Annotated in this window: 45 protein-coding genes and 1 pseudogene (1 of these 46 running past the window's edge); 38 read left to right on the plus strand and 8 right to left on the minus strand. The window is 66.6% G+C overall.

Annotated features, from left to right (window positions below):
* Positions 1-241: 241 nt before the first annotated feature.
* From R5H29_RS18810 to R5H29_RS18820, 3 genes are all read left to right on the plus strand, one after another.
* A complete protein-coding gene (locus tag R5H29_RS18810) occupies positions 242-2,170 on the plus strand; it encodes a M1 family metallopeptidase (protein WP_049450433.1) in 1,929 nt (642 codons plus the stop codon).
* Between the two features lie 127 nt (positions 2,171-2,297).
* The gene (locus tag R5H29_RS18815) at positions 2,298-3,029 is read left to right on the plus strand and encodes a hypothetical protein (protein ID WP_329846483.1); all 732 of its coding nucleotides are present in this window, start codon (positions 2,298-2,300) and stop codon (positions 3,027-3,029) included.
* Positions 3,029-3,649: an HAD family hydrolase gene (locus R5H29_RS18820; protein WP_134730128.1), complete on the plus strand. Its 621-nt coding sequence runs from the start codon at positions 3,029-3,031 to the stop codon at positions 3,647-3,649. The genes R5H29_RS18815 and R5H29_RS18820 overlap by 1 nt, the downstream gene beginning before the upstream one ends.
* Positions 3,650-3,869: 220 nt before the next feature.
* Here the strand turns inward: R5H29_RS18820 and R5H29_RS18825 are convergent, their stop codons facing one another.
* The gene (locus R5H29_RS18825; RefSeq protein ID WP_019660686.1) at positions 3,870-4,808 is read right to left on the minus strand and encodes a carbohydrate kinase family protein; all 939 of its coding nucleotides are present in this window, start codon (positions 4,806-4,808) and stop codon (positions 3,870-3,872) included.
* 283 nt (positions 4,809-5,091) lie between these two features.
* Between R5H29_RS18825 and R5H29_RS18830 the strand changes: the two genes are divergently transcribed.
* The 11 genes and pseudogenes from R5H29_RS18830 (at position 5,092) to R5H29_RS18875 (ending at position 19,032) form a co-directional block, all read left to right on the plus strand.
* Positions 5,092-6,138 (plus strand): rod shape-determining protein, encoded by a 1,047-nt coding sequence (locus R5H29_RS18830; protein WP_005419402.1) that lies wholly within the window; start codon positions 5,092-5,094, stop codon positions 6,136-6,138.
* A 121-nt stretch (positions 6,139-6,259) separates the two neighbouring features.
* The gene (gene mreC, locus R5H29_RS18835; RefSeq protein WP_312542127.1) at positions 6,260-7,273 is read left to right on the plus strand and encodes a rod shape-determining protein MreC; all 1,014 of its coding nucleotides are present in this window, start codon (positions 6,260-6,262) and stop codon (positions 7,271-7,273) included.
* Positions 7,270-7,755, plus strand: a complete 486-nt coding sequence (gene mreD / locus R5H29_RS18840) for a rod shape-determining protein MreD (protein ID WP_019660684.1) — start codon at positions 7,270-7,272, stop codon at positions 7,753-7,755. The genes mreC and mreD overlap by 4 nt, the downstream gene beginning before the upstream one ends.
* 3 nt (positions 7,756-7,758) lie before the next feature.
* Positions 7,759-9,831: a penicillin-binding protein 2 gene (gene mrdA, locus R5H29_RS18845; RefSeq protein ID WP_155030138.1), complete on the plus strand. Its 2,073-nt coding sequence runs from the start codon at positions 7,759-7,761 to the stop codon at positions 9,829-9,831.
* Entirely contained in the window at positions 9,828-10,940 is a 1,113-nt protein-coding gene (rodA, locus tag R5H29_RS18850) for a rod shape-determining protein RodA (protein WP_332329608.1), read from the plus strand. The genes mrdA and rodA (R5H29_RS18850) overlap by 4 nt, the downstream gene beginning before the upstream one ends.
* A 148-nt stretch (positions 10,941-11,088) precedes the next feature.
* Complete coding sequence (gene rodA, locus R5H29_RS18855; protein ID WP_332329609.1) at positions 11,089-12,183, plus strand: rod shape-determining protein RodA; 1,095 nt, start codon at positions 11,089-11,091, stop codon at positions 12,181-12,183.
* Positions 12,184-13,169: 986 nt separating this feature from the next.
* Positions 13,170-14,315, plus strand: a complete 1,146-nt coding sequence (mltB, locus tag R5H29_RS18860; RefSeq protein ID WP_332329610.1) for a lytic murein transglycosylase B — start codon at positions 13,170-13,172, stop codon at positions 14,313-14,315.
* On the plus strand, positions 14,312-15,583 hold the full coding sequence (locus R5H29_RS18865; RefSeq protein WP_019660679.1) for a septal ring lytic transglycosylase RlpA family protein: 1,272 nt from the start codon (positions 14,312-14,314) through the stop codon (positions 15,581-15,583). Before mltB ends, R5H29_RS18865 begins: the two co-directional genes overlap by 4 nt.
* A 100-nt stretch (positions 15,584-15,683) precedes the next feature.
* Positions 15,684-16,901 carry a D-alanyl-D-alanine carboxypeptidase family protein gene (locus tag R5H29_RS18870; RefSeq protein WP_134729964.1) on the plus strand — a complete coding sequence of 406 codons (1,218 nt, stop codon included), beginning with the start codon at positions 15,684-15,686 and terminating at the stop codon, positions 16,899-16,901.
* Between the two features lie 292 nt (positions 16,902-17,193).
* Positions 17,194-17,484, plus strand: a pseudogene (locus R5H29_RS22995) (hypothetical protein); the annotation flags it as partial.
* Positions 17,485-17,520: 36 nt separating this feature from the next.
* Positions 17,521-19,032, plus strand: coding sequence for a YadA-like family protein (locus R5H29_RS18875; protein ID WP_332329611.1), 1,512 nt, complete (start codon positions 17,521-17,523; stop codon positions 19,030-19,032).
* Positions 19,033-19,080: 48 nt separating this feature from the next.
* Here R5H29_RS18875 and R5H29_RS18880 read toward each other — a convergent pair whose 3' ends face one another.
* Entirely contained in the window at positions 19,081-20,154 is a 1,074-nt protein-coding gene (locus R5H29_RS18880; RefSeq protein WP_332329612.1) for a lipid A deacylase LpxR family protein, read from the minus strand.
* A 263-nt stretch (positions 20,155-20,417) separates the two neighbouring features.
* Between R5H29_RS18880 and R5H29_RS18885 the strand changes: the two genes are divergently transcribed.
* The 7 genes from R5H29_RS18885 (at position 20,418) to gnd (ending at position 27,805) form a co-directional block, all read left to right on the plus strand.
* Positions 20,418-20,696 carry a YbeD family protein gene (locus R5H29_RS18885; protein ID WP_005411067.1) on the plus strand — a complete coding sequence of 93 codons (279 nt, stop codon included), beginning with the start codon at positions 20,418-20,420 and terminating at the stop codon, positions 20,694-20,696.
* Positions 20,684-21,394 carry a lipoyl(octanoyl) transferase LipB gene (gene lipB, locus R5H29_RS18890; protein ID WP_019660675.1) on the plus strand — a complete coding sequence of 237 codons (711 nt, stop codon included), beginning with the start codon at positions 20,684-20,686 and terminating at the stop codon, positions 21,392-21,394. The genes R5H29_RS18885 and lipB overlap by 13 nt, the downstream gene beginning before the upstream one ends.
* 17 nt (positions 21,395-21,411) lie before the next feature.
* Positions 21,412-22,422 carry a lipoyl synthase gene (lipA, locus tag R5H29_RS18895; protein WP_019660674.1) on the plus strand — a complete coding sequence of 337 codons (1,011 nt, stop codon included), beginning with the start codon at positions 21,412-21,414 and terminating at the stop codon, positions 22,420-22,422.
* A gap of 278 nt (positions 22,423-22,700) precedes the next feature.
* Complete coding sequence (locus R5H29_RS18900) at positions 22,701-24,878, plus strand: carboxy terminal-processing peptidase (RefSeq protein ID WP_019660673.1); 2,178 nt, start codon at positions 22,701-22,703, stop codon at positions 24,876-24,878.
* 161 nt (positions 24,879-25,039) lie between these two features.
* Positions 25,040-25,633 (plus strand): DUF2242 domain-containing protein, encoded by a 594-nt coding sequence (locus R5H29_RS18905; protein WP_019660672.1) that lies wholly within the window; start codon positions 25,040-25,042, stop codon positions 25,631-25,633.
* 17 nt (positions 25,634-25,650) lie between these two features.
* Positions 25,651-26,889, plus strand: coding sequence for a hypothetical protein (locus R5H29_RS18910; RefSeq protein WP_332329631.1), 1,239 nt, complete (start codon positions 25,651-25,653; stop codon positions 26,887-26,889).
* 10 nt (positions 26,890-26,899) lie between these two features.
* Entirely contained in the window at positions 26,900-27,805 is a 906-nt protein-coding gene (gnd, locus tag R5H29_RS18915; RefSeq protein ID WP_111098686.1) for a phosphogluconate dehydrogenase (NAD(+)-dependent, decarboxylating), read from the plus strand.
* 350 nt (positions 27,806-28,155) lie between these two features.
* On the opposite strand, the gene R5H29_RS18920 is transcribed toward gnd, so the two are convergent.
* A complete protein-coding gene (locus R5H29_RS18920) occupies positions 28,156-29,199 on the minus strand; it encodes an oxidoreductase (RefSeq protein ID WP_111098687.1) in 1,044 nt (347 codons plus the stop codon).
* Between the two features lie 169 nt (positions 29,200-29,368).
* Here R5H29_RS18920 and R5H29_RS18925 point away from each other — a divergent pair, with 169 nt between their 5' ends.
* From R5H29_RS18925 to R5H29_RS18940, 4 genes are all read left to right on the plus strand, one after another.
* Positions 29,369-29,752, plus strand: a complete 384-nt coding sequence (locus R5H29_RS18925; protein WP_019660668.1) for a BON domain-containing protein — start codon at positions 29,369-29,371, stop codon at positions 29,750-29,752.
* A gap of 236 nt (positions 29,753-29,988) precedes the next feature.
* Complete coding sequence (locus R5H29_RS18930; protein ID WP_019660667.1) at positions 29,989-31,806, plus strand: ATP-binding protein; 1,818 nt, start codon at positions 29,989-29,991, stop codon at positions 31,804-31,806.
* Positions 31,803-32,243 carry a response regulator gene (locus R5H29_RS18935; protein ID WP_005411057.1) on the plus strand — a complete coding sequence of 147 codons (441 nt, stop codon included), beginning with the start codon at positions 31,803-31,805 and terminating at the stop codon, positions 32,241-32,243. The genes R5H29_RS18930 and R5H29_RS18935 overlap by 4 nt, the downstream gene beginning before the upstream one ends.
* A 4-nt stretch (positions 32,244-32,247) precedes the next feature.
* Positions 32,248-33,759, plus strand: coding sequence for an ATP-binding protein (locus tag R5H29_RS18940; RefSeq protein WP_019660666.1), 1,512 nt, complete (start codon positions 32,248-32,250; stop codon positions 33,757-33,759).
* A 75-nt stretch (positions 33,760-33,834) separates the two neighbouring features.
* Here the strand turns inward: R5H29_RS18940 and R5H29_RS18945 are convergent, their stop codons facing one another.
* On the minus strand, positions 33,835-34,578 hold the full coding sequence (locus R5H29_RS18945; protein ID WP_019660665.1) for a proteasome-type protease: 744 nt from the start codon (positions 34,576-34,578) through the stop codon (positions 33,835-33,837).
* A 91-nt stretch (positions 34,579-34,669) separates the two neighbouring features.
* Between R5H29_RS18945 and folK the strand changes: the two genes are divergently transcribed.
* Positions 34,670-35,155, plus strand: coding sequence for a 2-amino-4-hydroxy-6-hydroxymethyldihydropteridine diphosphokinase (folK, locus tag R5H29_RS18950; protein WP_134731692.1), 486 nt, complete (start codon positions 34,670-34,672; stop codon positions 35,153-35,155).
* A gap of 76 nt (positions 35,156-35,231) precedes the next feature.
* Here the strand turns inward: folK and R5H29_RS18955 are convergent, their stop codons facing one another.
* The gene (locus R5H29_RS18955) at positions 35,232-35,969 is read right to left on the minus strand and encodes a pteridine reductase (protein WP_019660663.1); all 738 of its coding nucleotides are present in this window, start codon (positions 35,967-35,969) and stop codon (positions 35,232-35,234) included.
* A 58-nt stretch (positions 35,970-36,027) separates the two neighbouring features.
* On the opposite strand from R5H29_RS18955, the gene R5H29_RS18960 reads away from it, so the two are divergent.
* Together R5H29_RS18960 and R5H29_RS18965 are read left to right on the plus strand one after the other, a co-directional pair.
* Complete coding sequence (locus R5H29_RS18960; protein ID WP_332329613.1) at positions 36,028-37,212, plus strand: SAM-dependent methyltransferase; 1,185 nt, start codon at positions 36,028-36,030, stop codon at positions 37,210-37,212.
* A complete protein-coding gene (locus tag R5H29_RS18965) occupies positions 37,209-37,601 on the plus strand; it encodes a VanZ family protein (protein WP_332329614.1) in 393 nt (130 codons plus the stop codon). The genes R5H29_RS18960 and R5H29_RS18965 overlap by 4 nt, the downstream gene beginning before the upstream one ends.
* A 125-nt stretch (positions 37,602-37,726) precedes the next feature.
* Here R5H29_RS18965 and R5H29_RS18970 read toward each other — a convergent pair whose 3' ends face one another.
* The 3 genes from R5H29_RS18970 to R5H29_RS18980 all read right to left on the minus strand — a co-directional run bounded on the left by R5H29_RS18970 (position 37,727) and on the right by R5H29_RS18980 (position 44,048).
* Entirely contained in the window at positions 37,727-40,078 is a 2,352-nt protein-coding gene (locus R5H29_RS18970; protein WP_332329615.1) for a family 20 glycosylhydrolase, read from the minus strand.
* Between the two features lie 110 nt (positions 40,079-40,188).
* Complete coding sequence (locus R5H29_RS18975) at positions 40,189-42,888, minus strand: TonB-dependent receptor (protein WP_329843496.1); 2,700 nt, start codon at positions 42,886-42,888, stop codon at positions 40,189-40,191.
* Positions 42,889-43,031: 143 nt separating this feature from the next.
* Entirely contained in the window at positions 43,032-44,048 is a 1,017-nt protein-coding gene (locus R5H29_RS18980) for a glucokinase family protein (protein ID WP_111098690.1), read from the minus strand.
* 375 nt (positions 44,049-44,423) lie between these two features.
* Between R5H29_RS18980 and R5H29_RS18985 the strand changes: the two genes are divergently transcribed.
* The 10 genes from R5H29_RS18985 to R5H29_RS19030 form a co-directional block, all read left to right on the plus strand.
* On the plus strand, positions 44,424-45,716 hold the full coding sequence (locus R5H29_RS18985; RefSeq protein ID WP_332329616.1) for a sugar MFS transporter: 1,293 nt from the start codon (positions 44,424-44,426) through the stop codon (positions 45,714-45,716).
* Positions 45,717-45,755: 39 nt separating this feature from the next.
* Positions 45,756-46,823: a LacI family DNA-binding transcriptional regulator gene (locus tag R5H29_RS18990; RefSeq protein WP_005411045.1), complete on the plus strand. Its 1,068-nt coding sequence runs from the start codon at positions 45,756-45,758 to the stop codon at positions 46,821-46,823.
* A 7-nt stretch (positions 46,824-46,830) separates the two neighbouring features.
* Positions 46,831-47,859 (plus strand): SIS domain-containing protein, encoded by a 1,029-nt coding sequence (locus tag R5H29_RS18995; RefSeq protein WP_227844062.1) that lies wholly within the window; start codon positions 46,831-46,833, stop codon positions 47,857-47,859.
* Positions 47,859-49,007 (plus strand): N-acetylglucosamine-6-phosphate deacetylase, encoded by a 1,149-nt coding sequence (gene nagA, locus R5H29_RS19000; RefSeq protein WP_332329617.1) that lies wholly within the window; start codon positions 47,859-47,861, stop codon positions 49,005-49,007. The genes R5H29_RS18995 and nagA overlap by 1 nt, the downstream gene beginning before the upstream one ends.
* Entirely contained in the window at positions 49,007-50,074 is a 1,068-nt protein-coding gene (locus R5H29_RS19005; RefSeq protein ID WP_332329618.1) for a heparan-alpha-glucosaminide N-acetyltransferase domain-containing protein, read from the plus strand. Before nagA ends, R5H29_RS19005 begins: the two co-directional genes overlap by 1 nt.
* A gap of 226 nt (positions 50,075-50,300) precedes the next feature.
* Positions 50,301-53,351, plus strand: coding sequence for an autotransporter outer membrane beta-barrel domain-containing protein (locus R5H29_RS19010; protein WP_332329619.1), 3,051 nt, complete (start codon positions 50,301-50,303; stop codon positions 53,349-53,351).
* A gap of 254 nt (positions 53,352-53,605) precedes the next feature.
* Positions 53,606-54,610, plus strand: a complete 1,005-nt coding sequence (locus tag R5H29_RS19015) for a S41 family peptidase (RefSeq protein ID WP_332329620.1) — start codon at positions 53,606-53,608, stop codon at positions 54,608-54,610.
* A gap of 3 nt (positions 54,611-54,613) precedes the next feature.
* Entirely contained in the window at positions 54,614-54,949 is a 336-nt protein-coding gene (locus tag R5H29_RS19020) for a hypothetical protein (protein WP_021204662.1), read from the plus strand.
* Positions 54,950-54,998: 49 nt separating this feature from the next.
* Complete coding sequence (locus R5H29_RS19025; RefSeq protein ID WP_021204661.1) at positions 54,999-55,433, plus strand: SseB family protein; 435 nt, start codon at positions 54,999-55,001, stop codon at positions 55,431-55,433.
* Between the two features lie 280 nt (positions 55,434-55,713).
* On the plus strand, positions 55,714-57,671 hold the beginning of the coding sequence (locus R5H29_RS19030; RefSeq protein ID WP_332329621.1) for an RHS repeat protein. 3,295 nt of this gene lie beyond the right edge of the window; 1,958 of the gene's 5,253 nt are visible here — the first part of the coding sequence; the start codon lies at positions 55,714-55,716; the stop codon falls past the right edge of the window.

A 57,671-nucleotide genomic window follows, 5' to 3' on the forward strand; every position in this document is an offset into this window, starting at 1 on the left:
AATCGGGACCGTTACGGGGATCAAACCCCAATGGTAACTCCCTCCGGCCGCGCAGGCGTTGCGCGGTGCGGGGTAATGGCGGCCCACAGCACCGGTAGTGGGGGGGGGGGGGGGGGGGGGGGGCCCCGCCCCCCCCCCGCCACTACCGGTGCTGTGGGCCGCCATTACCCCGCACCGCGCAACGCCTGCGCGGCCGGAGGGAGTTACCATTGGGGTTTGATCCCCGTAACGGTCCCGATTCATGCGTAATCCGCTGATGCTCCTTCCGCTGGCCGTGGCCCTGGCCGCCGGCTGCTCCCAGGAGGCGGCCGCGCCCGCCGCCGCCCCGACTGCCGCAAAGGCCCCTGCCGCCCCCGTGAACGCCGAGAACCGCAGCCACGACGAAAGCTCGTACGCCGAGCCGGACAAGGTCGTCATCAAGGACATCGCGCTGGATCTGAAGCTGGACTTCGACCAGAAGCAGATCGGCGGCACCGCCACCTACACCCTGGAATGGAAGCAGAAGGACGCCAGGCAGCTGGTGCTCGACACCCGCGAGCTGACCGTGTCCAAGGTCGAGGCCGTCGCCGCCGATGGCGCGCGCAGCCCGCTGAAGTTCGAGCTGGCCGCCGCTGACAAGGTGTTCGGCAGCAAGCTGACCATCGAGGCCCCGGAACAGCCGGCCAAGGTGGAAGTGAGCTACCACACCGCACCGACCGCCTCGGGCCTGCAGTGGCTGGCGCCGTCGATGACCGAGGGCAAGAAGCTGCCCTTCATGTTCAGCCAGTCGCAGGCCATCCACGCCCGTTCGTGGGTGCCGCTGCAGGACACCCCGAGCGTGCGTTTCACCTACAGCGCGCACGTGGTCTCGCGCCCGGACGTGATGGTGCTGATGAGCGCCGACAACGATCCGAAGGCCGCGCGTGACGGTGACTACACCTTCAAGATGCCGCAGCCGATTCCGTCCTACCTGCTGGCCATCGCTGCCGGCGACCTGGTGTTCGAGCCGATCTCCGGCCGCTCCGGCGTCTGGGCCGAGCCGACCATGGTCAACAAGGCCGCCAAGGAATTCGAGGACACCGAGAAGATGATCGGTGCCGCCGAGAAGCTGTACGGCGAATACCGCTGGGGCCGCTACGACATGCTGGTGCTGCCGCCGTCGTTCCCGTTCGGCGGCATGGAGAACCCGCGCCTGACCTTCGCCACCCCGACCGTGATCGTCGGCGACAAGTCGCTGGTCTCGCTGGTCGCCCATGAACTGGCGCACAGCTGGTCGGGCAACCTGGTGACCAACGCCAGCTGGAAGGACATCTGGCTCAATGAAGGCTTCACTACCTACGTCCAGGGCCGCATCACCGAAGCCCTGTACGGCAAGGAGATGGCCGAGATGGAGAAGCAGATCGACCAGACCGACCTGCTGGCCGAAGTGAAGGACATGAGCCCGGCCGACCAGGCGCTGGCGCTGCCGCCGCTGAACGAGCGCGACCCCGACGAAGCGCTCAGCCAGGTCGCCTACGTCAAGGGTGCATGGTTCCTGGAGTTCCTGGAGCAGCGCTTCGGCCGCGAGACCTTCGATCCGTTCCTGCGCGGCTGGTTCGATGACCATGCTTTCCAGAGCGCGAACACCGACCAGTTCGTCGACTACATGAAGAAGAACCTGCTGCCGAAGAATCCGTCGGCAGTGACCGAGGCCGAACTGAAGGCATGGCTGGACGAGCCGGGTATCCCGGCGTTCGCGGCCAAGGCGCAGTCGCGCAACTTCAGCAGCGTCGATACCGCACGCATCGCCTTTGCCAGCGCCGGCACCGTGCCCAGCAGCCAGGTCATCGCCGACTGGAGCACCCAGGAATGGGTGCGCTTCATCGACGGCCTGGGCGCGACCCAGCCGCTGGACAAGCTGGCCACGCTGGACAAGGCCTTCCACTTCACCGGCACCCCGAATGGCGAAATCGCCATGCGCTGGTACCCGCTGGCGATCCGCAGCGGCTACGAGCAGGCCAATGAAGGCGCGGCGGCATTCATCGAGCGCGTCGGCCGTCGCAAGCTGATCCTGCCGATCTACGCCGAACTGGTGAAGACCCCGAAGGGGCTGGAGCTGGCCAAGCAGGCCTTCGAAAAGGCCAAGCCGGGCTACCACCCGATCACCACCGCCTCGGTCCAGGACATGCTGGCCAAGGCTGAAGCCAAGTAAGCGGTAGTGCCGGCCGCTGGCCGGCAACCGGTCACTGCTTCACCACCAACGGCGGGGAAACCCGCCGTTGGTGTATCCGCTTTTCGCTGCCGATAGAATCGGGATGCACTCGCAAAGGACCTCCGCCATGAAACGACTGATCCTGCTCACCGCCTGCACCTTGGCCCTGGCCGCCTGCAGCAACCCCGAGGAAGAGCGCAAGGCGCAGGAAGCCGCCGCGGCCGCCGTGCAGGCGCAGAAGGAGGCCAAGGCCGAAGACGTGGCCAAGCAGTACGACATGGCCGTGGCCGCGCAGGACTGGGAACGCGCACGCCTGCATGGTGCCTCGCTGCTGGACCAGTACAAGGACACCGCTGCCGCCGACCGCATCGCCGCAGGCTTCGACGAGGTCAAGGCCAAGGGCGATGCCGCGCGCGACCTGCGCCGCATGCAGGCGCTATGGCAGTACAACCAGATTCCGGTGGGCAACAAGGGCAACCAGGTTTCGGCGCAGATCTACAGCAAGGAACGGGTGGACGTGGATGGCAGCGGCGCCAAGCCGGTGCAGCTGGTGTTCCGCGATCATCCGGAGTGGAAGCGGCATGCGTATCTGGTGCTGCAGGCCGGCGATTTCCGTTGCCCGCAGTGCACGGTGAAAGTGACCGTGGACGACGGCAAGCCGGTGTCGATGGCCGCGTGGCGCCCGAAGACCGATGAAGCCATCGCCCTGTTCATCACCGATCAGAAGGCGCTGTGGAAGCTGGCGCGCAAGGGCAAATCGATCAGCATCGAGTTCCCGGTCAAGGCCGGTGGCACCCGCACTGCTGTGTTCGAAACCGGTGGCGTCGACGCCAGCCGCATGCCGCAGTGGTGGCAGTGATCGTTGCGGCGGGCAGCGCCGTGCACGCGTTGTCCGCGATCCGGCACTGGGTGTTCGACATGGATGGCACGCTGACCGTCGCCGTGCATGATTTCGCCGCGATCCGCCGCGCGCTGGAGATCGCGGCCGAGGAAGACATCCTTGACCATATTGCGGCCTTGCCGGACGCACCGGCGCAGGCCAAGCGCGCGTGGCTGCTGGATCATGAGCGCGCGCTGGCCGAGGACGCACTGCCGGCACCGGGTGCGCTGAAGCTGCTGCGCGCGTTGTCGGCGGCAGGCTGCCGGCTCGGCATCCTGACCCGCAATGATCATGCGCTGGCGAAGCTGACCTTGGACGCGATCGGGGTCGGGGCGTTGTTCGACGATGCCGACATCATCGGCCGCGATGAAGCGGTGCCCAAACCCTCACCGGATGGCCTGCAGCAGCATCTGCGGCGTTGGGGGATCGGGGCTGCGGAGGCAGTGATGGTCGGTGACCACGCCTACGACCTGGAGTGCGGCCGTGCCGCAGGCACGCACACCGTGCTGGTCAATCTGCCGGAAAATCCGTGGCCGGGCCGTGCCGACTGGCATTTCGCCGATTGCCGCGCCTTGTTGGCTGCCTGGCAGGGCGCCTGATGATGTAGAGCCGAGCCCACGCTCGGCTGCTCTCCGGTCAGATCGCGCTGGCGCGCGCAAGCCGAGCATGGCTCGGCTCTACAGGAATCAAACAGTGTGTCGACCAAGGTCGACACCTACCAACAGCATTCCCAGCAGCGCATCGGGTGGAAAGCCCCCGTGTTGTTCAAGGGGGCGCGCCGAAGGCGCGGGGATAAGGTGGAATGCGCGAGCAATTTGGTTACGCGCTAAGCGCGTAGCCAAATTGCTGCTTGAACTGCTCGTTGAACTCATCGAAAGTGAAGCGCTGGTTCTGCGTGCCCGGGTGTTCGACCTTCAGCGCGCCCATCAGGTTGCCCATGCGGCCGATGGTCAGCCAGTCGTAGCCCTTCTGGATGCCGTAGATCAGGCCGGCGCGGAAGGCGTCGCCACAGCCGGTCGGGTCGACCACGCGGCGCTCGTGCGCCGGCGGGATGTCGTAGCTCTTTTCCGGGGTGTGGATGACCGCACCCTTCGGGCCACGGGTGGTGATGTAGGCCTTGACCCGGCTGACGATCTCCTTTTCGTCCCAGCCGGTGCGCTCCTGCAGCAGGTTCGACTCGTAGTCGTTGACCACCACGTAGTCGGCCTGATCGATGAACGCGCGCAGCTCCGGGCCGTTGAACAGCGGCATGGCCTGGCCCGGGTCGAAGATGAACGGGATGCCGTCCTCGTGGAATTCCTGCGCGTTCTGGATCATGCCTTCGCGGCCGTCCGGGCCGACCAGGCCCAGGGTCACGCCCGGCACGCCACGCACGTGGTTCTCGTAGGAACGCATCATCGCGCCCGGGTGGAAGGCGGTGATCTGGTTGTTGTCGTGATCGGTGGTGATGAACGCCTGCGGGGTGAACAGCTCATCGATCACGCGCACGCGCGACAGGTCGATGCCCAGGCCTTCGAAGTACTCGCGGTACGGGCCGAAGTCCGATCCCACCGTGCCCATCGGGATCGGCTGGCCACCCAGCAGGTGCAGGTTGTAGGCGATGTTGCCGGCGCAGCCGCCGAACTCGCGGCGCATGCGTGGGACCAGGAACGACACGTTCAGGATGTGCACCTTGTCCGGCAGGATGTGATTCTTGAACTGGTCCGGGAACACCATGATGGTGTCGAAGGCAAGAGAACCACAGATCAGAGCGGACATCGATGTAAGCCTATGCGGTGAATTTTGGGGTGGGCCGGCCCGGTTCAGCGGGCAAGCAAACGGCGCCCTTGGGCGCCCGACGGCGCAAAGGTTACCCGCTGGTGCCGCTCAGGGCCAGAACCGGGTGAGACCTGATCAGGCCGAAAGCCTGTGAAGACGCGGGTTCAGCTAGTTTTTTCCTTGCTCGGCGGCAGGCGGGTTGCTAGGCTTGTCGGCCTCGATTTCTGCCCATTTTTTCGCCATCCCGCGGCGGGCACGACACCCCTCAGGACTCCTTCCTCAGATGTTCAAGAAACTCCGTGGCATGTTCTCCAACGACCTGTCCATCGACCTGGGCACGGCCAACACCCTCATCTACGTGCGCGGGCAGGGGATCGTACTGAACGAGCCATCGGTCGTGGCCGTGCGCCAGGACCGTGCCATCGGTGGCACCCGCTCGGTGGCAGCCGTGGGCGCCGAAGCCAAGCAGATGCTGGGCCGTACCCCGGGCCACATCACCACCATCCGCCCGATGAAGGACGGCGTCATCGCCGACTTCACCTACACCGAGGCGATGCTCAAGCACTTCATCAAGAAGGTGCACAAGTCGCGCGTGCTGCGCCCGAGCCCGCGCGTGCTGGTCTGCGTGCCGGCCGGTTCGACCCAGGTCGAGCGCCGCGCGATCAAGGAATCGGCCGAGGAAGCCGGTGCCCGTGACGTGTTCCTGATCGAAGAGCCGATGGCCGCCGCGATCGGCGCCGGCATGCCGGTCACCGAAGCCCGTGGCTCGATGGTCATCGACATCGGCGGCGGCACCACCGAAGTGGCGGTGATCTCGCTCAACGGCATCGTCTATTCGGCCTCGGTCCGCATCGGCGGCGACCGCTTCGACGAGTCCATCACCAACTACGTGCGCCGCAACCACGGCATGCTGATCGGTGAAGCCACCGCCGAGCGCATCAAGGTCGAGCTGGGCTGCGCCTACCCGCAGGCGGAAGTGATCGAGATGGAAATCTCCGGCCGCAACCTCGCCGAGGGCGTGCCGAAGATGATCAAGATCAGCTCCAACGAGGTGCTCGAGGCCCTGCACGAACCGCTGTCGGGCATCGTCAGCGCGGTGAAGCTGGCGCTGGAGCAGACCCCGCCGGAACTGTGCGCCGACGTCGCCGAGCGCGGCATCGTGCTGACCGGTGGCGGCGCCCTGCTGCGCGACCTGGACCGCCTGATCTCCGAGGAAACCGGCCTGCACGTGCAGGTGGCCGACGATCCGCTGACCTGCGTGGCCCGCGGCGGCGGTCGTGCGCTGGAGCTGGTGGACATGCACGGCAACGAGTTCTTTGCGCCGGAATAAGCCGTCCCGGCCGTTCCTGCCCGCCGCGCCCTTCCGGGGTGCGGCCCGCCGTGATGGCGGGCCGGCACCGGCGGGGCGCCCGCGTGTTTCCCTTCCGCCTTCTGCCAGTTGAATCGTTGCCGTGCCGCCCTACGCCGGTCCTCCCGTCGCCTCCCGATCCGGTGATGCCGCCAGCCCCCTGCGGTTGCTGGCCTATCTCGCGTTGGCCATCACGCTGATCGTGCTCGATGACCAGGCCGGCTGGCTGGCGCGCCTGCGCGAGCAGGCCAACAGCCTGGTGCAGCCGGTCTGGGCACTGGCCGGCCTGCCCGGCAAGCTCGGCAACCAGGTCAAGGATTCTGCCGCCAGCCACAGCCAGCTGGTCGCCGAGAACCGCGAACTGCGCAACCAGCTGCTGCTGGCCAACGCGCGCCTGACCCGCCTGCAGACCGCCGCACTGGACAATGCCCAGCTGCGCGAACTGCTGAACGTGGCCGAGCGCAGTGGCCTGGACGTGCAGCTGGCGCCGATCCTGGACATCGACCTGGACCCGGTCAAACAGCGCCTGGTACTCGATGCCGGCAGCCGCGAGGGCGTGCATGTCGGCCAGGCGGTGATCGACGCCGGCGGCCTGATGGGCCAGGTGATCAGCGTCACCGGCGGCACCTCTACCGTGCTGTTGCTGACCGACCCTGACCATGCCGTGCCGGTCACCGTGGCCCGCAACGGCGTTCGCCTGATCGTCTATGGCCGCGGCGACACGCTGGAACTGCGCGATATTCCGCTCAGCGCCGGGGTGGAAGTGGGCGATGAGATCGTCACCTCCGGTCTTGGCGGTCGTTTCCCGGCCGGCTTCCCGGTCGGCACCATCACCGGCCTGCGACCGGACGACACCCATGCGTTCCTGGTCGGCGAACTGAAGCCGGCGGCGCAGCTCGACCGCGGCCGCGACGTGCTGCTGCTGCGCCCGGGCGCGGCGATCCGCATTCCGCCGGAGCTGCGCCTGCAGCTGGAAGAAACCGCCCCGGGTGGCCCGGCCACCGGCGCCACCGTGCCCGTGGGAACCGCGCCAGCGGCAACGACGCCAGCTCCGGTCAGCGCCCCGGTAGTGCCGGCCGCTGGCCGGCAACCGACCACGCCGGAGGCGCAGCGATGAGCCGCCTGCGCGACAAGCCATGGGTGCTGCCGGCCAGCCTGGTGGTGGCGCTGCTGCTGGGCCTGCTGCCGTTGCCGGCGCTGCTGCAGCCGCTGCGCCCGTACTGGCTGGCGCTGGTGCTGGCGTACTGGGTCATCGAAGCGCCCGAGCGCGTCGGCCTGGGCATCGCCTTCGCCAGCGGCGTCATCGCCGACCTGCTGTACGGCGGTGTCCTCGGCGAGCAGGCACTGCGGCTGGTGATGCTGGCTTTCATCCTGCAGCGCTTCCGCGCGCGCATCCGCTTCTTCCCGATGTCGCAGCAGATGCTGGCCATCGGCGGCCTGCTGTTCAACGACCGCATCGTCAGCGCACTGGTGCACATCCTGGTGGGCGAACCGACCCTGCCGTGGTCGTACTGGTGGGCCCCGCTGCTGGGCATGGGCCTGTGGCCGCTGGTGTTCGTGCTGCTGGACGCGGTGCGCTTCGGCAAGCGCGGGCGCTGAGCCATGATTCCGCGCCGCCAGGTCAAGAATCCACACGCCGAAGCCGAGCAGTTCCGCCGTCGCGCGGCGCTCGGTTTCCTGGGCGTGCTGGTCTGCCTGCTGGGGCTGGGCGGCTGGTACTTCAAGCTGCAGGTGCTGGACCACGACGTCTATGCCACGCGCTCGGAAGCCAACCGCATCAAGCCGCGGCCGGTGGTGCCCGGGCGCGGCATGATCTACGACCGCAATGGCCGCCTGCTGGCCGAGAACGTGCCGGCGTTCCGCCTGGACGTGACCCCGGACAAGGTCAAGGACATGGACGCCACCCTGGAAGGGCTGGCGAAGATCATCAACATCAGCCCGGAAGAGCTGGAAGCGTTCAACAAGTCGCGCAAGGCGCGCCGCAAGTTCCTGCCGGTCACGCTGAAGCTGCGCATGAGCGACGAGGAGATGGCGCGCTTTGCCGTCGACCGCTGGCGTTTCCCGGGGGTCGAGCTGGAACCCTACCTGACCCGGCGCTACCCGTATGGCGATCTGTTCGCGCACATCATCGGCTACGTCGGTCGCGTCGATGACAAGGATCTGGAAATCCTCGGCGAAGGTAATGCCGCGCTGACCCACATCGGCAAATCCGGCCTGGAGCGCTATTACGAGCAGCAGCTGCGTGGCCGGGTCGGCTATGAACAGGTCGAGACCAACGTGCAGGGCCGCGCGATCCGCACCATCGGCCGGGTGGCCGCGCAGTCCGGTGCGGACCTGCGGCTGTCGATCGACGCCGACCTGCAGCGCGCGATGGTGGCTGCCTTCGGCGACCAGGAAGGCTCGGCGGTGGCGATGGACCCGCGTACCGGCGAAGTGCTGGCGATGGTCAGCCTGCCGTCCTACGACCCCAACCTGTTCGTCAACGGCATTTCCCATGCCGACTTCAAGGCATTGAACGAAAACCCGTCGCGGCCGCAGTTCAACCGCCTGGTGCTCGGTGGCGTCGCCCCCGGTTCCACGCTGAAACCCCTGATCGGCCTGGCCGGCCTGGATTCGGGCGTGCGCCGCCCGGAAGACAAGGTGCTGTCCACCGGCATGTTCTACCTGCCCGGCACTTCACGTGGCTGGGGTGATGCGCATCGCGGCGGCCACGGCTGGACCGACCTGCGCAAGTCGATCGCCGAATCGGTCAATACCTATTACTACAAGCTGGCGCTGGACCTGGGCATCGAGCGCTTCGACCATTACATGGAGTACTACGGCTTCGGCCAGCCGACCGGCATCGACCTCACCGGCGAAATCGGCGGCATCCTGCCGTCGCCGGCCTACAAGCGGAAGACCCGCAAGGAAGCCTGGTTCCCGGGCGACACGGTCAACATCAGCATCGGCCAGGGCGACTGGAAGGTCACCCCGCTGCAGCTGGCGCGCGGCGTCAGCGCGCTGGCCGACGGCCAGCTGCGCACCCCGCACCTGGTGATCCAGCAGCGCGAAGGATTCGACAGCGACTGGACGGCAATGCCGGCCGGCGAAAGCAAGCCGATCAGCCCCAACCCCAACAACGTGCAGGCCGTGCGCGAGGGCATGATGGCGACCATGCGGCCCGGCGGCAGCGGCTGGCGCGTGGCGGTGGGTGCGCCGTACGTGATGGCCGGCAAGACCGGTACCGCACAGGTCATCAGCCGCAAGGGCACTGCTGCAGTGAACCCGAAGAGCCTGCCGATGCACCTGCGCCACCGCGCGCTGTTCGTTGGCTTCGCGCCGGTCGAAAACCCGGTGATCGCGATTGCGGTGGCGGTGGAAGGCGGTGGCTACGGTGGTTCAGCCGCGGCGCCGATCGCCCGCAAGGTGTTCGATGCCTACCTGCTGGGCAAGATGCCCGAAGGCATGCAGCCGCTGGACAGCGAGCGCGGCACCACTGCCATCGGCGCCACCGCGTTCGACAACGAAGACGCGAGCGCGCGCCAGGCCGGCGACCTTGCCGCTGCACAGGTGGGAGAACATCCGGTGCTGATCGGCGTGCCTGCACCGGCGCCTGCACCCGCGCCGCAGCCGGATGCGCAGGCCGCCGCGTTGCCGGCCACGCCACGGCCGACCCCTGCGGAGCCCGCACGATGAGAGTGTTCCTGCGTTGGGCCGGCGACATGCTGCGCCGCTTCTTCAGTACGCTGGACTGGGTGCTGTGCCTGGCCCTCGGCGCGCTGATGGTGATCGGCCTGGCGACCCTGAAGAGTGCCGGAGGCGACAGCCTGGTGATGGCCCAGGGCGCGCGCTTCGCGGTGGGCATGGCGGCGCTGTGGGGCATCTCGCGCGTGCCTATCCTGCGCATCCGCTCGGCCACGCCGATGATCTATGCAATCTCGATGATTCCGTTGCTGGCGGTGTTCGTGCTCGGCACCGGCAAGTATGGCCGGCAGTGGCTGGACCTGAAGTTCTTCTACCTGCAGCCGGCCGAGCTGCTGAAGGTGAGCCTGCCGATGATGGTGGCCTGGTACCTGCACAGGATGCCGCTGCCACCGCGCTTCAATACCGTGCTCGTGGCCTTGGTCATCATCGGCGTACCGACCGGCCTGGTGATGCTGCAGCCGGACTTCGGCACCGGTGTGCTGATCGCCGCCAGTGGCGTGTTCGTGCTGCTGCTGGCAGGCCTGCCGTGGTGGTGGGTCGGGCTGGGCGTAGGCGGCGTGGCCGCGGTCGCGCCGGTGGCCTGGTTCTGGCTGCTGCGGCCGTACCAGAAGGACCGAATCATGATGTTCCTGGACCCGGAAATGGACGCGCTTGGCGCCGGCTGGAACATCATCCAGTCGAAGATCGCGATCGGTTCCGGGGGCTTCGATGGCAAGGGCTGGGGCGAGGGCTCGCAGTCGCACCTGAACTTCATTCCCGAGCAGACCACCGACTTCGCGTTCTCGGTGCTGAGCGAGGAATTCGGCTGGATCGGCGTGGCCACCGTGCTGGCGCTGTACCTGCTGGTGATCGGGCGTTGCCTGTGGGTTGCCAGCCAATCGCGCGATTCCTATTCGCGCCTGCTTGCCGGGGCCACCGGACTGGCATTCTTCGTCTACGTACTGGTCAACGGCGGGATGATTTCCGGCCTGCTGCCGGTGGTGGGCGTGCCGATGCCGCTGATCAGTTACGGCGGTACCTCGGCGGTGTCACTGCTGGCCGGCTTCGGCCTGGTGATGGCGGTGCGCAGCCACAACCCGGTGCACGGCGGCTACGGCTAGCCGCCGCGCTTCCTGCTCCTGATTCTTGTAGAGCCGAGCCATGCTCGGCTGCTTCTGCTGTATGAAAGGCAGTCGGGCATGGCTCGACTCTACAAATGCGGCACCGCGCTGACAGCTTCACGCAAGCACGCATTGCTACCGTGGCCGTGTGGAATGGAAACGACTGCTTGGCGGCTGCCGTGAGGCGGTGCGCACGATCGATCTGCCGTTGCTGGTTGCGTTGTTGATCCTGATGGGCGTCGGCCTGGCGGTGCTGCACAGCGTGTCCGGCCCCGTGGCCGGGCAGGCGGCGCGCTTTGCCGGTGGCCTGGTGGCGATGTGGCTGCTGTCGCGTGTTTCGCTGCTGCGCCTGCGGGCGTGGACACCAGCGTTGTATGCGTTGTCGATGCTGCCGCTGATGGCGGTCTACGTGGTCGGCACCGGCAAATACGGGCAGCGCTGGCTCAACCTCGGCGTGTTCTACCTGCAACCGTCCGAACTGCTCAAGCTCAGCCTGCCGCTGATGATGGCCTGGTACCTGCATCGCCAACCGCTGCCGCCGTCGCCACGCACGGTACTGACGGCTGCGGTGCTGATCGGCATGCCTGCAGTACTGATCCTGATGCAGCCCAACCTCGGTACCGCAACGCTGGTCACCGCCAGCGGCGTGTTCGCCTTGTTGCTGGCGGGCCTGCACTGGGGATGGGTGGCGACCGGGGCAACAGGGCTTGCGGTGGCCGCACCCCTGGCATGGTTCGGTCTGTTGCGTCAGTACCAGAAGGATCGCGTGCTGACCTTCCTCGATCCGGCGGCAGACCCGCTCGGCACCGGCTGGAACATCCTGCAGTCACGCATCGCGATCGGTTCCGGTGGCTGGCAGGGTCGTGGCTGGGGGCAGGGCACCCAGGCCACGCTGGACTTCCTGCCTGAGTACACCACGGACTTCGCGTTCTCGGTGCTGGCCGAAGAGTTCGGCTGGATCGGCGTGGCCACCGTGTTTGCGCTGTACCTGTTCGTGGTCGGCCGCTGCCTGTGGATCGCGGTGCACGCCCGCGACACGCACGCAGGGTTGCTGGCCGGCAGCCTGGGGTTGGCGTTCTTCGTGTACGTACTGGTGAACGGCGGGATGATTTCCGGCCTGCTGCCGGTGGTGGGCATTCCGATGCCGTTGATCAGTTATGGCGGTACCTCGGCGGTGTCGCTGCTGGCGGGTATCGGGCTGGTGATGGCGGTGCGCGGGCACCGACCCGTGCACGGGGGATAGGGTTTCCAGCCAACGGCGCAGCCCCTCGTGGATGACCGCGCAAAGCAGTTCATGGGTGGGGCCGGGTAGATGGGCCGCGCAGGGGACGCTGCAAGTACATCCATGTAAGCTCGGTCGCCGCATCCATGCGGCTCACGCCCCTGCGCAGCCCATCTACCCGGCCACGGACAGGTTCCGTGCGCGTCTCCCCCGGAGAAGAAAAAGAAGATCAAAAGCAAAGGCGGCCTGGCGGGTCGCTTCATTGCCTTGTGTAGAGCCGATCCATGCTCGGGTCACGAGCAAGCGCAGCGTCGCGATCTTTTGATCTTCTTTTTCTTCTCCGTGGGTGGCAGACCTCCGAAATCTGTCAGAGGCCGGTCGGGTTGGGTACGCGGGGGTGTCAGCCGCATGGATGCGGCTGCCAAGCCTCCAGGGACGGATTCACGGCGTCCCCCGCGCACCCAACCCGACCGGCCCACCCGCGGCTTCTCCTTTCCGCGACCACCCAGACACCACCCACCAGGGGCAGCGCCGTTGGCTGGAAACTTCCTGACTCTGCGCAACGCCCGTTGTGGAATCGTTCTCACAACGATGCACGGCAGCACACCCGCTGACCAAAGTCCGCAAAAAACGTTAGCTGGTTCACACTTTTACGCCGCGTTGATCTTGATCAATGGACTTGTCGTAATCGGCCTGCACAATGGCGGCCCGTTCGGCACGGCGCGCCGTCAATCGATGCAGCGCGAGGGGGCGTCGGGCGGGAGCAGTACTGATCCAACGGATACAGGGAGCGCGGGGCACTGCCACTGGGGAGCGGCAGCCGCGCAGGTATCGACCGGATCCGGTCGCCGGTTGCGTCTGCGGGGATGGGGACGCAACCGGCCACCTCTATCTGAATGGGGAAGCCCGATCACGACGTCTTCACATTTCCCGCTGAACGGGCGCAAATCGTTGTGATTCATGGTGTTAGGGGTTTTAATTCATCCATGACCTGCTAACCTGCGACGATGATTCGACGCACTCTGGCCTGCATGCTCACCCTCGGCCTGGTCGCCTGCGCGACCCAGCCGAAGTCCCCACCGTCTTCGCCGCAGGCCAGCAGCACGCCGCGCCAGCCGTCCGCCAAGGCCCATGGTCCGGCCGAGGCCGCGCCTGAAGCCGCTGCCGCCACCGCACCGCCGGTCGATCTCACCCCGGTGCCGTTCGAGGTTGCACGGGCCCGCTTCATTGCCGATACCGCCAAGCGCTATGGCCTGAGGCCGGAGCAGATCAGCAGCGTGCTCGACCAGGCGCAGGTGCGCCAGCCGATCATCGCCGCCATGTCGCGTCCGGCCGAACGGGTCAAACCGTGGAACGAATACCGGCCGATGTTCATCAGCAAGGCACGCATCGATGGCGGCCGCGCGTTCTTGGCCCAGCATCGTGCCGAACTGGATCGCGTGCAGCAGCGCACCGGCGTGCCGGCCGAGGTGATCGTGGCGATCATCGGCGTGGAGACCAGTTACGGGAAAAATGCCGGCAACCACCGCGTGCTCGATGCGCTGTACACGCTGGCGTTCTACTACCCGCGCAGTGGCGACCCGGCCAAGCTGGAACGCGAAGTGCGCCGCGAGCTGTTCTTCCGCGATGAGCTGGCCAAGCTGTTCGAGCTGGGCCGTGAGGAAAAGCTGGACGTCACCACGCTCAAGGGCAGCTATGCCGGTGCGATGGGCATGGGCCAGTTCATGCCGTCCAGCTATCTCGATTACGCCGTGGACGGTAATGGCGATGGCCGTCGCGACCTGTTCACCAGCTACGACGATGTGTTCTCGTCCATCGCCAATTACTTCGTGAAGAAGGGCGGCTGGGTCCGTGGTGGCCAGGTGGCCGTACCGGCCACGCTGGCGCCGGGTCGCGAGGAGTTCAACCCGACCGAATGGATGCCGACCTGGTCGCTGGCCGACCTGGCCCAGCGCGGCTACCAGCCCAGCGCTGCGGTGCAGCCGGGCGCCACCGCAACGCCGATCACGCTTGAGGGCAGCACCGGCAAGCAGTACTGGCTGGGCTTCCAGAACTACTACGCGATCACCCGCTACAACCTCTCGAAGATGTACGCGATGGCCGTGTTCCAGTTGTCGCAGGCCATCGCCGGACAGGAGCTGCCCCCGGCATGAACATCAGATGGCTGGTCCCGAGCTTGATCGTCCTCGCGCTGGCTGCCTGCAGCAGTGCGCCGAAGAAGCCGGCCACGGCCGGCCACGGTGGCAAGCCCAGCGGCACGGTGGTGCAGGGTCGGGGCTCGCGCCCGGCGCATTGCCCGGAGGGCTCGCCCTATGCCGCGGCCAAGGAAGACCCGAACACGCGCGGCAACTACACCGCCGGGGGGCTGTACAAGCCCGGCGTGCGCGACAGCACCCCGGACTACATTCCCAACGTCGCCTGCATTCCCGAGCCGGAAGTGACCGCCGAAGAGCGTTCGGCCATCGGCAACAAGTCGCCGTACGTGGTGCTGGGCAAGTCGTACAAGGTGCTCGACGACACCCGCAACTATGTCGAGCGCGGTACCGCGTCGTACTACGGCGCCAAGTTCCACGGCCGCCTGACCTCCAACCGCGAGGTCTACGACATGTACCAGTTCACCGCCGCGCACAAGACGCTGCCGCTGCCCAGCTTCGCCCGTGTGACCAACCTGGACAACGGCGAGTCGGTGATCGTGCGCGTCAACGACCGTGGCCCGTTCCATGATGGCCGTGTGGTCGACCTCAGTTATGCCGCCGCAGTGCGGCTGGGCATCACCCAGCGCGGTACCGGCAATGTGGAGGTGCGCGCGTTGCAGCCGGGCGAGGGCAACCTGCTGGCGCAGAAGCCGTCGCGCCGCGAGCGCCGTGCCGCCGAAACGGCTGTCGCGGCGGCCAGTACGCGCCCGGTAACGGCTGCGCGTGCCACCGCCGACAGCGACATCGATCGCCTGGTCAAGCGCCTTCCGGCCGACGCCACGCCTGCGCGTGGCCAGCCGGCCACCACACAGGGCGTGGCCAGCGCGGTGCCGGACGTGGCGGTCAGCAGCCTGCCGCCGAGCGCACCGCCGGTGCGCAGCCCCACAATGGCGCCGGTTGCAGTCGCCAGCGCCGCGCCGCGCACGGTCGCGCCGGCCGCAGTGCGTACGGTGCCCGCCACCGCAGCAGCCCCAAGCCTGTCGCAGCAGGTGGTCGGCGCGGTGATGGTGCAGGTCGCCAGCTTCTCCAGCCGCGACAATGCCAACCGCGCGATGGGCCAGCTCAACGCGGCCGGCATTGTCGGCGCGACCATCAGCGACATCGCCGCCGGTGGCCGCACCCTGTTCCGGCTGCGCGTTCCCGCCAGCGACCATGCCAGTGCCGCGGAACTTGTCGGCCGCATCGCCGGTCTGGGCCTGGGTTCGCCGCAGATCGTCAAGGATTGACCCGCCTGGGCTGGTGCTGCCGGCCCAGGCTCGCCCGGCCTTACAATGGCCGCTTCGTTCCACCCTCCATTCCTGGCCGTCCCCTGGAGCCTGCTGTCCAATGAATTTCCGTTCCGCCGCCACCGCCCTGGCCGCCACCCTGGTGGTGGGCCTGGCTTCCGCCCAGACGCCGCTGCCGACCCCGGCCACGCCTGCGCCTGCCGCCGCCGCTGCCCCGGCCACCGTTGCCACCCCCCCGGCGCCGGTGCCGAGCGTATCCAAGGCCTGGGTGCTGATGGACTACGCCACCGGCCAGGTGCTGGCTGGCGAAAACATCCACGAGCAGCTGGCCCCGGCCAGCATCACCAAGGTGATGACGTCCTACGTGGTTGCCGCCGAGGTCAAGAACGGCAAGGTCCGTGCGGATGACCAGGTGATGATGAGCGAGCGCGCATGGCGCGAAGGCGGCGCCGGCACCGATGGCAGCTACAGCGGCTTCCCGGTCAATCAGACCGCACGCCTGGAAGACATGGAAAAGGGCATGGCGATCCAGTCCGGCAATGACGCCGCGATCGCCCTGGCCGAGCATGTGGCCGGCAGCGAAGAAGCCTTCGCGTCGCTGATGAACAGCTACGCCGCCAAGATCGGCATGAAGAACTCGCACTTCGTCAACGCCCACGGCCTGACCGCCGAAGGCCACCACAGCACCGCCTATGACCTGGCACTGCTGGGCCGCGCGATGGTGCGTGATTACCCGGAAACCTACGCGTACAACAAGATCAAGGAATTCCAGGTCGGCAACATCAAGCAGCCGAACCGCAACCTGCTGCTGTGGCGAGATGGCAGCGTCGACGGCATCAAGACCGGCCACACCTCCGAAGCCGGTTACTGCCTGATGAGTTCGGCGCAGCGCGGCGACCAGCGCCTGATCGCCGTGGTATTGGGTGGTGCGTCGGAAAAGCAGCGCGCTGATGACAGCCTGGCCCTGCTGAACTGGGGTTTCCGCTTCTTCGAGACCCACCGCCTGTACGAGCCGGGCAAGCCCGTGGCCGAGCACAAGGTCTGGAAGGGCACGGCCGACAAGGTGCAGCTGGGCGTGGCGCAGCCGATGCTGGTCAGCGTGCCGCGCGGCCGCTACAACGACCTGAAGCCGAGCATCGACGTGCCCAAGACCCTGGAGGCACCGTTCACTGCCGGCCAGCAGATCGGCACCGTGAAGGTCACGCTGGACGGCAAGGTCGTCGCCGAAGCGCCGCTGGTTGCCGTGGCTGCCGTCGAACAGGCCGGCTTCTTCAAGCGCCTGTGGGACAGCTTCTGGATGTGGTGGGAATCGGAATGATCCACGCCCCGGCGTGGTGAACGAAAAGGCCGGCGAATGCCGGCCTTTTTCTTTGCCTGTATCGGCGCTGTCGGGCCGGGTCCGGCGCGTGGAATTGGTACACGTCCGATGGGTTTGCCGGCGTGTCAGGTCGAGCATGTACGCAACAGGACTGCCGGGCACTGCGGCTTTCCGTCCCATTCCATAGGAGTACATGCCAATGACCATTCGCACGCTGATGTCCGTGATTTCTCCAACGACGCGTTGCACTGCGCGGCGCACCCCGCTGGCATTGGCGTTGGCAGGTGCCTTGATGCTGCCAGCAGCTCTGGCTGCAGCAGCGGACAGGGGGGACTGCGCCAATGAAGCAACCGATGCGGAGCGCGAGCGCTGCACCAGTGACCAGGGGGTGACGTGGTCGAGTGTGCTTGCCACCAAGGTTGAACTGGGCGATGACGCCGTAGCGGGGGGCGCGCGCGACATTGCCATCGGCAATTCAGCAAGGACGGACAGCTCACGTTCGCCGGGCACTGGTTCGCCGGACTACTCGATTGCGATCGGACCCGGTGCGCAGGTCGTGGGTGGAGGATCGCTGGCTATGGGCGGGGGCGCGAGCGTGCTCGGGGCCCCAACCACCAAGATGAAGGCAGTAGCCCTGGGCAATGCCAGTACTGTTTCGGCCGAAGGTGGCGTAGCGGTGGGCTACGATGCGACCGCCAGCCACAGTAACAGCGTCGCCTTGGGAGCCGGGGCGACCACCAATGCGGCCAACACGGTATCGGTGGGCAATGGCGTTGACAACCGCCGCATCACCAACATGGCTGACGGTGTGATCGCTGCAGGCAGTGCCGATGCCATCACCGGTGCGCAGCTGTTCTCGACCAATGAGCGCGTTGGACGGGGGGAGAGTGACATCGACACGATCAAGGACGATGCCTCGAAGCTGGGCGCCCAGGTGGGTTCGCTGGAGAGCGACGTTGGCGGATTGCAGACGCGCATGTCCGGCGCAGAAGGCTCGCTGAAGACGCTGAGTGATGACGTCGCGGGCCTTGCTGACGGCTCCTCCGGCATCGTCACCCATGATTCCGGTACGGGCGTGGTGAGCGTGGCTGCCGGCAAGGGCGGTACTGTGGTGGATTTCGCAGGCGGGGATGGCTACCGGCGCCTGAGCGGCGTGGCCAACGGCGTCAACGAAGATGACGTGGTGACCATCGCGCAGCTGCGGGCGGCTGGCGCGATTGATCCCGTCAGTGGCGAGACGCTGAGCGTGCTCACTTACGACGATGCAAGTCTGTCCCGGGCCTCGCTCGGCGGAACGGGTGGCACGGTGCTGGACAAGGTCGCCGCCGGCCAGATTGGCCAGTTCAGCATGGAAGCCGTCAATGGCAGCCAGCTGTGGCAGATGAATGCCAACTGGGAAGCCCAATGGCGACAGATGGACGACCGGCTGGGTTCGATCGAGCGTGGGATCGAGGATGGTTCCATTGGTGGCCCTGGGACCGGAAATCCCGGCACGGGCAATCCGGGTGTCTCCCCCGGTACCGGTGAGGGATCGGTGGCCATTGGCGAAGGGAGCGATGCTTCCGGCAAGGGCGCGATCGGCCTTGGCAATGGAAGCGCGGCGTCCGGCGTGGGCGCAGTGGCCGTGGGCGAGGGTAGTGTGGCCTCGGGTACGGGCTCGGTCGCCATGGGCGAAGGCGCCAGTGCGACGGGCAACAGTTCGGTTGCTGTCGGTGCCGGATCTACGGCTGACCGCGACAGTGAGTTCTCGGTGGGCTCCCAGGGCAATGAGCGCGTCGTCAGCAATGTCGCGGCCGGCGTACGCCCGACCGATGCGGTGAACGTGCAGCAGATGGATGATCGTTTCAAGGCCGAGCGTGAGTACACCGATGGCCGCTTCAACGCGATGGACACGCGGCTTGACCGCATGGGGGCGATCAGCGCGGCCTATGCGGGCATGGCAATCAATACCGCCGGTTTGAGCGGCGACAACCGCGTGGGTGCGGGTGTCGGTTCGCAGAACGGGCGTTCGGCGTTGGCCGTGGGTTACCAGCGGATACTGGGCGAGAAGAAGAACGTCTCGGTGTCCTTGGGTGGCGCCTTCAGTGGTAGTGACCAGAGCGTTTCTGCCGGCGCGGGTTTCAGCTGGTAGGCACGCGCGGTGTCCGCCGGGCAACACCCGGCGGAACCGAGGCTGGGCCTACAGCGCACGACTGATGGTGAAGCTGCCGAACACCGGCGATTGGCGCTGGCCGTTGAATTCGCGCGTGCTGTGGTACCGCGCGGCAGCGAACTTCCAGCGACCGTACATCACCGCCACGCCGTACCCGCCGTAGGCCACCACATGGCGCTTGTCCACGCTGTGGCTGTTGCGGAAGGTGTTGCCATCCAGCGTGATGTCGCGGATCACCCAGGCAGCGTCGGAGGTCGCGAACAGGTGCCAGGACCACCCGCTTGGGCGGCCGCCGCGGGTCGGCGCCGTGTTCTCACCTGCCGGGCGCAACGGCGTGCTGCCGAAGTCATCCGGCAGCTTCCAGCCGAAGCGCACTTCACCGCCCAAATTGGCCTTGGTTTCCAGGTTGCCGATCGACCCGCCGTAGTGGCTGATCGCGTCCCAACCCCAACCGTCGGCATTGACGCTGGCATCGCCCGGCCAGCGGCGCATGCGCTCATGGGTCAGCATGAACAGTGGTTCGTTGTGCAGCTGGTTGCCCCAACCCTTGAATTTCTCGTCGCCCAACACTTCATGCACGGCATTCTGCACCTGCTTGCCCTGCGCCCACGGGCCGACCACGCCCAGTGTCAGCTGGGTGGTCTGCAGGCGGTCGCCGCTGCGCGCATTGAAACCGAAGTTTGCGATCAGCACGCCGGCGTAAGGGCGGTCGTCCTCGATCAGGTCCCTGCGGCTGAAATCGGTTGGGGTGAAAATCCCCTGGCCGATGCTGAAGATCATGTTCTGCTGTTCGAACCTGCCCGGATGCAGCCCTTCCAGGTACCGGTTCACCCAGCGCGCCATGCGTGGCAGGCAGGGGTCGTCGGTGTAATCGACCAGATTGGGGGAGACCAGGGTCAACAGCGCACCGTTGGTATAGCCCTGATCCTGGTGGCGGCCGCCGAACAGGTCGTTGTCGACGCGGAAATTGACCTGCGGCGGATGGTCGCGCATCGCGTCCGGGCCACATTGTTCGGCCGCCTGGGCGGCAAGCGGGAGGGCAGCAGCCAGCAGGCCGTACAGGCCGAGGGCCGCAAGGCGGCGGTGGGAGGGGGGACTCATTGGGAGGGCTTTGTTCTGTCTGTCGTTGTATGCCGCGACACGGTACTCGCGGGGACGTGACGGAACGAGCGCGTTCGAATCACTTGTCTGTTCCGAAAACGACATTGTCTCGTGAGGACAATCCTGAACCCTCCTGTAGCGGGCTTCGGGGCAATGACCAATGCTGAACGTCTGTTCAGCTGCAACGCAGCGACTCACCAGTGCGCCGTTTGACGTTGATGAATACTCTTGGGTTTGTTGCCCTGCGGCCCGATAATGGCTCCATGGAAATCAAGTCCGACAACCCCGACCACGGCTTCCAGTTCCCCGGCCAGTTCGAGCTCAGCGCCATGGGCCCGGCCAACCGCGGCCTGGAACATGAGCTCCCCCGCCTGCTGCTGGCTGCCGGCATCGATGTGGTCAACGAACGCATCAGCTGGAAGCACTCCTCCAACGGCAAGTACGTCTCCGTCCGCATCGTGTTCAAGGCCGAAAGCCGCGAGCAGTACGACCTGGCGCACCAGGCGCTGCGCGACCACCCGGAAGTGAAGTGGACGCTGTAGCCGACAGCTGCCCGGCCGAAGCCGCCCCGGAACACCGCGCGCCGCGTCCGGCGGTGGTCCGTGACCTCGGCCGCCAGGCCTACGAGCCGGTATGGCGCGCCATGCAGCGCTTCACCGACCAGCGCAGCGACAACGATGCCGACGAGCTGTGGGTGGTCGAGCACGACCCGGTGTTCACCCTGGGCCAGGCCGGCAAGGACGAGCACGTGCTGGCACCGGGTGAGATCCCGGTGCTGCACGTGGACCGAGGTGGCCAGGTGACCTACCACGGTCCCGGCCAGATCGTGGTCTATCCGCTGCTGCGCCTGCCGCGGCTGGGGATCGGGGTCCGCGACTACGTGTGCCGCATCGAGCAGGCCCTCATCGATACGCTGGCCGAGTGGAACATCGGTGCCGAACGCCGCGAGGGCGCCCCGGGCGTCTACGTCGGTGGTGCCAAGATCGCTGCGCTCGGCATCCGTGTGCGGCGCGGCTGCACCTTCCATGGACTGGCCTTCAACGTGGCCATGGACCTGGAACCCTTCCACCGCATCAATCCCTGTGGCTATCAGGGGTTGCAGGTGACCTCGGTAGTAGACTTGGGCGGGCCCTCCGGCATGGAGGCCGTCAAGCCGGTACTGCTGGAGCACCTGGCCCGCCAGTTCGGCCTGCTGCTCCAGCCCACGCACGAACTGCCCGATCTTTCTGCGGCCGCCTGACCGCTCCCGGAACTGCCATGACTGAAACCACCGCCCGTTCCATTCCCCTGCAGATCGTGCAGGGCGACTCCCCATCCGCCGCGCCGTTGCAGGCCGGGGTCAAGCAGCTGGGCGGTGACAAGATCAACCGCTCGCCGGTGCAGTTCGCCGACGCGCCGGTGCTGCGCAAGCCGTCATGGATCCGCGTGCGCATTCCCTCGGGAAATGCCGTGCAGAACCTGAAGGCCAAGCTGCGCGAAAACCGCCTGGTGACCGTATGCGAGGAAGCCAGCTGCCCGAACATCCACGAATGCTTCGGCCATGGCACCGCCACCTTCATGATCCTCGGCGAGGTCTGCACCCGCCGCTGCTCGTTCTGCGACGTGGCCCATGGCCGCCCGAAGCCGCCGGATGCCAACGAACCGGCCAGCCTCGGCCAGACCGTGGCCGACATGGGCCTGAAGTACGTGGTGGTGACCAGCGTCGACCGCGATGACCTGCGTGACGGCGGTGCCCAGCACTTCGTCGACTGCATCACCGCCATCCGCGAAAAGTCGCCGGGTACCCGCATCGAAGTGCTGACGCCGGACTTCCGTGGCAAGGGCCGCATGGAGCGCGCGCTGGAGATCCTGGCGCAGAACCCGCCGGATGTGTTCAACCACAACATCGAAACCGTACCGGACCTGTACCGCAATGTGCGCCCGGGTGCGGACTACCAGTGGTCGCTGAACCTGCTGAAGAACTTCAAGGCGCAGCACCCGGGCGTGCCGACCAAGAGCGGCATCATGCTGGGTCTGGGCGAAGACTTCGAACAGATCAAGGCCACCATGCGCGACCTGCGCGCGCACGATGTGGACATGATCACCATCGGCCAGTACCTGCAGCCGACCGCGCATCACCACCCGGTACTGAAGTACTGGACTCCCGAGGACTACAAGGCGCTGGAGGACTACGGCTACGAGCTGGGATTCAGCCACGTGGCCTCCGGCCCGATGGTGCGCTCGTCGTACCACGCCGACGTCCAGGCCAAGGGCGCCGGCATTTCCTGACACCCTGCCGGTGGGTGGGAGCTACTTCTCCTGTGGGCGCGGACCCTTGGTCCGCACACCTCTGCCTGCCGTGGAGCCGAGCCCATGCTCGGCTGCTTGCTGCCGGCCAGCCGAGCATGGGCTCGGCTCTACATGCATTCACAATTTGCTACACCGGCCCGGCTAGGCTGGTTTTCCACCGAGCGCGGCCGGGTGACAAACCCGGCAACTTTCGGCACTGTCGTGGTGTCTTAACACCCCGCAGTCTCCCCCTTGGCAAGGCGCCTTCGAGCACGTCAATGAAATTCAAAGCCCCCGCATTCCTGATGGCCCTGGCGCTGGTGGCGCCGCTGGCGCTGGCGGCCAAGGCCGACTCGCCGGCATTGCCCGCTGCGGTAACCGCCGATCAGGTGACCACCTCCAAGCTGGTGTACGGCCTGCTGTCCGACAGCCGTTATGCCTACCGCCCGCGCGCGCTGGACGAGGCCACGTCCAAGGACGTGTTCAAGCGCTACCTGGAGACGCTTGACGGCGGCAAGCAGTACTTCACCCAGGCCGACGTGGCGCGCTTTGCGCCGTTCGAAGCCAACATTTCCTCCGCCATTCGCGGCGGCGAGCTGGAGCCGGCATTCCAGGTGTTTGCGGTCTACAAGCAGCGCGTCGGCGAGCGCGTGGCCTACGCGCGCAAGCTGCTCAAGCAGGAACCGGACTTCACCACCGACGAGCGCTTCGAGTACGACCGCAAGAAGGTGCCGTGGGCCGCCAGCAGCGCCGAGCTGGATGAGCTGTGGCGCAAGTCGGTGAAGAATGACTGGCTGCGCCTTAAGCTGGCCGGCAAGAAGCCCGATGACATCCGCAAGACGCTGGACAAGCGCTATGCCACGCTTGAAAAGTCGGTCAACGAGCTGAAGGGCGAGGATGTCTTCCAGTTCTTCATGAACGCCTACACCAGCGCTGTCGATCCGCACACCGACTACTTCACCCCGCGCACCGCCGAGAACTTCAACCAGGCGATGTCGCTTTCGCTGGAAGGCATCGGTGCGCAGCTGCAGCGGCAGGACGACATGGTGGTGATCCGCGAGATCATCGCCGGTGGCCCGGCTGCAGTGGATGGCACGCTGAAGCCGGGTGACCGCATCGTCGGCGTCGGCCAGGGCAAGTCCGGCCTGGTCGAGGACGTGATCGGCTGGCGCATCGACGACGTCGTGGCCAAGATCCGCGGTGCCAAGGATACCCAGGTGAAGCTGGAATTCATTCCGGCCGCCGAGGGTGCCGACGGCAAGCACCACACCCTGGTGCTGACCCGCCAGAAGGTGCGCCTGGCCGAACAGGCCGCGAAGGGAGAGACCATGACCATCCCGGCCGCCAATGGCGAGCCGGCACGCAGGATCGGCGTGATCAAGCTGCCGACCTTCTACCAGGACTTCGAAGGCCGTCGCCGCAATGCGGCCGACTACGCCTCGGCCACCCGCGACGTGGCCAAGCTGCTGGCCGGCTTCAAGAACGACAAGCTGGACGGCGTGGTGCTGGACCTGCGCAACAACGGCGGCGGTTCGCTGGATGAAGCCATCGAACTGACCGGCCTGTTCATCGAGCAGGGCCCGGTGGTGCAGGTGCGCGAGTCTGGTGGCCGCGTCACCGTCAACAGCGACCGCAACCAGGGCGTGGCGTGGGATGGCCCGCTGGCGGTGCTGATCAACCGCGGTTCGGCCTCGGCCTCGGAAATTTTTGCTGGTGCCATCCAGGACTACGGTCGTGGCCTGGTGATCGGTGAAACCAGCTTCGGCAAGGGCACCGTTCAGAACATCGTCGACCTCGACCGTTGGCCGAGCGGCGAGACCCAGCGCTTTGGCCAGGTCAAGCTGACCATCGCCCAGTTCTTCCGCATCAGCGGCAGCAGCACCCAGCACAAGGGCGTGGTGCCCGACCTGGCCTTCCCGGCCAGTGTCGACGCCACCGAGTTCGGCGAGAGCACCTACGACAACGCCCTGCCGTGGACCCGCATCGCCGCCGTGCCGCACACCCAATACGGCAACTTCGCGCCGCTGCTGCCGAAGCTGGAAACCCGCCACGACGCACGCATCGCCACCGACAAGGAGTTCCAGTGGTGGAACGAGGACGTGGAACAGTTCCGCACCGAGGCGGCCAAGAAGTACATCTCGCTCAACGAAGCCACGCGCCGCGCCGAGCGTGAGCGCCAGGATGCCCAGCGCAAGGAACGCCAGCTGCAGCGCAAGGAGCTGGGCTTGGCCCTGGACCCGCTGGCCGATGACAGCAGCGATGACGGCCTGACGGGCAACGAGCGCGACATCGTCAAGGACGCCGCGCGCGAGAAGGCGGCCGAGAAGCGCCCGGACCCGCTGCTGCGCGAGTCGGCGTCCATCCTGGCCGATGCGGTGAACCTGCTGGCCAACGACCGCCCGCTGTCGGCACAGGTGCTGCCGCAGTCGACCGGCGCCGGTCGCTGGGCGGACTGAGCCGGACACGGTATGTGATACCCGAGGGCCGGCATTGCCGGCCTTCTGCTTTTTTCGTGCATGAACCGGCTGCAAACGGGGCCGCCTGACGCGGGTGCTTTCGACCTGCCGCACACAGCAACGGGGCTACCCTTGCCGGTACCGTCCTCGCAGGAGCACCCATGCGGTCCTCCCTCGTTTCCAGTGCTGTTGTGGCGCTTGGCAGCGCCCTGATCCTGTCGGCCTGTGGTGGCCGTGCCGCCGACAGCACGCTGCTGCGCGAATCCTTCGATTCCGGCGACACGTTCTCGCGTACCGTCGATGGTCGCCCCGGCGATGCCTGTGAAGCGGCGCGGCGCACCCTGCTCAGCCAGGGGTACGCCATCGCCCGTGCCGATGACGCACAGGTGGAAGGCAACAAGAACTTCCAGCCGCGCGAAGACGACCATGAGCAGCTGGTGCTGCGCATCTCCTGTGCGCCCCGGGGCGATCAGGCGTTGGTGTTCGTAAGCGCCGTGCAGGACCGTTATGCGTTGAAGAAGAGCCCGACGTCCGCCAGTGTCGGCGTCGGTGCACTGGGCTCGGTATCACTGCCGTTCGGCAGCAATGACGATTCGCTGGTGAAAGTGGCGAGCAGCACGGTTACCGACGCCGATTTCTATCGCCGTTTCTTCCAGCGCCTGCAGCAGTACCTGCCACAGGCTGCGGGCACGCCACCGCCGCCACCACCCGCAGCAGTTCCTGAGCCCGCGCCGGTCCGCACGGACCAAGGGTGAACGTGCACGGCTGGCTGATGGGCGCGGCCCTGTTGCTCGCGCCTGTGATGGGCGTGGCGGCCACAGCCGGCGACTGCGCCCAGGGGCTGCTGCTGCGGCTGGGCTGGCGCTTCGACGAGGCTGCGCTGAAGGAGCCGCAGGTGCATGGTGGCGCGGTGTGCACCCGTGCGTCGCTGGCCGAGGCGCAGGCAGCAGGCGATCTGCACGTGCGCTGGCCGGCGCACATGTCCGCTGCTGCACGCCAGGCGCTGCTGCAGCAGTTGCTGGACGATCCGGCCACGATCTGCGCCTATGCGTTTCAGCTGGGGGCGGCCACGCAACGCGCCGCCTCGGCCTTGCAGGCCAACACCCGCTTCCGCTTCTCCGGCCTGCAGATGGGCTGGATCGGTTTCGGCCTGCAGGGCCCGCGCGCTCAAGGCTGGCAGCGTACGCACAGTCTTGGCCGCGGTTTCGTTCCCAGCGCGGGCAACAGCAAGGCGCTGCAGGCGTTCTACAACGGTGCCGTGCGTGCCGAATGCGGTGTCGGCCGCCAGGTCGCGCAGCTGGCCACCCAGCGCGAGCTGTATGGCGATGCTGCCTTCGATACGGAGTTCTCTGCGGATGAGCTGTCGATCGGCACCTTTCTCGCCCTGCATGGGACCGACAGCATCCTGCTTGGCGCGCATGCCGGCGATTTCTTCGCCGATGGCAAGGCAGTGCGTACCTCGGCGATGGGGCGCCAGGCGTTCGTCGGTGTGCCTGGTTTCATCGAGCATGCATACGACAAGGCCACGCTGGACGACCTGAGCAACCAGGCCGAGAACTTCGTGGTGGTCGACGTGGGCGAGGACGCTGCGCGGGCGCTGGCCACGCATGGCGGCCTGGCCTGGTACGACCAGCGCAACGTCGAACTATGGAAACTCGCGCAGGATATCCCGCGCACCGGCCAGCGCTACTTCGAACGCCTGCTGTTCGAGCGCGACCCTGAGGTGCGCGCGGCGCTTGCGCCGCGCTACCACGCCACGCTGGCACGCATGGACCGCCTGCTGGACGATCCGTTCTACCAGCAGTTCGTGATCTATGTGCATCCGCGCGGTATACGTCCCATCGGCTACCACATCGCCCGCCTGCTTGACCGCAACCCGCGAACCCCCTTTTCGATCGACCTGGCGGTGCACAATCTGCATACCACGCTCTACCGGCGTTGGCGCGAGGCGCAGCTGCGCCACTGCGCGGCTACCGGCAGGCCAGGCAGCCTGACCCTAGACCCCAACTGAAGGTGAAACAATGGATATTGCAATGATCGGCCTCGGCCGCATGGGCGCCAACATGGCCCAGCGCCTGCATCGCGGCGGCCACCGCGTGGTCGGCTACGACCCGGGCGAAGGCGCCCGCCAGCGCGCCGCCGAGGCCGGCCTGGAGGTGGTTGATTCGCTGGCCGCCGCGGTGGCCGCGCTGCCGGTGCCGCGCGTGGTGTGGCTGATGGTACCGGCCGGCGAAACCGTCGACCAGACGCTGGGCCAGCTGACCCCGCACCTGGCCGAGGGTGACATCGTCATCGATGGCGGCAACTCCAACTACCAGGACTCGATCCGCCGCGCCAAGGCGCTGGCCGAGGACGGCCTGGGCTACGTCGACTGCGGCACCAGCGGAGGCGTGTGGGGCCTGCAGGAAGGCTACAGCCTGATGGTCGGTGGCGAAGCGCCGGTGGTGGAGCAGATCGCGCCGCTGCTGCGTACGCTGGCACCGGCTGAAGATCGCGGCTGGGCACGTGTCGGTCCATCCGGCGCTGGCCACTTCACCAAAATGGTGCACAACGGTATCGAGTACGGAATGATGCAGGCTTACGCCGAAGGCTTCGCGCTGATGGAGCGCAAGCAGGAGATGGAGCTGGACCTTGCCCAGGTGGCCGAAGTCTGGCGGCACGGCAGCGTGGTGCGTTCGTGGCTGCTGGACCTGAGTACCGAAGCACTCAAGCGCAATCCGTCGCTGGATGGCATCGCGCCGTATGTGGAGGATTCCGGTGAAGGCCGCTGGACCGTCGCCGAAGCCATCGCGCTGGACGTGCCGGCCCCGGTGATCACCTTGTCGCTGCTGGAACGCCTGCGTTCGCGCGAATCCAACTCGTTCACCGACCGCCTGCTGTCGGCGATGCGCAACGAGTTCGGTGGGCACGCCATCAAGAAGTCGTAAGCAATCGGGGTCGGACCCCTTTCCGCAGGAAAGGGCGCTGACCCCCATGGCGCCAGGGGCAGTCGAGCATGGCTCGACTCTGCAAAAGCATTTTCCGATTGTTTGCACGTCATCCACGCATGGCGTGGATCTACTGGCAGATCGCGGGAAACTGTCGAAGGCCAGGTGGGGGCGGTTGCGGGGGTGTCTGCGGCATGGATGGCGCGGCCAAGCCTCCAGGGACGGATTTACGGCGTCCCCCGCAACCCGACCCACCCCGCCATCCCACGGATAGCCGGCTTTTGCTGTTGAGGTTGCCGGCCAGCGGCCGGCACTACCGCTTCTGCGGGTGCAGGGCGCAGCCCTGCCGATCACCCCAACGCGATTCGCCGCCCTTCGCGCGCACTGTCCATGCCGGCCTGCAGCAGCCGCATCAACTGCAGTGCCTGCACCGGGCTGACCGTAGCTTCGCCGTCGCCGTGCATCGCCGCGGCGAACTGCGCATACAGCCGCCGGTAGTCGCCAGGCAGGTTGTCCACCGTCGTGCGCTGCACGTTGTCTTCGGCATCGCAGCGTACCAGCTCACCATGCCGCGGATCGATACCCCAGCCTGGCGCACCGGGTGCCACACCGCGGCGCAGCTGCGCCTCCTGCACGTCCAGGCCGTGCTTGATCCAGCTTGCCTTGCTGCCATGCACGCTGAAGTGCGGGGTCTGTGCCGCGACCAATGAACCGGAATGGAGGATCGCGCGATGCCGCGGGTAGTGCAGCACGGCGTGGAAGTAATCGATGCCGCTGCCGCCTTGGCGCAGCACGGCAAGATCCGCATCGATCGCCTCGGGCCAGCCGAACAGCACCAGCATCTGGTCCAGCAGATGCGGACCCAGGTCGTACCACAGGCCACTACCGGGCCCGTCCTGCTCGCGCCAGCGATCGCGCACCTGCGGCCGGTAACGGTCGAAATGCGCATGGCACTCGGCCACATCGCCCAGTGCGCCTTCGGCCAGCAGCGCCTGCAGGGTGAGGAAATCCGCATCGAAGCGCCGGTTCTGGAACACGGTGGCGATGCGGCCGGCGCTGCGTGCCGCAGCCAGTACCGCTTCGGCTTCAGCGACATCCAGCGCAAACGGCTTGTCGACCAGCACGTGCTTGCCCGCGGCCAGCGCCGCGATTGCAAGCGGCCCGTGCTGCGCGTTCGGTGTGGCAATCACCACCGCGTCCACGGCCGGATCGTCGAACACGTCCTGCGGCATCGCACGCACGTGCACGTCGCTGAACGCACGCAGCAATGTGTCGCGCTGCGAACTGACGATGCTGTGCAGCGCCAGCCCGGGTGTGTGCTGGATCAGCGGCGCATGGAAGACGCGGCCGGCGAGGCCGTAGCCGATCAGGGCCAGTTGCAGGTCGGGGCGCATGGCAGAGCTCCGGCTGTGGGAAGGGCAGGGTATACGACGGGTGGTGGCAGGCCAAACTGAACCGTTGCCCCAGGAAACAGTCCGATTCACGGCGGCATGACCGCAGCGCCACGCCTGCTCTACGGCGGCTTGTCCAGACTGGCACCACATCCCGAAGGAGTACGACACGATGAGCAATACCTCCCGCACACTGATTGCTTCTGCCTTGACGCTGGGCCTGGCGCTGTCCTCCTCGGCTGCATTTGCCAAGGATCCCGCTGCCAAGAGCCCGCCGACCAGCAGCCATCCGGCCACGCATGCTGATCGCCATGACTCCAATGAGCCTGTGACCGATACCTGGATCACCACCAAGGTGAAGGCCGACCTGCTGGCCAGCAGCAACGTTCCGGGCACGGAGATCAAGGTGGAAACCGTGAACGGCGTTGTCAGCCTGAGCGGCGCGGTGGCCTCCCAGGCCGAGAAGGACAAGGCGGTTGCCACTGCCAAGGGCATCAAGGGCGTGACCCGCGTCGATGCCGCTGCACTGAAGGTCAGCACTGCTGCCAAGCGCTGACCTGGCGGAGTGGGCGCCCCGGCATGGGGCGCCCACTCCCGCGTGAAGCCGAGCCGTGCTCGGCTGCCGTTGGGTTCCAGCCGACCGTGGGCTCGGCCGTACAGCGCCGAAGTACCAGCCGTTCAGCCAGCGGCGCTGGAAACTCCAGAGTTTTGACCCGCCTGCGCTATATTGCCGGTTCCGCCGCACTGGGGCCGGGTACGGCCCATGCTTTGCGGCCGTGTTGATGAGGAACTATGGCGCTGGTTTTCAGTGATGACATCTGGGACCGCTGGCGGATGCCCGCCCTGGCGCTGGCCGCCGCAGCGATCATCGTGGTGCCGTGGTTGACACTGCGCCACCTGCAGCAGGACAGCGAAGATGCGATGGCCTGGGTCAATCATACCCAGGCTGTCGGCGTGGCCTTGCAGCAGCTGCAGGCCGATGTACGCGATGTCGAATCGGCCGCGCTGACCCTGTCCAAGGGCGTGGACGCGCCTGGCCTGCGCGAGCGCATGGCCAAAGCCAATGAACTTCCCGGTCGCCTGGCTGAACTGGGCCGGATGACCCGCGACAATCCTGAGCAGCTGATCCGCATCGGCCGCATCGAGTCGATGCTGGAAGGGCGCATGGCGCTTGCCCGCGAACTGGCAAAGTCAGAGCCCAACAGTGACCAGCGCGAGCTGGTGCAGGACCTGAGCACGCGTTATCCGATCCGCGGGCTGGTGGAGGAACTGCAGGCCAGCGAGCAGAAGCTGCTGGCACAGCGCGCCGAGCAGGCCGCCCGCCAGCGCAAGCAGACCGAGTTGGTGTCGTGGAGTTCGCTGGTAGTCCAGCTGGCGTTGCTCGGCCTGGTGCTGTGGCTGCTGCAGCGGCAGATCGGCCGCCGCCTGCACGCCGAGCGGCAGTCATTGCGTTCGGCCGCGCGTGCAGCGTCGGTGCTGCAGACGGTGCGCGAGCCGATCGTGCTGCTCGACCGCGATCTGCGCGTGCAGCTGCACAATCCTGCTTTCGCCGAGCTGTATGGTCTGCAGGATGAGCGCGCCGAGGGCCTGGTGCTGGATAACGTCGGCAACGGTGCGTGGCAAGACCCGGTGATGCGCCAGCGACTGTCCGATGTGCTGCTGCGCGGCCGGGAACTCTGGGACTTCGAGCATGAACAGCGCACCGCCGATGGCTTGGTGCGCTACATGCTGCTCAACGCGCGGCGCATGCCGCTGCCGGACACCGATGACGAAGTGGTGTTGCTCACGGTCAGCGACGTCACCGTGCAGCGTGCGGTGCAGCTGCGTGTGGAGGAACTGAACCGCCAGCTGGAAGGCAAGGTTGCACAGGTGTCCGAGGTCAACAGGGAACTGGAAGCCTTCAGTTACTCGGTCTCGCACGATCTGCGGGCGCCGCTGCGCCACGTGGCTGGATTCTCCGACAAGCTGTCGCGCCATCTCGGCGATGCGGCCGATGACAAGAGCCGCCATTACCTGGAAGTGATCTCCAGTTCGGCGCGGCGCATGGCTGCGCTGATCGACGACCTGCTGGTCTATTCGCGGCTGGGCCGGGCGGCAATGCGGCACCAGGCGGTGGACATGCAGTCGCTGGTGGCCGATACCCGCGCCATGCTCGATTCCAATCTGCAGGCCGAGGCTGAGGCCAGCGGCCACGTGCACCAGGTGGAGTGGAACATCGCGCCGCTGCCGATCGTGGTGGGTGACGAGAACATGATCCGCCAGGTCTGGCTGAACCTGCTTGGCAACGCGGTGAAGTACTCGGGCAACCGCGAACCGGCGAAGATCCGCGTGGATTACCAGCCCCAGCCCGACGGCGGCCATCAGTTCACGGTCAGCGACAATGGTGCAGGCTTTGACATGGCCTATGCCGGAAAGCTGTTCGGTGTGTTCCAGCGCCTGCACAAGGCCAGCGACTACCCCGGAACCGGTATCGGCCTGGCCAGCGTCCGTCGCGTGCTCACCCGCCATGGCGGCCGTATCTGGGCCGAGGCCGAACCGGACGTCGGCGCCACCTTCCACTTCTACCTGCCCCCCGCGACCGACGCGGACAAACAAGGTCCCTCTGCATGACGACTCTGCGCACCATTCTTCTCGCCGAAGACAGCCCGGCCGATGCCGAAATGGCGATCGACGCCCTGGAAGAGGCGCGTCTGGCCAATCCCATCGTGCACGTCGAGGATGGCGTGGAAGTGATGGACTACCTGCTGCGCCGCGGCGCCTTCGCCAACCGCGAGGAAGGCCTGCCGGCGGTGCTGCTGCTGGACATCAAGATGCCGCGCATGGACGGCCTGGAAGTGCTGCGGCAGATCCGCGAGCACGAAGAACTCAAGCGCCTGCCGGTGGTGATCCTGTCGTCCTCGCGCGAGGAAAGTGATTTGGCCCGCAGCTGGGACATGGGGGTCAATGCCTACGTGGTCAAGCCGGTGGACGTGGACCAGTTCTTCGGTGCGGTGCAGACCCTGGGCAAGTTCTGGGCGTTGATCAACCAGGCACCGGAACTCGAGTGAGCCCATGCCCCTGACCGGTCCTGCCCTGGGGGCGCTGCGCATCCTGCTGGTGGAGGACTCACCGGAAGATGCCGAGCTGATGTCCGAACAGATGCTCGATGCGGGCCTGGACGCTCGTTTCGAGCGCGTCGAGAGCGAGGCGGAGCTGCGCCAGGCACTGGCCGCGTTCCAGCCGGACATCGTGCTGTCCGACCTGAGCATGCCGGGGTTTTCCGGTGATGATGCGCTGCGCATCGTGCGCGAGACGGCGCCGGAAGTCCCTTTCATCTTCGTCTCCGGCACCATGGGTGAGGAGAACGCGGTGGCGGCGCTGCAGAAAGGCGCCAACGATTACATCATCAAGCACCAGCCGGCGCGCCTGCCGTCGGCGGTGGCGCGTGCGATCCGCGATGCCCGCAGCGCCGTAGAGCGCGCACGGGTGGAGACCGAACTGATGCGCGCGCAGCGCCTGGAAAGCCTGTCGCTGCTCGCCGCCGGCCTCAGCCATGACCTGCGCAACATCCTGCAGCCGCTGCTGATCATGCCGGACCTGTTGAAGGCGCGTACCGACGATCCGCAGTTGCACCACCTGGCCGACGTCATCGCCGAGTGTGGCCGCCGCGGCCACGAGATGGCCGAATCGATGCTGTCGTTCGTGCGCGGTTCGCGCAAGCCGAGCGAGCGTATCGAGATCAAGGGCCTGTTCGATGCGGTGGCCCTGCTGTTGCGCAGCAACGTGCCCGATGCCGTGCGCCTGGAACTGCAGGTGCAGGACGAAGGCCTGGTAGTGGATGCCAACTACACCGAACTGCAGCAGGTCATGCTGAACCTGGCACTCAATGCGATCCAGGCGATGCCCAACGGCGGCCGACTGAGCCTGACCGCCAGCCATGCCGGCCAGCGCGATGGCGTGGACTGGATGCGTATCTGCGTTGCCGATGAAGGCATTGGCATGGATGCGGACACGCTGTCGCACCTGTTCAATCCATTCTTCACCACCAAGGCAGATGGCACTGGCCTGGGCCTGATCTCCTGCAAGCGCATTGTTGAGGGCGCTGGTGGCAGCATCCATGTCAGCAGCCAGCCGGGACAGGGCACCTGCTTCGAACTGCGCCTGCCGATGCACGAGATCATCGACGGCAGCGAGCCGATCGAACAGCTGGTGGCCTTGGGCAGCGGCCAGTCGATCCTGGTGGTCGATGGGGAAGCCACGCGCCTGTCGCTGCTCGGCAACGCGCTGTCCAGCCAGGGCTACCAGCTGCAGTTGGCCTCCGATGGCCCGGCGGCGCTGCGCTGGATGCAGCAGGAGGCAATGCCGGCGCTGGTGATTGCCGATGCCGGCTCCAAGCTGCTGCCGGCCAGCCAGCTGCTGGGCGAGATGGCCGCGCTCGGTTACCGCGGCCCGGCGCTGGTGCTGGAAGACCCTGCGGTGCCGGTCTCGGCCGACGCCTTCCCGGCCGGAGTGGAGGTGCATGTACTGCACAAGCCGCTGCAGATGCAGCAGGTCTTCCGCGCCGTGGCAGAAGCGCTGGGCTGATGCCCCGGTAGCGCCGGCCGCTGGCCGGCATCCCTGTGTGCTGGTATCAACGCGGTCGCCGGCCAGCGGCCGGCACTACCGTTCGTCGGTTTCCCAGGGGAACCGCGGCAGGGCGTCCACCGCCTGTTCCAGGCGCCGTGACCAGTTCTGGTGGATATCGGCATACAGCGCTGAATCCGCGCCCAGCCGCAGTTGCCGACCGATACGCAGTTCACCGTCGCGCAGCAGCGCCAGGTCGATGGGCAGGCCCACCGACAGGTTGGACCGGATGGTGGAGTCCAGCGAGACGATGGCCGTGCGCGCGGCGTCCTCCAGCCGCGTGGTCGGGCTGAGGATGCGATCCAGGATCGGCTTGCCGTACTTGGATTCACCGATCTGCAGGTAGGGCGTCTCCGGCGAGGCGGCAATGGCGTTGCCGAGCGGGTAGATCATGTACAGCCCGGGCCGCTCGCCGGCGATCTGGCCGCCGAAGATCAGCGTGGCCTGGGTGTTGACCCCGTCATGGCCGTGTTCGCTGTGGCTGCTGTGCACCTGGCTGTCCACCAGCAGCTGACCCACATACGCGGCGGCTTCGAACAGGTGGGTCATGTCGCGCAGGTTGGGCACGCGCCGCTCTGCGGCGTCGCGGCCCAGGCGCGACACCAGCAGCTGGGTGGTGGCCAGGTTGCCAGCCGCCATCAGCACGTAGGCTGCCTGGCCGGGATACTCGAACACGTGCAGCTTGCGATGCACGCGCACATCGTCCAGCGAGGCATTGGTCCGGGTGTCGGCAGCGAAGACCAGGCCCTCGTCCACCTCGATTCCAACGCAATAGGTCATGTCGGTGCCCTATCATGTGCGTCCCGGATTGTAGGCAGGCCGCCGTGACGACGGCATGTCCACGCCCCCCAAGTGCCGTCACCTGAACCGCATGACCACCGTGCTCCTGAGCCTGGGCAGCAACGTCCAGCCCCGCCGCTACCTCCACGCCGCGGTGACGGCCCTGCGCGAGCGTTTCGGCGCGCTGCGGGTGTCGCCGGCCTACCGTACTGCCGCGGTCGGCTTCGACGGCCCGGCCTTCCTCAACAACGCCGTGGCGATCGACACCGACCTGCCGCTGCAGGAACTGGACGACTGGCTGCACGCGCTGGAAGACGCGCACGGCCGCGACCGCAGCGGGCCGCGCTTCTCCGACCGGACCCTGGACATCGACGTGGTGTTCTACGGCGACCTGGTGGTGGAAGGCCCCGGCCACCTGCGCATTCCGCGCCCGGAACTGAAGCATGCCTTCGTGCTGAAGCCGCTGGCGGACATCGCGCCGGGCTTCATCGACCCGGTCAGCGGGCAGGACCTGGCCACGCTGTGGCGGGCGCACGCGCAGTTTGGCGAGGCGTTCGAGGTGGTGGACCTGGAATGATGGGTTGTTGTTGCCGCTGCGCTCGCCGGGCATGGCCCGGCGCTACCGGTGGTGCCGGCCGCTGGCCGGCAAGATTTCAGCTGACGGTGCGCCCACCATCCACGCGCAAGGTGTGGCCGGTGACGAAGCTGGCTTCGGCCACCAGCCAGTAGACCGCTTCGGCGATCTCCTCGACCGTGCCGATCCGCGCCAGCGGCGTGCGCGCCAGCAGCGCCTCGCGGGCGAAATCGTCCTTGCCCTGTTCCGGCCAGAGGATCGCACCCGGCGCCACCGCGTTGACCCGCACCTTCGGCGCCAGCTCCAGTGCCAGTGCGCGGGTGGCCATCTCCAGCGCGGCCTTGGCCATGGTGTAGGCGATGTGGTCGCGCATCGGATCGGTGCCGTGCAGGTCGGTCAGGTTGACGATGCAGCCCTGCTGGCGGCGCAGGTAGGGCGCCGCCGCTTGTGACAGCAGCAGCGGCGCACGTGCATTGACTGCATACAGTGCGTCCATCGCCTCGGCGGTGACCTGGCCGAGCGGGGTGGGGAAGAAGTTGGAGGCGTTGTTGACCAGCGCGTCCAGGCGGCCGAAGTGGGTAACGGCCTGTTCCACCAGGTCGGGCAGGGCGTCGGCGTCACGCAGGTCGGCCTGCAGGGCCAGCACGCTGCCCGGCCGCACATTGTCGAAATCGAACGCGGCCTGCTGCAGTTCGGCGCTGGAGGTGTTGGCATGCAGTACCACCGACCAGCCACAGGCGTGGAACTGGCGGGCGATGGCCGCGCCGATCCGGCGCGCGCTGCCGGTGATCAGGACCACGGGGTGGGTATCGCTCATCGAGGGTCCTCCAAGGCTCAGCTATCCTGTGCACATTGTCACCGCATTCGAACACGCCATGCAGCCCACCTTCCCCCTGCCCGAAGCCGATGCCCTGGCCCACAGCGACCAGCTGGCGGCCGTCCTGCGTGCTGAAATCCTCGCGCAGGGCGGGGCCATGCCCTTCTCGCGCTTCATGGAGCTGTGCCTGTACACCCCGGGCTGGGGCTATTACAGCGCCGGCGCCAGCAAGTTCGGTGGCAGCGGTGACTTCACCACCGCGCCCGAGCTCGGCAGCCTGTTTGCCGGCAGCGTGGCCAATGCGCTGGCACCGGTGTTCGCCCAGCTCGGCGCGCAGGCGCGGATGCTGGAGCTGGGCGGCGGCACCGGCGCCTTCGCCGAGGCCGTGCTGCTGCGCCTGGCCGAGCTGGATGCGCTGCCGTCGCGCTACGCCATCCTCGAACCCAGTGCCGATCTGCGCGAGCGCCAGCAGCAGCGTCTGCAGCAGAACCTGCCGGCCGAGCTGGCCGCGCGCGTGGACTGGGTCGACCGCCCGTTCGAAGAGGACTGGGAAGGCGTGGTGTTCGCCAACGAGGTGATCGACGCGCTGCCGACCCCGCGCTTCCTGATCCGCGATGGCGAGGTCTATGAGGAAACCGTCGAGCTGGATGCCGAAGGCAACTTCATCCGTGGTGCGCAGCCGGCCGATATCCTGCTCAACGGTGCGGTGCGCCATATCGAGCGCTACCTGGAAAAGCCTTTCGCCGAGGGCTACCGTTCCGAGGTGCTGCCGCAGCTGCCGTACTGGCTGCAGGCGGTGGCTGGTGGCATGCAGCGTGGTGCGATGCTGTTCGTCGACTACGGCTACAGTCGCAGCGAGTTCTACCAGCACGACCGCGACGAGGGCACCGTGCGTGCGTTCTACCGCCATCACGTGCACAACGACGTGCACCGCTGGCCGGGCCTGCAGGACATCACCGCGTCGGTGGATTTCACCGCGATGGCCGAGGCCGGCATGCACGGCGGTTTCGAGCTGGCCGGCTACTGCAGCCAGGCCAGCTTCCTGCTCGGTAATGGCCTGGACCAGGTGCTGCTGCTGGCCGAGGAACGCACCGACGAGGTCGGCCGCATCCAGCTGCGCGACCAGGTAAAGAAGCTGACCCTGCCGACCGAGATGGGCGAGCGCTTCCAGGCCATCGGCCTGCAGCGTGGCGTCGATTTCGAACCGGCCTTCGAACTGGGTGACCTGAGCTGGCGCCTGTGAGCGAGGTGTTGCCGGTGATCAAGCCGCTGCGGCGGCCGCGGTTGTGGGCCGTGCTGTGGGGTTTGGCCGTGCTGCTGGTGATTGTGGTCTGCCTGATCCCGCCACCGCCGATTCCGTTGCCGGAAAACAGCGACAAGGGCGAGCACTTCGTCGCCTACTTCATCCTGGCCGGCAGCGCCGTGCAGCTGTTCCGCCGCGGCAGGCCGCTGCTGTGGGTGGGCGTGGCCCTGGTGTTGATGGGCATCGGCATCGAGGTCGCCCAGGGCGCACTGACCAGCAACCGCATGACCGACCCGATGGACGCCATCGCCAACACGGTGGGCGTGCTGGTCGGCATGGTCACGGCCCTGACCCCGCTGCGCGACCTGCTGCTGCGCTGGCGAGGGTGAGGTTCCTGTAGAGCCGGGCCCATGCTCGGCTTTCCGGTTGAAAAGCAGCCGAGCATGGGCTCGGCTCTACAGTAGATCCACGCCATGCGTGGATCCGGCCGCAAAGCGCCAACCAAGGTTGGCACCTACCTGAGCGTGACCTCATCCAGCACCCACATCGCCGGGCGCGTGTCGCCGGTGAAGTTGATGCACAGGTCACCGGTGCCCTGCGTCCCCTTCGGCAGCGCCGCACGCAGCGTCACGAAGCCATCGGCATCGGGCGTGGCCGGCAGCGGTACTTCGGCCAGCACCTTGCCGCTGCAATCTCCGCGACGCACCTGCATCTCGCCATGCGCGCGCCTCGCTTTTTCGAAGCGACGCTTCGGCTCGTCGTGGGCCAGCTGGAAGTAATAGGGGATGCGCCCGGCACGGACTTCCACGCTGCCGACGCCGTCCAGCTGCGCCTGCGGCCAGCGCCAGCAGGGCTGGAAGATATCCACGTTGAACACCGCGCGGTTTCCTTCGCGCGGGCCATCGTCCTCCAGGCGCAGCACCAGCCCCTTCTTGCCCACGCAGCTGAGCAGCTCATCGCTGCGGCGGCTGAGCAGCGATTGTGCGCTGAACGCCGCGACCGTCGGCTTCGCCGCCAGCATCTGGCCCTGGTAGAACGCGGCGGCCTGCACGGTAGCGGGCAGCTGCGCGGTTAGCGGCTGCTGGTACAGCGGCGACTGCGCCGTCACCGGCTGGCCATCGGTGCTGTAGCGCACTTCATAGCCCAGCGGATTGGCCAGCGACACGGTCACCGTGTTGGCGGCGCGGTTGTTGGTGTAGTCCACGCCCACTTCGAACGGGGTCTGCGCGTAGGCCAGGCCCCAGGCGCGGTAGCGCTGCAGCTGCGCGGGCAGGCGCGCGAGGAAATCGCGGAAGTCGCGATGTTCCGGCGTGCTCCAGCCGGTCTCGGCCACTGCCGCCAGGCGCGGGAACAGGTTGTGCTGCAGGCGTGCGTAGGTGCGCGTGTGCTCGGTGAACATGTTGGCCTGCAGACCGAGAATGTGCTGGCGCTTGTCGGCCGCCAGCTCGGCCGGCACCGGCTCGTAGTTGTACAGCTTGCCGAGGTTGACCTGGGCCGGGCGGCCCGGCGGTTCGTTCGGCGAGGCCGTCTGCAGGTAATCCAGATAGAGGTAGCCCACCGGCGACATGACCACGTCATGGCCAGCACTGGCCGCGGCCAGGCCACCTTCGGTGCCCTGCCACGACATCACCGTGGCCTGCGGTGGCAGGCCGCCTTCGAGGATTTCGTCCCACCCGATCAGGCGCCGGTCGTGCTTCTCCAGGAAGGTCTCCAGGCGCTTGATGATGTGGCTTTGCATGGCCATTTCATTCTTGATGCCCAGCGCACGCATGCGTTGCTGCACCTGCTTCGACGCTTCCCACTGGTCCTTCACCGCCTCGTCGCCACCGACGTGCACGTACCTGGCCGGGAACAGCGCGATCACTTCTTCCAGCACGTTCTCGAGGAAGGTGACGGTGCTGTCTTCCACGTTGAACAGGTTCGGGAACACGCCCCATTCACTGATCGGCTTCAGCGGGGTGTCGATCGAACCCAGTTCCGGGTACGCGGCAATCGCGGCGGTGGCATGGCCGGGCACGTCGATTTCCGGAATCACCTGGATATGCAGCTTGGCGGCATAGGCGATCACTTCGCGGATCTGCTCCTGCGTGTAGAAGCCGCAGTACGGATGCTCCTGGCCATTGGCCGGATCGACGCCGCCATCACCCGCCGGCAGGCGGCAGCTTCCCACCTCGGTCAGCTTGGGGTAGCGCTTGATCTCCATGCGCCAGCCCTGGTCATCGGTCAGGTGCCAGTGGAAGGTATTGAGCTTGTGCGCGGCCATCGCATCGAGCACGCGCTTGATCTCGTCCAGGCTCTGGAAATGCCGTGCCGAGTCGAGCATGAAACCGCGCCAGCTGAAGCGCGGCGCGTCCTGGATCTGCACTGCGGGAAGCACGCCGTTGCTTCCGCCCGTGGCCAGCTGGGCAAGCGTGGTTGCGCCGTAGAACAGGCCGGTTTCGTTGCCGGCCTGGATCACCACGCCCTGCGCGGTGCTTTCCAGCGTGTAGCTCTCGCCGCTGTCACGGAAGGTGGGCACGATCTGGAAGCGGATGCCGCCCGGGGCGGCTGCCGTCTTGCCCTTGGCCGGCGTAAGGCGCGGACCGCCACTGCGCGCCAGCAGGTCGGTGAACTGGGTGGCGACGCGCTGCGCGGCTTCGCCTTCGGCGTGCAGCGCGGTATCGGCGCGTACGGTGATGCCGCTGCCCTGGCCGCGCTGCACGGTGGCTGGCGCGGGAATCAGCATCAGGCTGCCGGTGCGTAGCTGCGGGCCGGGTGCTTCGGTGGCCGGCGTGGGATCGGCGGCCAGCGCCGGCAGTGCCGGCAGCAGGGCAATCAGGCTGCCCAGCAGCGCGCTGCGCATCCGGGCGCGGGAAGGCTTGACCATCGGAACGACTCCTTGGAACGGTGCGATGAACGCTATACATGAAAAACGCCGGGCCCGGAATGACCAGGCCCGGCGTGCGTGCACGACTCGGCGATGTTGCCGCCGCTGGATCAGTACTTGAAGCGGAAGTTGAGGTAGTACTGGCGACCGTTCTCATAGAACGCGCTCGGGATCGAGGCGCTCTGGTAGTACTTCAGGGTCGGGTTGTTGAGGTTCAGTGCATCGAAGCTCACGCTCATCCAGTCGGTCGCCTTGTAGCTGAGCGACAGCGACAGTGTGCCGAAATCATCCTGGTAGTACGGGCTCGCGCCCTTCAGACCGATCAGGAACGAGGACCGGTAGGTGTAGCTGACGCGCGCACCGAAGGTATCATTCTCGAAGTAGGCACCCACGTTGTAGGTGTTCTTCGAGGTACCCAGCAGGTTGTTGCTGCCGTCTTCCCAGGTGTGGGAGGTGCTGCCGTCGGCGTAGGTGTAGTTGGCGTTCAGGCCGAAGTTCTCACCCAGCGGCTGTTCGTAGGCGAACTCCATGCCGTAGACCTTGCCGTCGGCGTTGACCGGCACGGCGACCTGGTAGGCCTCCAGCTGGTTGCTCAGCTCGCTGTACAGCATCTGGGTCTGGGTGCCGAAGGCCACGTAGTCCTTCAGGTTCATCGAGTACGCGCCCAGCGACACCAGGCCGCGCGGCATGAAGTACCACTCCAGGTTGGCGTCGAAGTTGGTCGACAGCACCGGCTTCAGCTTCGGATTGCCGCCACCGCCGACCTTGGTCAGGTCCGAACCCCAGGACGATGCGCCCAGTGCCGAGAAGTCCGGCAGGGTCTGGGTCTGCGACGCGGCGAAGCGGAACACCAGGTCATCGGCCAGATCGAACTTCAGGTTCGCGCTGGGCAGGATGCGGTCGTGCTTGTTTTCGAACGACAGCGCCTTCCATTTGCCGAACAGGCTGCTGACGTCGGCGTTGGCGATATCGCTGACCGCCTGGTAGGTGTCGATGTCCTGCTTGATGTTGACGTAGCGCAGGCCGACGTTGCCGCTCCAACGGTCGCCGCTGAAGTTGGCCTGGACATAGCCGGCGAAGTTCTTTTCGGCCACCTTCCACTCGGCGCCATAGTTGTGGCGACCGGTCGGGCCGTCATTGCCGGCCAGCCAGGTGGAGTTGTTGAGCACTGCGTCCTTCAGCGCACCGGGGGTGTAGTACCAGATGTTGCGCGGGAAATTGCCGCCGATGCCGCCGGCAAAGCCGCCCGGGAAGCTGCCGGTTGGCGCCCCCTTCAGTGCGTCCCAGATCGCGCCCGGAGTGGCGCCTTCCGGCGACAGTGCCTCACGCTTGTGATCGGCATAGCGCACACCGAAGTCGAGCGAGTTCAGCGCGCCGCCATCGCTGAAGTACTGGTTGAAGTCGGCGGTGAACCACTTTTCCTTGTCCTCGGCAGTGACTTCCTGGTTGCCCCAGGTGCCGAAGCTGGTCACGCCGTTCGGGCTGATGTCGCCGCCGACGTTCCAGTCCACCGGCGAACCGTTGCCGTGGGTGGTCCAGTTGGCGCCGCCGCCGTCAGCCACGGTCACTTCCGCGATGAACTGGCGCGGCGTGGTGCCGGTGCCCTTGGTGCTGCCGGCCTGGAACTTGGCGTTGAGGCTGTCGTTGATCTGCCAGTCGGCATCGAGGGTGATGTAGTTGCTCTTGGCGGTGGCCTCGCGGTAGATCATGTCGTACACCGCGTACGGCGTACCGGCGACGCCTGCGAAGTTGGCGTTGGTCAGCACGCCATCCTTGACCACATAGCCTGGCAGCGGGGCCTGGCCCGGGCGGGTGATCACGCCGGCGTCGTCCTTGTCGTCGCCCATGATCTTGCTACCCCACAACATGAAGTTGCGGTTGTAGTTGTTGGCTTCCATCTTGGAACTGAAGCCTTCCAGGCCCAGCGTCAGATTGTCGGCCGGCTTGAACTGCAGTGAGATCAGGCCACCCTTGCGCTCGCGGGTCTGCTCGAACAGGGTCGAGCCGAGCAGGGCGGGCGCATAGACACCGGCCAGGTCCGGGTTGGACTTGGCTACGGTGCCGTTCGGGTCGATCTTGAAGAAGCCCGACGGGATTTCCTGCGCTTCACGACGCAGTTCACGCTTCTGGCTGAACCCCTGCACCATCACGCCGAAGGTGCCGTCGTCGTTTTTGTAGTTGAACAGGCCCGACAGCTGCGGGTCGGTCGACTTGGCCTGGTCCGAGCGCACCGCGCCGATCGAGGCTTCAGCGGTGATCTGCTTGGAAAATTCCAGCGGCTTGCGGGTGAGGATGTTGACGGTGCCGGTGGTGCCGCCGTCCTGCAGCTTGGCCTGCGAGGACTTGTTCACCTCCACCGAGCGCACCAGTTCCGACGGCAGCAGGGTGTAGCTGACGCTGCGGCCGACATTGCTACCTTGGCTGAGCACGAACCAGTCGGCCGAGCCGACGCTGTGGCCGTTGATCAGGGTCTGGGTCAGGCTCGGGCTGGTGCCGCGCAGGCTGACACGGTCGGCTTCATCGAAGCCACCTTCGTCGGCGCTGGACGAGCTGATGTTCACGCCCGGCAGGCGCTGCAGGGTATCGGCAACATTGTGCGCGGGCAGCTTGCCCACGTCTTCGGCGGTGACCACTTCCACGCGCGCATTGGCTTCGCGCTTGGTGTCCAGCGACTTTTCCATCGAGCCACGGATGCCGGTAACGGTCACGGTGTCCAGATCGGTGGCGGTCGGGGCCGCCTGTTGCGCGTGCGCACTGAAGGCGATGCAGCTGACGATGGCGGCCGAAAGCAGGGTCTTGCGGGTGTTCATGATGTCTCTCCTCATCACTCGATTGGGTGCCGGCGGCGGTGTTCGGTTACGGTTGCGATGACATGCGCGGGGCGGCGGCGAAGTCCCGTGCGTTGGCGTGCCACGTACTGCGTGCTGCGATTGCGTTGAAGCCTGTTGCGGTGTCAGGCGGCCGATTGCTGCAGGTACCAGCTGGCAGCGCCGACCACGCCCAGCTGGCCGTGTTCGACGACCTTCACCGGGATGCGTGCCAGCGCTTCGCCCATCGGCCCCTTCTGCAGGTAGCGTTCGACGAAGGTGCTGGCGTGCAGGTATTCGCGGATCTGCGGCAGGATGCCGCCGGCCAGGTAGACGCCACCGTGGGCGCCGTAGAACAGCGCCATGTCGCCGATGGTGCTGCCGAGCAGGCCACAGAACACGTCCAGCGCCTGGCGCGCATGCGCATCGGTATCGGCCATGGCGGCGGCGGTGACTGCGTCGGGGCTTGCCAGGGTCGGTGCCTGCCCCTGCAGTGCACACACGGCTCGGTACAGGTTCATCAGGCCGGGGCCGGAGATCGCATGCTCGATCGACACGTGCGCGCGGTCGCGCTGCATGTGGCGGACGATGGCCATTTCCAGTTCGGTGCTGGCCGCCAGAGTCGGCTGGCCGGCCTCGGTGGGCAGAACCACCGGGCCGTGCGCGGTGGGGATCCACAGCGCGGCGCCCAGACCGGTACCGGGGCCGACCACCAGGGTCGGGCCGCGTGCGGCGCTTTCCGGCCCGCACAGGTGCAGCACGCCACTGGCGTCCACCTGCGCGGCGGCGTAGGCCACTGCTTCGAAGTCGTTGACGATGTAGACCCGCTGCAGGCCGACGTCGGCTTCCACCTGGCGCGCCGACAGCGGCCACGGCAGGTTGGCGGTGATCACGGTGCCGTCCTCGCGGGCGTAGCCGGCGCTGGCGACCACGCAGTGCGTGGGCCGCGGGCCTTCGCCCAGGAAGTCGGACAGGATCGCGCTGAGACCGGCATGGTCGGCGTTGCGGTACTTGCGGTACTCCAGCACCTGCACCGGGTGGGCGGCATCGCCGCTGGCCTGGACCCGGGCCACGCGCACATGGGTGCCACCGACGTCGGCGGCCAGGAACGAGGGCGCAACGCGGGACAGGACATGGGCCGGGGCGGGGTGGCTGGCGGTCACGCGGGCTCCTGCTGTCAGGTGGGGCCGGCCCGGAACCGGGGCGGCGATTGTGGCGGAGTCTGTAACCGCGCTGACAACGATGTCAACGAGTTCGTGACACTTTCGTTGCTGCGTTGCAACGAACGCGGCGTGCAGTAAACGTTTACATGGTGTGAGTGCGGGTTTCACGTGGGAACCATTGCCGCACGTGGCTCTAAGACTGCCGCGCATTCAGCGGGGCGTACCGCGGTGGACTTGCGCAGTGCAGCACGAGGTTCACAGGGCTGCGCGTGGAAGTTGACAAACCGCGGCTGTCCATCGAAAGAATGTGACAACGTTGTTCCCAGCCACTCTCCGACGCCGCGTTCTGCGGCCGTCGCCGCAGGAGCCCTCCTGATGTCCGCCGTCCCCGCTGCAAGCGCGCGCCCGAACGTGGTCACCTCCATCGCCATCGTTGGCGTGTTGTTCTTCCTGATCGGCTTCTTCACCTGGCTCAACGGCCCGCTGATCACCTTTGTCAAGTTGGCCTTCGAACTCAGCGAGGTCGGCGCCTTCCTGGTGCTGATGGTGTTCTACCTGTCCTATTTCTTCCTGGCCCTGCCGGCGTCCTGGATCCTGCGCCGCACCGGCATGAAGAAGGGCCTGAGCCTGAGCCTGCTGGTGATGGCCGGTGGTGCCGCGCTTTTCGGTGAATTCGCGACCCAGCGCTGGTATCCGGGCGCGCTCGGCGGCCTGTTCGTGATCGGCAGCGGCCTGGCCCTGCTGCAGACCGCGATCAATCCCTACATCTCCATCCTCGGCCCGATCGAGACGGCGGCACGCCGCATCGCACTGATGGGCATCTGCAACAAGATCGCCGGCATGCTCGCCCCGGTGCTGATCGGCACCCTGGTGCTGCATGGCATCGGCGACCTGGACAAGCAGGTGCAGGCCGCCGACGCGGTCACCAAGGTCGCGCTGCTCAACGAATTCGCCGCCAAGATCCATGCGCCGTACCTTGCGATGGCCGCGCTGCTGGTGGTGCTGGCGGTGGCCGTGCTGTTCTCGCCTCTGCCGGAGATCAAGTCCTCCGAAGCCAATGCAACGCCGTCAGGGGCACCGGGAACGGCCGAGCGCCGCAGCATCTTCCAGTTCCCGCATCTGTGGCTGGGCGTGCTGTGCCTGTTCGTGTACGTAGGCGTGGAAGTCATGGCCGGTGATGCGATCGGCACCTACGGCCACGGTTTCGGCTTGCCGCTGGACCAGACCAAGATGTTCACCTCGCTGACGCTGGGTGCGATGTTGGCTGGCTACGTGGTCGGCCTGCTGGCGATCCCTGGCCTGGTCTCGCAGTCGCGCTACCTGACCATTTCGGCAGTGATGGGCGTGGTGTTCTGCCTGGGCGCCTGGGCTACGCACGGCTACGTCTCGGTGGCCTTCGTGGCCCTGCTGGGCTTTGCCAACGCCATGATGTGGCCGGCCATCTTCCCGCTGGCGATCCGCGGCCTGGGCCGCTTCACCGAGACCGGCTCGGCCCTGCTGGTGATGGGCATCGCCGGCGGTGCGATCATTCCGCAGCTGTTCGCCGTGCTCAAGCAGCACATCGACTTCCAGCTGGTGTTCGTGCTGCTGATGGTGCCGTGCTACCTGTACATCCTGTTCTATTCGGTGGTCGGCCACCGCGCCGGCCTGCCGCAGGACAAGGTCTGATCGGCGATGATGGACGGCAGCCAACCCCAGGGAAAACCCATGCGCAGAGCGACCATCAAGGACGTTGCGGAGAAAGCCAAGGTCTCGCTGAAGACGGTCTCGCGCGTGATCAACAACGAGCCCTCGGTGATGCAGGCCACCCGCGCGCGGGTGCTGCGTGCCATTGCCGAGCTCGACTATGAACCCGATCCGTCCGCGCGCAACCTGCGCAGCGGCACTACCTTCGTGATCGGGCTGGTCTACGACAACCCGAACCCGTACCACATCATCGGCGTGCAGAACGGCGTGCTGGCCGCCTGCCGCGAGACCGGTTTCGGTCTGCAGATTCACCCCTGCGATTCCAGTTCGCCGCTGCTGGCCGACGAGCTGGCCGATTGGGTGCAGCGTTCGCGCCTTGCCGGGCTGGTGCTGACCGCACCGATGTCCGAGCGCCGCGACCTGATCCAGGCGCTGACCGCGCGCGGCATCAAGCTGGTGCGCATCATTGCCGCCACCGAAGACCCGGCCGACGGTGCCTGTGTGTTCGTCGACGACCGCGAGGCCGCCTACGAGATCACCGAGCACCTGATCCAGCTGGGCCACCAGCGCATCGGCTTCCTCTGGGGCGGCAGCTCGCACCGGTCTTCGGGCGAGCGCTACGCCGGTTACGAAGCCGCGCTGAAGGACTACGGCATGACCGTGGACAAGCACCTGGTGGTGCAGGGTGACTACACCTTCGATGACGGTTTCCGCGGCGCGCGCCGCCTGCTGGCGCTGCGCGAGCCGCCCACCGCCATCTTCGGTTCCAACGACGAAATCGCTGCCGGCGTGCTGGCCGCCGCCAAGTCGGCCGGCATGAACGTGCCCTACGACCTGTCCATTGCCGGCTTCGAGGACAGCCCGTTCTCGCGCCAGTCCTGGCCGCCGCTGACCACCGCCAAGCAGGCCACCGAGGACATCGCCCGCCATGCCGCGCGCCTGCTGATCGCCCAGCTGCGCAGCGATGCCTACGACGACGCGCCGGCGCCGCTGCACAACCAGGGCTTCGTGCCGCAGCTGGTGGTGCGTGGTTCGACCGCGCCGATGCGCCCGGCCGGCGCACGCCCCCTTCCTTCCGATCCTGCCTGAGCCTGCCATGTCGCTGTCAGACCCCACGTCCACCCTGATGTTCGCCGAGGCCGCTGAAGCGGCCGACGTGGTCGCGCGCCAGTTCTCGCGCAACCACGCCACCATGGAAACCCTGGCCGCCAGCCTGCGTGCTGCACCGCCGCCGTTCGTGGTCACCTGCGCACGCGGCAGCTCCGACCACGCCGCCACCTATGGCAAGTATCTGCTGGAAACCCAGCTGGGCCTGGTGGTCGCATCGGCCTCGCCGTCGGTGGGGTCGGTCTACGCCGCACCATTGCAGCTGCGCGGCGCACTGTTCATCGTCATCTCGCAGTCGGGCAAGAGCCCGGACCTGCTGCGCAACGCCGAGGCCGCCAAGGCGGCCGGTGCGCGCGTGATCGCGCTGGTCAACGTCGAGGATTCACCGCTGGCGCAGCTGGCCGACACGGTCATTCCGCTGCACGCGGGTGCCGAAAAGAGCGTGGCGGCGACCAAGAGCTACCTGGCGTCGCTGGCCGCGCTGCTGCAGCTGGCCGCGTACTGGAAGCAGGACAGCAGCCTGCGTGCGGCGCTGGACCTGCTGCCCGACGCGCTGCGTGAGGCGTGGCAGTGCGACTGGAGCGCGGTGACCGAAGGCCTGGTCGAGGCCACCAACCTGTTCGTGCTCGGCCGTGGCCTGGGCTTGGGGGCGGCCCAGGAAGCGGCGCTGAAGTTCAAGGAAACCTGCAGCCTGCATGCCGAAGCCTACAGCTCGGCCGAGGTCAAGCACGGCCCGATGGCGCTGGTTGACCGTGGATTCCCGGTGCTGGCCTTCGCGCAGCCCGATGAAACCGGCGCCGGCACCCGCGCGGTGGTCGAGGAATTTTCTGCCCGGGGCGCGCAGGTGTGGCTGGCCGGGGCCGGCGGCAACCTGCCGGTGGCTGCAGCGCCGCATCCGTTGTGCGCACCGTTGTTGACCGTGCAGAGCTTCTACCGCGCAATCAATGCGCTGGCATTGCGTCGTGGCTTCAACCCGGACCTGCCGCCGCACCTGAACAAGGTGACGGAGACGGTGTGATGGCAACCGTGCTGCGCAATGCCCGCATCCTGGCGGGCGATGAGTTCCGCGACGATCTGGCAGTGGTGATCGAAGATGGCCGCATCAGCGCGCTGCTGCCCGATGCCGCGCCGCAGCTCGGCCACGCTGCCGAGCAGGTCGATCTGGACGGCGGCTGGCTGCTGCCCGGCTTCATCGATGTGCAGGTCAATGGCGGCGGCGGCGCGCTGTTCAACAACACGCCCGATGTCGCCTCGCTGCGCACCATCGCGCGTGCGCACCGGCGCTTCGGCACCACCGCGATGCTGCCGACGCTGATCAGCGACGATGTGGACGTGATGCGCGAAGCAATCGCTGCGATGCGCGAAGCAATCGCTCAGGGCGTGCCCGGCGTGATCGGCATCCACCTGGAAGGCCCGTACATCGCGCCGGCGCGCAAGGGCACCCACGATGCCAGCAAGTTCCGCGTGCCGGATGAAGACGAGATCGCGCTGGCGGCATCGCTCGACAACGGCGTGACCCTGCTGACGCTGGCGCCGGAACGCGTGCCGCTGGAGACCATCCGCGCGCTGGTCGAGCGTGGCGTGATCGTTGCCGCTGGCCACACTGCAGGCACCTACGAGGAGATCCGCGCCGGCCTGGATGCTGGGGTGCGTGGCTTCACCCATCTGTACAACGCGATGTCGCCGCTGCAGGGCCGTGAGCCCGGTGCGGTGGGCGCTGCGCTGGAAGACCGCGACAGCTGGATCGGCATCATTGTCGATGGCGTGCATGTGCATCCGGCCAGCCTGCGCGTGGCGCTGGCGGCCAAGCCGCGCGGCCGCCTGCTGCTGGTGACCGATGCGATGCCGCCGGTCGGTGCCGATGATCCCAGCTACGTGCTCTACGGCGAAACCATCACCGCCATCGACGGCGTGGTGCGCAATGCCGCCGGTTCGCTGGCGGGCTCGGCGCTGGACATGGCCACCGCCGTGCGCAACACCGTGCAGCTGCTCGGCCAGCCGCTGGCCGAAGCCGCGCGCATGGCCTCGACCTACCCGGCGCAGTTCCTCAACGTCGACGACCGCCTGGGGCACATCGCCGAGGGCTACCAGGCCGACCTGGTGCTGCTGGATGATGCCCTGCAGGTGCGTGGCACCTGGATTGCCGGACAGTACGAGGCCGCCTGATGAACGCGACGCCGCCACGCCGGCTGGGCTCGATCGACGCCCTGCGTGGCATCACCGTGGCGGCGATGCTGCTGGTCAACAACCCGGGCGACTGGAGTGCGGTGTTCGCACCGCTGCGCCATTCGGAATGGCATGGCTGCACGCCCACCGATCTGGTGTTCCCGTTCTTCCTGTTCCTGGTGGGCGTGTCGATGGCGTTCAGCGTAGCGCCGCGCGCGCTGGACGTGTCGGCGCGACCTGCACTGGCGCGCGGCGTGCTGGAGCGCGCGCTGCGCATCCTGCTGGCCGGTGCGCTGCTGCACCTGCTGATCTGGTGGGCGTTGGATACCCATCACTTCCGCATCTGGGGCGTGCTGCAACGCATCGCGGTGTGTGCGGCGTTGGTGGGCGTGCTGGCGGTCTACGCGCGGCCGCGCGTGCAGGTGGGCGCTCTGATCGCGCTGCTGGTGGGGTACACCGTGTTGCTGCTGGGCATCGGTGACCTGGCGCCATGGACCAACCCGGCCAGCCGCCTGGATACCGCGTTGTTCGCGCCGTGGATCTATCAATGGCACGCCGATGCCGGGCTGGGCCATGACCCGGAAGGATTGCTGAGCACGCTGGGCGCGCTGGCCAGTACCTTGCTCGGACTGTTGGCCGGAGGCCTGCTGCGCAGCGGACGTGCCGCGGCGCTGGCTGGGCTGGGTGTGGCGACTGCGGTGTTGGGCCTGCTGCTGGCGGTGGTGCTCCCGTTGAACAAGCAGCTGTGGACGCCCAGCTACGTGCTGTGGACCGGTGGCCTGGCGGCGCTGGCGCTGTGGCTGGGCCACCTGTTGATCGACCAGAAGGGCTGGCCGGCGCTGGGCCGGCGCTTCGGCGTCAATGCGATCACGGCGTATCTGGGCGCATCGGTGATGTCGGTGGTGCTGATGGCTACCGGGGCTTGGGGGTGGGTCTGGCAGCGACTGGCCACCGCAATGCCGCAGGCGCTGGAGCTGGCGTCCATGCTGCAGGCGCTGGTGTTTGTCGCGCTGTGGTGGGGCGTGGCATGGTGGCTGGACCGGCGGAAGATCTATCTGAAGATCTGATGGCACCTCATCCACGCCATGCGTGGATGCTCTCCGCGCGGCCTGTGACCGCTGCAAAGATGAATCATTTCAGCCACGTGGAGGTTGGGTGATGGCCGATCAAGTTCGCAACTGAACTGTGATGGCCGCCACGCAAATTCACCTGTCGAAACCGTTCACCACACGGCAGACTGCCTGCGCAGTGCCGCATATCCGCAGTTCCTGATCCCTTTTCCAGGAGTGCTGTATGTCCCGTGCCGTTCCACACGCTTTTCGTCCGCGCCGCCTCACCGTTTCCGTGCTGCAGGCCCTGGCTGTCCCGTCCGTCATGCTGCTGAGTGCCAGCGTCGCCTGGGCCGGCTGTGACAGCGCCGCCCCCGTCGCCGGCCAGACGGTCACCTGCGACGCCAATGCGCCGAACCCGCAGACTGTTCCCATCACCGCCAATGGCGCGACCGGCATCACCATCAATATCGCCAACACGGCACAACTGCAGCAGAGCGGTGGCAGCAGCGCGATTTCGCTTGTTGGTGCTGGTGGGCATCTGTTGTCCAACCTGGGCACGATCAGTTCGGTGGGCGGTGTGGCGGTCCAGCTCGGTGGCGGCAGCCGTGTCGAAAATGCGGGCAGCATCAGCACCGGCAACAACACCGCCCTGCAGTTCGTCGGTGCGGGCGACAGCGTGCTGGTCAACCGCGGTACGATCAGCGGGCGCACCGGCGTACAGTTCGATTCAGGCAACGACCGCCTGGACATGCAGGCCGGCAGCATCAGCGGCGGCGTCCTGCAAGGGGATGGCAACGATGTGCTGCTGCTGGGCAATGGCACCATCGACAGCGTCGACCAGGGCAACGGCGATGACCAGATGACCGTCACCGGCGGCACCGTCACCGGCCTGGTAGCGCAGGGCAGTGGCCGCGATGATTTCGTCATGAGTGGCGGCACGGTCGGCGCGCTGCAGCAGGGCGACAACATCGATACCTTCCGCATGAGCGGTGGCCGCATCATCGGCGCGTTCGAGGATGGCGACCAGGCGTGGATGACCGGTGGCCGCATCGGCCGCGTCAACATGAAGCTGGACAAGAACCTGTGGGACCAGTCCGGCGGCACCGTGGATGGCAATGTGGTGACCGGTTTCGACACCGATACCATCATCATCTCGGGTACCGCCTACATCGGCGGCAACATAAGCGTCAGCGGCGGCAACGACAGCGTGACCATTACCGACGGCACCGTGCGCGGGCAGGTACTGCTCAGTACCGGCGATGACACCTTCAACTGGAATGGCGGCGGCATCGTCTACGGCGCGATCGACATGGGCCCGGACAACGACGTGGCCAACCTCAGCAACCTCAACCAAGGCAACCTAGGTGCGGTGCCGCTGTTCGACGGCGGCAGTGGCATCGACCAGCTCAACCTCAGCAACGTCAAGACCACGGGCGTGGGCCGCTTCCAGAACTGGGAGACGATCAGCCTGACCAACAGCACCGAGCTGAGCTTCGATGGCGACCTGGTGCTGGGCGACAGCGCAACCGGCACCGGCACGCTCACCGTGGATGACACCAGTACCGTGTATGCGGGCAGTGGCGGCCATGCCATCCGTCCGTTCAACAGTGGCGCACTGGTGGAGATGGTCAATGCCGGGCGCATCGACCTGACCGGTACCGGCGCGGGCGACGTGTTCACCGTGCGTGGCAATTATCGAGGCGATGGCGGTGGCCTTTACCTGCGTACCGAGCTGGGCGCAGACAACTCCACCAGCGACCGTCTGGTGATCGACGGCGGTACTGCCACCGGGACCACCGGCATCGGCGTGCTCAATGCCGGCGGCAGCGGCGCCGCCACGCTGGCCGATGGCATCCTGGTGGTGCAGGCCTTGAATGGCGGCCGCACCGCGCCGGGTGCGTTTTCGCTGTTCGCACCGGTGGCGGCCGGTGCCTACGAGTACTACCTGTTCAAGGGCGGTGTCAGTGCCGGTACCGCCGAGAACTGGTACCTGCGTTCGACGCTGGTGACCGGGCCGACGCCAGCACCCAACGGTGGCGGCAGCGCGACACCGCCACCGCTGACGCCTCCAGTGGCCCCACCGCCGCCGATCACCCCGGCACCGCCGCCGCCGATCACCCCGGCACCGCCGCCGCCGCCCGAAGGCGCCACCGATCCGGATCTGACCGCGGGCGAGACCGCGCCGCCACCACCGCCACCGGAACCCGCGCCGGTGGCGCCACCCAGCGATCCGGCCGTGCCGGACGTGCCAGTGGCCGGCGGTGCGCTGCCCGGAACCGGTGCCCCGCCGACGCCGGGTGCACGCCCCGCCGAGGGCGCAGTGGTGCCGCTGTACCGCGTGGAGACTGCCACCTATGCCGTGGTGCCGCCGCTGCTGCGCGAGACCTCGCTGGCCAGCCTCGGTACCTTCCACGAGCGGCAGGGCGAGCAGCGCCTGCTGTACAACCAGGGCGCATTCCGCACCGCCTGGGGCCGGTTGGTGGGGCAGAGCAGCGAGATCCACTGGAAGGGGGATGCGCAGCCCGGCTTCGATGGCGATGTGATGGGCCTGCAGGCCGGCCTCGACGTGTGGGCTGCGGCCTCCGACAACCACCGCAACCAGATCGGCGTGTTCGTCGGCCGCACCCGCGCGCAGGGCAAGACCACGGGTCTGGCACTGGGCTGGGAGAACGTGCAGGTGGGCCAGAACCGCCTGGACGACAAGCACGTGGGCCTGTACTGGACCTTCACCGACAGCGGTGGCGGCTACATCGATGCTGTGGCGATGCAGAGCCGCTACGACGGCCGCGTGCGTTCCTCGCGTGGGCTCGGCTTCGGCATTAAGGGCGATGGCACCAGCGTGTCGGTGGAGGCGGGCAAGCCGCTGCTGCGGTTTGGGCAGTCGGCGTGGTGGTTGGAGCCACAGGTACAGGTGATCTGGCAGCGCACCTCGCTGGACGACCGCCGCGATGAGGTATCGAGCGTGCGCTTCGACAACGACAACGCCTGGACCGGCCGCATCGGCCTGCGTCTGGCCGGCGACTACCAGCTGGCCGACAACGGCTGGCAGCCGTATTTCAAGCTGAATTACTGGCATGGTCGTTCCGGCGAGGACCGCATCCGCTTCGACGACGACACGATCATCAATTCGCAGCGCTCACGCGCGCTCGAAGCCGGTGTCGGCGTGGTAGGGCGCTTCAACCGCACCATCAGCGCGTACGCGGTGGCCGACTACACGCGCGAGCTGGGCGGTGACCGCAATGAGAAGCGCCGCATCATCGAAGGCAACATCGGCCTGCGCGCGGACTGGTAGCGCCGGGCCATGCCCGGCGGCATGACCCGCTCTGGTGGGTGTCGACCTTGGTCGACACGAACCCTGCCGCCGTCATGACTCTGTAGAGCCGAGCCATGCTCGGCTGCTTCAGTCGCAATTTCCCCAAGCCGAGCATAGGCTCGGCTCCACAGAACACTAGCGCGTGGCGAGATCGATCCCACCGCGGCTATCCTACGGCTTCGATACATGACAAGGAGTCGTCGATGCTGGACCTAAGGAATGTCCGTGCCGCCATGCTCACCACGCTGCTGCTTTCATCTTCGGCCGCAGTTGCAGAGGAGACAGTGGAGCTGCCGTCGCCGGAAGCGCGTGAGCAGATGCTGCAGTTGTTGGAAACCCAGTCCTTGTACCGTCGCCGCGTAGATTGGAACGACGTGCGCGCGCGCCTGAACGCGGCAGGGGATGACCGCGCGCAACAGCGCCGTGTTCTGGATGAAGCCGCCGCACGCAGCAGCGGAGGCCATGGCCGCTGGTTTTCACCAAGCGAGCAGCGTCAGCGCTCCGAACGTGCTCAGCGCTTGAATGCCAGTCAGGCGACCGACTTCGCTGCCCCCAATCATGCCAATCCCCGCATCGGCGTGCTGCGGGTGAGCCCCTTCGTGGAAGACCTGCAACGCAACGAATCAGAACGTTATGGAGCACGCAAGGTCTACGCGCTGGCGTTGCAGGGGCGTATCGCTGGCCTGGATGACGGCACGCGGTGCGGCTGGGTAGTGGATGTAAGCAGCAATGGTGGTGGCAACATGTGGCCTATGTTGTTTGGTTTGTTGCCATTGCTGCATGGAACGCCGGATACGCAGGGGGCGTTGATCGGCGCCTTCCGTAGTGCCGATGGATTGCTGTGGTGGCGGCAGGCGGAAGGTGAAGTCGTGCAAGGCAATGCCTCGATGCTGCGTTCACGACAGGGCGCGTATCGGTTGCGTGCGGGCACGGCGCCGGTGGCGGTGGTGATGGGGGCAGGCACTGCAAGCTCCGGCGAAGCAGTGGCACTCGCGTTTCGAGGGCAACCGGGGAGTCGCAGTTTCGGTCAGCCCAGCGCAGGCTTTTCTACTGGCAATCGACCGACGACGCTGGTGGACGGTACCACCTTGTTGTTGACCCACAACGTGATGACCGATCGTAACGGGCAGGGCGACGGTGGCAGAATGCAGCCGGATCAGGCTACGGCCAGCGGGCCGGCCACCCTTGCCGCCGCCCAAGCCTGGCTGCTGGCCCAACCCGCCTGCCAGGGCCGCTGATCCATGATCCTGATCGGCCAGCAGGAGCGGGTGGTGGTGGTCGGCCCCACCGAGGCTCACCACTGCCTGCGCTGCCAGACGGAAACCGAGTTCGCGCCCCAGTTGCGCTACAAGATGGCGCGCATCGACCTGCTGTTCGGCCTCACCTACCATCGCCGTTATGAGCTGGCCTGCACCCGGTGCGGGCACGGCTGGGTGCTGGACACCGACACCATGGACCAGCAGCTGGGTGGGGTGCCGATCCCGTGGCGGCACCGCTTCGGCCTGCCGCTGATGCTGGTGGTGGTGGCCGGTCTGGCGGCGTTGGGCTGGCTGTGGCGGCATGGATTCCTCGGTTGAGGAGCGGGCCTGCTAAAGTCTGCCCTGCAATCACGTACCGGAAGCGACCATGGACCACGACACCCCGTTCGACCCCCTCAACGACCTCGAGGTGCGCCTGCTGCAGGCCCAGGACGGCACGCTGACCGCAGCGCAGTTCCTCGATGGCCTGCTGACCTCGACGGCGTTCGTGCTGCTGGACAAGGCCATTGGCGAAGATGGCGCCTGGGACGAGAGCATCTCGCCGCTGGTGCTGACCAGCGAAAGCGGCGAACCGATGTTCGCGGTATTCACCGCCCCCGAGCGCGCGGGCCTGTGGCACGAGCAGCTGCCGCAGTTTGCGCATGCCATGCCGATCGCGGTGCACGCGCTGCTGGCCGGTATCGGCGACGGCGTCGGCCTGGTGCTGAACCCGGGCCTGGACGTGGGCATGGAGATGATTCCCGATGCAGTGGCCCAGCTGAAGCAGCGTGCGGCGGCGATCACCCGTGGGATGGCGCACTGATCCAGGGAATTGGGGTTGCCGGCCAGCGGCCGGCACTACCAATAGCGGTGCACGCGGCTGTCGCGGATCAGCGGGCCGCCGCGAAGGCTTTTACCCGCGCCTTGGTGGGAGAGACAGTGTGTCTTCTCCTATTGAGGGTCAGTCTTTTCTGACTCTCACACAGCTGACAAATGTGATAGCGTCGCTTCGGGCGGCGTAAGGATTGTGCAGTCGCCTTCGGGAAAAGGACGGTGCAAGGCCGGCCTTTGGGAAATGGAATCCAAATCTGAAGGAATGCCTAGTGATCGATGCATTGCGTCGTGTTGCGTTGCGTTCGACTGTGCTGCCAGTTTTCTTGATCGGTCTTATTATCTCGGGACCAGTCGCGGCTCAGTCGGTTGCGGACGGTATCCATCCCTATTTGGAATACCGGAAGCGAATCCAGAACGCTGAATCGCTGTCCACTTTGGATACGGGGCTGTTCGGCGAGGGCGTAAGTCTATACGACGGAAGCACGCAGTTCCGCGTGGTCGAAATCGACCTGCCAGGCAACAGTAATCTGCCCGTGCAGTTTGCACGCCGATTGAATATGCAGTTGCAGCCGCAAGGTAGCATCCGCGACCACGATGCTCGCCTGTTGGGCCTGGGAAATTGGGATGTTGAAGTGCCTCATGTGGCGGTAACCTACGCGAATTCCACCGGTCTTCCTGCAAGGGTATGCACTGTGGGGAGTGTGCCGGGCAGCGGCATCTTCAATGTCAGGGAGTTCTGGAGCGGGCTCAACGTACACCTGCCAGGTCGAGGCGACACTGCCATGCTTGGCATTATCGCAGGCACCCCCTTGCCTACTGCAGGAACGAGCACCCGACTTACAACCAAAGAGCGCGATGCTATTGACTGCATCACTATGGACAATGGTAGTCGCGACGGGTTCCGGCTTACAACGACCTCGGGTGAGCGCTACTACTTCAATCAATTGACCACGCGCCGTGAGGCACCGTTGCAGAAGCTCGTACCCACTACGCGTGGCAACGATCCGGTGTCAGTCATCCTGGAGCGAACGCGCTATTACCTTTTGGCAACCAGGTTGGAGGATCGGTTCGGAAACTGGGTCCAGTTCTCATACAACGGCGAGGGCCTGCCCACGCGGATCTGGAGCAACGACGGGCGCGAAATCGGGTTTGTCTACAGTCAGGGACGAATGACCAGTGCCACTGCCAATGGGCGCTCCTGGGGCTTCCAGTACCAGACGACCCTGGCGGAAAACCTGTTGACAAAGGTCACTCGTCCAGACGGTAGCTCATGGCGCTATGCCTACTCAGGAACACTTCTGCCGTCGGCCCCGCTACCCATCGATACGCTGCCAGGCTTGCCGTGGTGTAGGGACTCCTCCCTTCCGCTGTCAGCTGACTATGTTGTGACTGCAACACATCCGGCGGGCGCTACGGGTACCTTTTCGTTCGTCAATCAACGGCATTGGCGACACGGCGTGCATCTCACCGAATGCATGCAGAAGGGCGATCCCCGTGAGGATCCAGAGTACGTATTGGGTGTTCCTCATTTCTTCGATGTACTCAGCATCGTCGGCAAGGCCATCACCGGTCCCGGCCTGTCGACCATGCAGTGGACCTATGACTATGGCAATTCTCCTTCTGACCTGTGGGGAAGCCAGAATGAGCCCGCCGTCTACCCTTGTGCGACGTGCATCCAGACGAAGGTCGTACAGGTTCGTCGCCCGGATGCTACTACTCAGAAGTTGACCTTTGGCAATCTCTACATGCTCAACGATGGGCGGGAACTGCGCGAGGAGGTTCTCGATGCCCAAGGGCGTGTGGTACAGACACGATCCAGTGACTACTTGGCCGATGCTTCGGCTGCCGGTCAACCCTTCATTGGGGAGTATGGTGCGATTCTCGGAAGCTTGAACGATCCAGCAACAGTTCGCGTGCGTCCTGTTACGCGGACACAGTTGCAACAGGACGATACTACCTACACTTGGCAAGCGGCAGCCTACGACCGCTTTGCACGCCCAGTGGAGCGAGTTCGCACTGGACCTAGCGGATCCGTTCGTGAGCGGCTCGATTATCACGACAATACAGTTCACTGGGTGTTGGGACAGCTGTCACGAGTGACCGATCTTGCCAGTGCAACCATAGTTGCCGAAGCGGCCTTCGATGCCAATGCCATGCCAGTCGAGACGTTCGCATTTGGAAAACGGACCCAGACAAGGACTTATCATGCAGACGGTACCGTCGCATC

It is taken from the genome of Stenotrophomonas sp. A3_2, assembly GCF_036624925.1.
Lineage (GTDB): Bacteria > Pseudomonadota > Gammaproteobacteria > Xanthomonadales > Xanthomonadaceae > Stenotrophomonas > Stenotrophomonas hibiscicola.

Bases quoted from the DNA above. Each gene is read 5' to 3' on its own strand.
- R5H29_RS19025 (WP_021204661.1), top strand. From the start codon at position 54,999: ATGGACCACGACACCCCGTTCGACCCCCTCAACGACCTCGAGGTGCGC.
- R5H29_RS19015 (WP_332329620.1), top strand. From the start codon at position 53,606: ATGCTCACCACGCTGCTGCTTTCATCTTCGGCCGCAGTTGCAGAGGAG.
- R5H29_RS18925 (WP_019660668.1), top strand. From the start codon at position 29,369: ATGAGCAATACCTCCCGCACACTGATTGCTTCTGCCTTGACGCTGGGC.
- rodA (WP_332329608.1), top strand. From the start codon at position 9,828: ATGAGAGTGTTCCTGCGTTGGGCCGGCGACATGCTGCGCCGCTTCTTC.
- mltB (WP_332329610.1), top strand. From the start codon at position 13,170: ATGATTCGACGCACTCTGGCCTGCATGCTCACCCTCGGCCTGGTCGCC.
- folK (WP_134731692.1), top strand. From the start codon at position 34,670: ATGACCACCGTGCTCCTGAGCCTGGGCAGCAACGTCCAGCCCCGCCGC.
- R5H29_RS19010 (WP_332329619.1), top strand. From the start codon at position 50,301: ATGTCCCGTGCCGTTCCACACGCTTTTCGTCCGCGCCGCCTCACCGTT.
- R5H29_RS18930 (WP_019660667.1), top strand. From the start codon at position 29,989: ATGGCGCTGGTTTTCAGTGATGACATCTGGGACCGCTGGCGGATGCCC.
- R5H29_RS18875 (WP_332329611.1), top strand. From the start codon at position 17,521: ATGAAGGCAGTAGCCCTGGGCAATGCCAGTACTGTTTCGGCCGAAGGT.
- R5H29_RS18985 (WP_332329616.1), top strand. From the start codon at position 44,424: ATGTCCGCCGTCCCCGCTGCAAGCGCGCGCCCGAACGTGGTCACCTCC.
- mrdA (WP_155030138.1), top strand. From the start codon at position 7,759: ATGATTCCGCGCCGCCAGGTCAAGAATCCACACGCCGAAGCCGAGCAG.
- R5H29_RS18905 (WP_019660672.1), top strand. From the start codon at position 25,040: ATGCGGTCCTCCCTCGTTTCCAGTGCTGTTGTGGCGCTTGGCAGCGCC.
- R5H29_RS18995 (WP_227844062.1), top strand. From the start codon at position 46,831: ATGTCGCTGTCAGACCCCACGTCCACCCTGATGTTCGCCGAGGCCGCT.
- R5H29_RS18970 (WP_332329615.1), bottom strand. From the start codon at position 40,078: ATGGTCAAGCCTTCCCGCGCCCGGATGCGCAGCGCGCTGCTGGGCAGC.
- R5H29_RS18945 (WP_019660665.1), bottom strand. From the start codon at position 34,578: ATGACCTATTGCGTTGGAATCGAGGTGGACGAGGGCCTGGTCTTCGCT.
- R5H29_RS18990 (WP_005411045.1), top strand. From the start codon at position 45,756: ATGCGCAGAGCGACCATCAAGGACGTTGCGGAGAAAGCCAAGGTCTCG.
- gnd (WP_111098686.1), top strand. From the start codon at position 26,900: ATGGATATTGCAATGATCGGCCTCGGCCGCATGGGCGCCAACATGGCC.
- lipA (WP_019660674.1), top strand. From the start codon at position 21,412: ATGACTGAAACCACCGCCCGTTCCATTCCCCTGCAGATCGTGCAGGGC.
- R5H29_RS18975 (WP_329843496.1), bottom strand. From the start codon at position 42,888: ATGAACACCCGCAAGACCCTGCTTTCGGCCGCCATCGTCAGCTGCATC.
- R5H29_RS18900 (WP_019660673.1), top strand. From the start codon at position 22,701: ATGAAATTCAAAGCCCCCGCATTCCTGATGGCCCTGGCGCTGGTGGCG.
- R5H29_RS18880 (WP_332329612.1), bottom strand. From the start codon at position 20,154: ATGAGTCCCCCCTCCCACCGCCGCCTTGCGGCCCTCGGCCTGTACGGC.
- R5H29_RS18910 (WP_332329631.1), top strand. From the start codon at position 25,651: ATGGGCGCGGCCCTGTTGCTCGCGCCTGTGATGGGCGTGGCGGCCACA.
- R5H29_RS18955 (WP_019660663.1), bottom strand. From the start codon at position 35,969: ATGAGCGATACCCACCCCGTGGTCCTGATCACCGGCAGCGCGCGCCGG.
- R5H29_RS18815 (WP_329846483.1), top strand. From the start codon at position 2,298: ATGAAACGACTGATCCTGCTCACCGCCTGCACCTTGGCCCTGGCCGCC.
- nagA (WP_332329617.1), top strand. From the start codon at position 47,859: ATGGCAACCGTGCTGCGCAATGCCCGCATCCTGGCGGGCGATGAGTTC.
- R5H29_RS18830 (WP_005419402.1), top strand. From the start codon at position 5,092: ATGTTCAAGAAACTCCGTGGCATGTTCTCCAACGACCTGTCCATCGAC.
- R5H29_RS18920 (WP_111098687.1), bottom strand. From the start codon at position 29,199: ATGCGCCCCGACCTGCAACTGGCCCTGATCGGCTACGGCCTCGCCGGC.
- R5H29_RS18865 (WP_019660679.1), top strand. From the start codon at position 14,312: ATGAACATCAGATGGCTGGTCCCGAGCTTGATCGTCCTCGCGCTGGCT.
- R5H29_RS18940 (WP_019660666.1), top strand. From the start codon at position 32,248: ATGCCCCTGACCGGTCCTGCCCTGGGGGCGCTGCGCATCCTGCTGGTG.
- R5H29_RS18825 (WP_019660686.1), bottom strand. From the start codon at position 4,808: ATGTCCGCTCTGATCTGTGGTTCTCTTGCCTTCGACACCATCATGGTG.
- R5H29_RS18885 (WP_005411067.1), top strand. From the start codon at position 20,418: ATGGAAATCAAGTCCGACAACCCCGACCACGGCTTCCAGTTCCCCGGC.
- R5H29_RS18870 (WP_134729964.1), top strand. From the start codon at position 15,684: ATGAATTTCCGTTCCGCCGCCACCGCCCTGGCCGCCACCCTGGTGGTG.
- mreD (WP_019660684.1), top strand. From the start codon at position 7,270: ATGAGCCGCCTGCGCGACAAGCCATGGGTGCTGCCGGCCAGCCTGGTG.
- R5H29_RS18960 (WP_332329613.1), top strand. From the start codon at position 36,028: ATGCAGCCCACCTTCCCCCTGCCCGAAGCCGATGCCCTGGCCCACAGC.
- R5H29_RS18935 (WP_005411057.1), top strand. From the start codon at position 31,803: ATGACGACTCTGCGCACCATTCTTCTCGCCGAAGACAGCCCGGCCGAT.
- R5H29_RS19005 (WP_332329618.1), top strand. From the start codon at position 49,007: ATGAACGCGACGCCGCCACGCCGGCTGGGCTCGATCGACGCCCTGCGT.
- R5H29_RS19020 (WP_021204662.1), top strand. From the start codon at position 54,614: ATGATCCTGATCGGCCAGCAGGAGCGGGTGGTGGTGGTCGGCCCCACC.
- R5H29_RS18810 (WP_049450433.1), top strand. From the start codon at position 242: ATGCGTAATCCGCTGATGCTCCTTCCGCTGGCCGTGGCCCTGGCCGCC.